Source organism: Streptomyces sp. NPDC001678 (genome assembly GCF_042892945.1).
In the GTDB taxonomy this organism is placed as follows: Bacteria; Actinomycetota; Actinomycetes; order Streptomycetales; family Streptomycetaceae; genus Streptomyces.
The window spans coordinates 1-57,671 of record NZ_JBIAUP010000023.1; the positions used below are offsets into that span (position 1 = coordinate 1).

Annotated in this window: 30 protein-coding genes and 1 pseudogene; 18 read left to right on the forward strand and 13 right to left on the reverse strand. The window is 68.3% G+C overall.

The window, feature by feature from the left end; translation table 11 throughout:
* Positions 1-270: 270 nt before the first annotated feature.
* Both ACFYZR_RS31115 and ACFYZR_RS31120 read right to left on the reverse strand, forming a co-directional pair.
* Positions 271-333 (reverse strand): annotated as a pseudogene (locus ACFYZR_RS31115) (hypothetical protein); the annotation flags it as partial.
* A gap of 169 nt (positions 334-502) precedes the next feature.
* Entirely contained in the window at positions 503-4,387 is a 3,885-nt protein-coding gene (locus ACFYZR_RS31120) for a hypothetical protein (RefSeq protein ID WP_391916520.1), read from the reverse strand.
* Positions 4,388-4,526: 139 nt separating this feature from the next.
* Here ACFYZR_RS31120 and ACFYZR_RS31125 point away from each other — a divergent pair, with 139 nt between their 5' ends.
* The 6 genes from ACFYZR_RS31125 (at position 4,527) to ACFYZR_RS31150 (ending at position 10,265) form a co-directional block, all read left to right on the forward strand.
* On the forward strand, positions 4,527-4,706 hold the full coding sequence (locus tag ACFYZR_RS31125; protein WP_391916523.1) for a hypothetical protein: 180 nt from the start codon (positions 4,527-4,529) through the stop codon (positions 4,704-4,706).
* A 415-nt stretch (positions 4,707-5,121) separates the two neighbouring features.
* Positions 5,122-6,729 (forward strand): type I-E CRISPR-associated protein Cse1/CasA, encoded by a 1,608-nt coding sequence (locus ACFYZR_RS31130; RefSeq protein WP_391916526.1) that lies wholly within the window; start codon positions 5,122-5,124, stop codon positions 6,727-6,729.
* Positions 6,726-7,367 (forward strand): type I-E CRISPR-associated protein Cse2/CasB, encoded by a 642-nt coding sequence (gene casB, locus ACFYZR_RS31135; protein ID WP_391916530.1) that lies wholly within the window; start codon positions 6,726-6,728, stop codon positions 7,365-7,367. Before ACFYZR_RS31130 ends, casB begins: the two co-directional genes overlap by 4 nt.
* Entirely contained in the window at positions 7,364-8,704 is a 1,341-nt protein-coding gene (locus ACFYZR_RS31140; protein WP_391916533.1) for a type I-E CRISPR-associated protein Cas7/Cse4/CasC, read from the forward strand. Before casB ends, ACFYZR_RS31140 begins: the two co-directional genes overlap by 4 nt.
* Positions 8,701-9,546: a type I-E CRISPR-associated protein Cas5/CasD gene (gene cas5e / locus ACFYZR_RS31145; RefSeq protein ID WP_391916535.1), complete on the forward strand. Its 846-nt coding sequence runs from the start codon at positions 8,701-8,703 to the stop codon at positions 9,544-9,546. Before ACFYZR_RS31140 ends, cas5e begins: the two co-directional genes overlap by 4 nt.
* Complete coding sequence (locus tag ACFYZR_RS31150; protein ID WP_391916538.1) at positions 9,543-10,265, forward strand: type I-E CRISPR-associated protein Cas6/Cse3/CasE; 723 nt, start codon at positions 9,543-9,545, stop codon at positions 10,263-10,265. The genes cas5e and ACFYZR_RS31150 overlap by 4 nt, the downstream gene beginning before the upstream one ends.
* Before the next feature lie 362 nt (positions 10,266-10,627).
* Here ACFYZR_RS31150 and ACFYZR_RS31155 read toward each other — a convergent pair whose 3' ends face one another.
* A complete protein-coding gene (locus ACFYZR_RS31155; protein ID WP_391916541.1) occupies positions 10,628-11,377 on the reverse strand; it encodes a hypothetical protein in 750 nt (249 codons plus the stop codon).
* A 607-nt stretch (positions 11,378-11,984) separates the two neighbouring features.
* On the opposite strand from ACFYZR_RS31155, the gene ACFYZR_RS31160 reads away from it, so the two are divergent.
* Both ACFYZR_RS31160 and ACFYZR_RS31165 read left to right on the forward strand, forming a co-directional pair.
* Entirely contained in the window at positions 11,985-12,557 is a 573-nt protein-coding gene (locus ACFYZR_RS31160; RefSeq protein WP_391916543.1) for a Uma2 family endonuclease, read from the forward strand.
* Positions 12,558-13,430: 873 nt separating this feature from the next.
* Positions 13,431-14,489, forward strand: a complete 1,059-nt coding sequence (locus tag ACFYZR_RS31165) for an LAETG motif-containing sortase-dependent surface protein (RefSeq protein WP_391916546.1) — start codon at positions 13,431-13,433, stop codon at positions 14,487-14,489.
* An 899-nt stretch (positions 14,490-15,388) separates the two neighbouring features.
* On the opposite strand, the gene ACFYZR_RS31170 is transcribed toward ACFYZR_RS31165, so the two are convergent.
* Positions 15,389-16,177, reverse strand: a complete 789-nt coding sequence (locus tag ACFYZR_RS31170) for a hypothetical protein (protein ID WP_391916548.1) — start codon at positions 16,175-16,177, stop codon at positions 15,389-15,391.
* A gap of 340 nt (positions 16,178-16,517) precedes the next feature.
* Between ACFYZR_RS31170 and ACFYZR_RS31175 the strand changes: the two genes are divergently transcribed.
* The 3 genes from ACFYZR_RS31175 (at position 16,518) to ACFYZR_RS31185 (ending at position 23,337) form a co-directional block, all read left to right on the forward strand.
* Positions 16,518-16,691 (forward strand): hypothetical protein, encoded by a 174-nt coding sequence (locus ACFYZR_RS31175; RefSeq protein ID WP_391916550.1) that lies wholly within the window; start codon positions 16,518-16,520, stop codon positions 16,689-16,691.
* 886 nt (positions 16,692-17,577) lie between these two features.
* A complete protein-coding gene (locus ACFYZR_RS31180; protein WP_391916552.1) occupies positions 17,578-17,910 on the forward strand; it encodes a hypothetical protein in 333 nt (110 codons plus the stop codon).
* 3,387 nt (positions 17,911-21,297) lie between these two features.
* Positions 21,298-23,337 carry a hypothetical protein gene (locus ACFYZR_RS31185; RefSeq protein ID WP_391916554.1) on the forward strand — a complete coding sequence of 680 codons (2,040 nt, stop codon included), beginning with the start codon at positions 21,298-21,300 and terminating at the stop codon, positions 23,335-23,337.
* Positions 23,338-23,548: 211 nt separating this feature from the next.
* Here the strand turns inward: ACFYZR_RS31185 and ACFYZR_RS31190 are convergent, their stop codons facing one another.
* Together ACFYZR_RS31190 and ACFYZR_RS31195 are read right to left on the reverse strand one after the other, a co-directional pair.
* Entirely contained in the window at positions 23,549-24,430 is an 882-nt protein-coding gene (locus tag ACFYZR_RS31190; RefSeq protein WP_391916557.1) for an IS5 family transposase, read from the reverse strand.
* Positions 24,431-24,534: 104 nt separating this feature from the next.
* A complete protein-coding gene (locus tag ACFYZR_RS31195; RefSeq protein WP_391916559.1) occupies positions 24,535-25,080 on the reverse strand; it encodes a Uma2 family endonuclease in 546 nt (181 codons plus the stop codon).
* Positions 25,081-26,939: 1,859 nt separating this feature from the next.
* On the opposite strand from ACFYZR_RS31195, the gene ACFYZR_RS31200 reads away from it, so the two are divergent.
* The 3 genes from ACFYZR_RS31200 to ACFYZR_RS31210 all read left to right on the forward strand — a co-directional run bounded on the left by ACFYZR_RS31200 (position 26,940) and on the right by ACFYZR_RS31210 (position 31,724).
* On the forward strand, positions 26,940-27,374 hold the full coding sequence (locus ACFYZR_RS31200; protein ID WP_391916562.1) for a hypothetical protein: 435 nt from the start codon (positions 26,940-26,942) through the stop codon (positions 27,372-27,374).
* 2,635 nt (positions 27,375-30,009) lie between these two features.
* Complete coding sequence (locus ACFYZR_RS31205; RefSeq protein ID WP_391916564.1) at positions 30,010-31,329, forward strand: MFS transporter; 1,320 nt, start codon at positions 30,010-30,012, stop codon at positions 31,327-31,329.
* The gene (locus tag ACFYZR_RS31210) at positions 31,326-31,724 is read left to right on the forward strand and encodes a hypothetical protein (protein WP_391916567.1); all 399 of its coding nucleotides are present in this window, start codon (positions 31,326-31,328) and stop codon (positions 31,722-31,724) included. Before ACFYZR_RS31205 ends, ACFYZR_RS31210 begins: the two co-directional genes overlap by 4 nt.
* A 3,399-nt stretch (positions 31,725-35,123) precedes the next feature.
* Here the strand turns inward: ACFYZR_RS31210 and ACFYZR_RS31215 are convergent.
* The 5 genes from ACFYZR_RS31215 to ACFYZR_RS31235 form a co-directional block, all read right to left on the reverse strand.
* Complete coding sequence (locus ACFYZR_RS31215; RefSeq protein ID WP_391916569.1) at positions 35,124-35,972, reverse strand: Scr1 family TA system antitoxin-like transcriptional regulator; 849 nt, start codon at positions 35,970-35,972, stop codon at positions 35,124-35,126.
* 6 nt (positions 35,973-35,978) lie between these two features.
* Complete coding sequence (locus ACFYZR_RS31220) at positions 35,979-36,494, reverse strand: DUF6879 family protein (protein WP_391916572.1); 516 nt, start codon at positions 36,492-36,494, stop codon at positions 35,979-35,981.
* Entirely contained in the window at positions 36,475-36,741 is a 267-nt protein-coding gene (locus tag ACFYZR_RS31225) for a hypothetical protein (RefSeq protein ID WP_391916575.1), read from the reverse strand. The genes ACFYZR_RS31220 and ACFYZR_RS31225 overlap by 20 nt, the downstream gene beginning before the upstream one ends.
* Before the next feature lie 1,449 nt (positions 36,742-38,190).
* The gene (locus tag ACFYZR_RS31230; protein ID WP_391916577.1) at positions 38,191-39,411 is read right to left on the reverse strand and encodes an IS30 family transposase; all 1,221 of its coding nucleotides are present in this window, start codon (positions 39,409-39,411) and stop codon (positions 38,191-38,193) included.
* Between the two features lie 113 nt (positions 39,412-39,524).
* Complete coding sequence (locus ACFYZR_RS31235) at positions 39,525-39,986, reverse strand: ricin-type beta-trefoil lectin domain protein (protein ID WP_391916580.1); 462 nt, start codon at positions 39,984-39,986, stop codon at positions 39,525-39,527.
* Positions 39,987-40,390: 404 nt separating this feature from the next.
* Between ACFYZR_RS31235 and ACFYZR_RS31240 the strand changes: the two genes are divergently transcribed.
* The gene (locus ACFYZR_RS31240) at positions 40,391-40,924 is read left to right on the forward strand and encodes an NUDIX hydrolase (RefSeq protein WP_391916583.1); all 534 of its coding nucleotides are present in this window, start codon (positions 40,391-40,393) and stop codon (positions 40,922-40,924) included.
* Between the two features lie 5 nt (positions 40,925-40,929).
* Here ACFYZR_RS31240 and ACFYZR_RS31245 read toward each other — a convergent pair whose 3' ends face one another.
* Together ACFYZR_RS31245 and ACFYZR_RS31250 are read right to left on the reverse strand one after the other, a co-directional pair.
* Entirely contained in the window at positions 40,930-41,412 is a 483-nt protein-coding gene (locus ACFYZR_RS31245) for a hypothetical protein (RefSeq protein WP_391916586.1), read from the reverse strand.
* Positions 41,413-41,633: 221 nt separating this feature from the next.
* Entirely contained in the window at positions 41,634-42,236 is a 603-nt protein-coding gene (locus ACFYZR_RS31250; RefSeq protein ID WP_391916588.1) for a hypothetical protein, read from the reverse strand.
* 786 nt (positions 42,237-43,022) lie between these two features.
* Between ACFYZR_RS31250 and ACFYZR_RS31255 the strand changes: the two genes are divergently transcribed.
* The 3 genes from ACFYZR_RS31255 to ACFYZR_RS31265 all read left to right on the forward strand — a co-directional run bounded on the left by ACFYZR_RS31255 (position 43,023) and on the right by ACFYZR_RS31265 (position 50,658).
* The gene (locus ACFYZR_RS31255) at positions 43,023-44,192 is read left to right on the forward strand and encodes a hypothetical protein (protein ID WP_391916591.1); all 1,170 of its coding nucleotides are present in this window, start codon (positions 43,023-43,025) and stop codon (positions 44,190-44,192) included.
* Entirely contained in the window at positions 44,189-46,228 is a 2,040-nt protein-coding gene (locus tag ACFYZR_RS31260; protein ID WP_391916594.1) for a hypothetical protein, read from the forward strand. Before ACFYZR_RS31255 ends, ACFYZR_RS31260 begins: the two co-directional genes overlap by 4 nt.
* A 3,191-nt stretch (positions 46,229-49,419) precedes the next feature.
* Positions 49,420-50,658 (forward strand): IS256 family transposase, encoded by a 1,239-nt coding sequence (locus ACFYZR_RS31265; protein WP_391916597.1) that lies wholly within the window; start codon positions 49,420-49,422, stop codon positions 50,656-50,658.
* The last annotated feature ends 7,013 nt before the right edge of the window (positions 50,659-57,671 follow it).

Sequence of the window (57,671 nt, forward strand, 5' to 3'; positions counted from 1 at the left end):
CTCGCCGACGTCGCCGACGCCACCGAACACGGCATCCACCGCGTCTGCTCCGACGACCAACTCCCCTGGTCCTTCCTCACCCACACCGGACTGACCATCCACCCCCAACAACCACAGAACTAACGAAAACCTCAGTAGATAGAGGTAGCAACGGGACGGTCCCGCCCTACCGGCGGCCGCGGCGTCCCGCAACGCGGTGGGGGAGCCGAGCAGGACGGGCGGCAGGTAGCCGGAGCGGACCCTCAGCTCCCACCCGTGCACCTGGACCGCGAGGGCGGCCAGGGCCAGCGTGCCGAGCGGCAGCAGTGTCCTGGGGCTCGGGTCGGTGCCCATGTTCTGCCGGTATTCGGTGAGCCGGGCCACCAGGGCCTTCTCGAATGCCTGCTGATCGGCCGCTGAAGGGGCACCTCGGGCCAGTGGCGGGGGAGGTGACCGCGCGACGGGGTGAGGTAGAGGCACAGCGCGTCCATCGCGGCGAAGTCCGTCGCCTCCGACGTCGAGATCAGCCTCGAATACGGCACCCCGCCGCGTATCGCAGGGGCGTAGTTGTGCTCCGGAGGTGGACTCCGACGATGTCTCGGACCTGCAGCACAGCTTCGGGTGCGATCCGAGACAGGATCGCGAGGGCATGGTGCCAGCCCGCACCCGTCGTCAGTGCCTGCCGAGTGAACCTGGCGGCAGCCTCTCTGTCAGCAAGGGCAGGAGTGGAGACGGCTAGCGCGAGGGCACGGATGGTATGAGCGAACGGGTCAGCATCTGCAGGGTCCCCGATAGGAGGGACCCGGACCGGCAGCTGAACCAGGTACGCCCCCACAGCGGCGAAAGCCGCCGCACGGCTCTCCGGTGCCGATAGCTCGTCGGCCGCTTTCCACGCCTCGCAGACGTCATTGCACACCGCGTGAACCACCGCAAGCCCCGCTGCCGGAAAGCGTTCCGCCCGTCGCGCTCGGCTCTCCTGGTTCAGCCAGCCCACCTGACGGGTCGCAGATCCCCCCGCCTTGATCTCCAGGAGAGCATGCGCAAGAACGGTCTCTGCCTTCCATGCTTGCGGTGGTTCGCTGAGGTATGCGAGCGCTTCACGGATTGCTTGGTCGAGCTGGGCCTTGTACGGCTCTTTCAACGCATCTGCCGCGGGTAGGAGCCCGACGAGGTCGGCCAACAACCCTTCCAGACCGCGAGGCCGGTGCTTGCCGGCGAGCAGGCCCTGCTGTTCCTCGTCGATAAGCCGGGCCGCGAGAACTGGATCGTGAACGGCGAGTTCCGAGGCCACCGCGATACGAGCCATCCGGGAGGCCCGCCGCCATGCTGCTTTCCCAGCACGCTGCGCGGGCTCGGCCTGCTCAATGAGCTCTAGAGCAGCGCCGCCTTCTCCTGCACCGGCCAGAGCTTGGGCAGCGATGGTCCAGGCGCCGGCAGCGTCGCCTTCCACGGGGTCCAAAACAGCCCGGGCAGCTCTGGCCGCTTCATGGGCCTGCTCCCGCGCGCTCGCAATTCGACCCGAGTCTGCATGCGCCAGCGCTACGGCGGCAAAAGCCCTAGCCAGATCATGTGAGTCGTGCAGCTCGGCAATCAGTGCTTCGGTATCTGAAGCCCGGCCGCCCCGTACAAGTGCACCAAGTAAGGCAGGGAGCCAGACGATCGCAGACCGACCATCCGGATGGCTCTCTGGCAGCAGCGCCAGCGCCTCGCCCAGGTGACGCTTGGCTGCATCGTGTTTGCCTAGTTCTGCCAGATGAAACGCCTCACGAGCCTGCTTCTCAGCCTCGGCCTGGTCATCGTCACCGAAGCCACTGCCACCGCCAGCTTCGCCTTCCTCACCCCTGGCAATCACCGAACGGGCAGAGGCGGTCACGTCGTGACCGTAGAAGCTTGTTCGCAACTGTTCGGGCATGCTGTCCAGCAGCCGCTGCCTTTCATCCATCGGGACCCCGGTATCGGCAAGTGCCTGCATGAGCCCTGCAAGCGCCACCTGTAAGCCGAAGTGCAGGTGGGAGTGATCCGTCACCGACAGTGAGGCAGTGTCTTGAAGCTGAGACTCGACGTACTGTCTGGCCAATGCAGTCAGGGCTGCAGCCTCTTCCTGGCGGGCATCGGCCAGGGCTGACGCCGCCGTTGTCAGCACGCCGACGCTCGCCAGTGCTGGCAACTCGACCCACACAGCCCGGCTGTAGCTGACGATGCGGTCGTGGAGCCGATCTGCACGCTCAGGAAAGGCAGCTGCCAAGACCGCCCAGATCTGGATCGGGACAGCTCTGTCTTCCGGGAAGGCGCTGTCGCACGCCAAGTCCTCGGCCTCCTCCTCCATCTCGTCGAGGAGTTGTGACGCGACGGCCGGCAGGTGTGCAAACAGAAGGGCGGCAGCGTCCGCCCACGCTTCGTACCGCGCCGTACTCAGCCCTCGTGTCGAGCGGAGGAGCTTGATTCCGTCGCTTTCCTGCCGTGTCGCGATGAGAGCGGCTGCTGCCTGTGCGGCGATCGCCTCCGTGTCTTCGTGGCCTCCGACGAAGGACATGGTCCGGCTACGGGCTTGATGTGCCCAGTCAGCAGCTTCCTGAGCGATCTGCTGGGCCTGCTCATGGCTTGTGTCCGCCAATACGCGAGCCACCTGGGCCAGGGAAGCCGCCTTGGCGGAAGGATCAGCGGATGCGAGCGCCAGGGCTCGGGCCCGTTGAGCGTGGCCCAGACGGGCGACCGCGCGGGGGACGGAATACGGCAGGGGACGGGCATGGCGGAGGAGTAACTCCCGGGCCGCGGCGGCGCCTGCCAGCACGGCGAGGCTTTGGGGAGTGTGACCCGGATTCATGGCCACGGTCAGATCGAGATCCGCGAGTGCGACGTCCACCCCGGAACGTTCCACGATGCGAAGCTGACGCAGCGGGTCGAGGACGAGTGATGCCAATCGCTGAGTGTCCGCACTCTCGTGAACCAGGCGGGTATAGCCGGTGAGAAGGTAGGCCGGGGTCTCTTCGGGCCAGTCTTGGGCCTGGTAGCCGGCCGCCCAGGTATGCAGGCGAGCCTTGTATTCCGCGAGCTCCGCGTTGCCGAGGGCGTCCGATGCATCCAGGCGTAGCTCGTCATGCGCGAGTACATACGTCTGCCGGGTGAGTTCGTCCTTCGGCGCCAGAGCGAGGTGGTCGGTGTCGTCAGGTTGCATGCTGCGGCCAACGACGCTGCCGAGGACCTTATCGATTCTGTCCGGCCGTACCTTGACCAGCTCGGCCAGGTCCTTGCCGCTGAGGGCACCCTGGGCCACTGTCAGGAGGCCGAGGAGGGGGGAGCCCACGTTTGGGTCGTCCAGCAGGGCGCGCAGTTCCTGCCTAGCTGTCTCTCGGATGACTTGAGCAGCGGGTGAGGCCGTGAGGCGGTGGACGATCGAGGAGTCTCGCAGAGGATGGTCGACGAGAACGTCCTCCGGCGCGGAGGGGTTCGGTCGTCTTGACACGATGACGCGCATCCCGGGCGGAGGGACTTTTGGCAGGAGAGCGGCGATGCTCCGTCGTCCCAGTCCCGCGTCTGCATCCTCGTCCAGTCCGTCGACGAGCAGGACGAACGTCCTGTGACGCTTCGCGCTGGCATGCGCGGCCTGCTCGTATAGGCGATGCAAGGTTGCCCGCATCTCCCACTCGTCGAGAGTGTCGGGGTGTCCCTTCACAATCGCCGGCTTCTTCCCGGCCACGGCGGCGAGAGACCTCGTCATTGAGTGGAAGAATACGTTCCGGGTGGCGGTGCCGAGCCGTCCGGCAATGAAGTAGTGGACGAGATCAACTCCGACTGGCAGGCATCGGTCGGCGAACCAGGCCAATAGGGCTGTCTTTCCCGCCCAGGCATCCGCCTGCCACAAGATGTAGTCGGGGCCACGCCCAGCCGGACTCGTTACTGAGGCCTCGAGCTGGGCCAGCTCCTCCCTCCGGCCGACGAACTCCCGTGGGACAACCGCCTTCAGCGTTGCGAGATCGCCAAAGAGACGACCGGGCGAAGACGCACGGATACGGGGCCCATGGCCGCCCTGCCCGCTCCTCCGCTTTCCTTGCGCGGCTTCAAGCCGAGCGCGCCACGCCGCATTAGGGACTCTCCGGTGGGAGTCAGAACGCCGACGGGCGTGCTCCTCCAGGTGCGGAATGAGGACCTTGAGCACGTAGTCGGTGTTCTTCACATGGGGGACGCTGTCCTTCATCCAGGAGGCGAAGGTTGAGAACGGCACCTGCCCATACCCCCGCTCCCGGCCACGCTCAAGGAGCTCGCTATGGAGCGTCCTGTACGAGAGCTTGGGCGTGCCCCCGCCGGCGGCCACATACAGCTCCAGCAGGTCCTTCGTGAAGCCCGGCGGCTCCTCCTTCCCCGACCCGCCGCTCTCGTCGCCATCCGGTACAGACTTCGCCGGACACATCTTTCTCCCCCTTCTGACCTGCAGGAATAGGCTTAATACGGATCTTCGAACGTCGCGGGACAGCCCCCGGACACGGGATACCTGTGGGACCGGGCCAGCGGGCAAGAGCGCTGGGCCACCTACCCAAGGGGGATCTGAAATGTCCGTTCTGTTGTCCGTGCTTCACGACGCGGCCACCTTGACCGCTGCTACCGGGCTCGCTTACGCCACCGCCGTCTTCACCGTGGCCGCGTCCTCGGTGATCTCCCGCAGCCCGGAGCGCCGCCGCGATGCCAGGGCGACACTGACGATCCTCGTGCGGCGCCGCGGCCAGCGCTAACTGTCGCGCCAGCCTCGCTGGGTGATGAGACCAAGCCCGTCCGTCACCCGGCGCTCTGGTGCCGGCGTGCCAAGAGCGGCTAACCTCGGCGCCTGCGTGGCCCCGCCCCTGCGGGAATGGACCTGTTTGTGAGCACAGCACGACCTTCTCCCCAGCGTGCGCGGGGATGCAGAAACCGGCTGCGGGTCTGACTCTGCCTTCTGCAAGCGACGGAATCAGGCGCATGCCGACCCTCAGTGTCCGTCCCGCGGCCAAGCGGGTCCCGCGCTGCCGGCCCTGCAGTGTATCTCTCAACTCCTCCCGTTCAAAGATGAGTTGAAGTCCTCAGAACGCACCATGCCGCCCTCGTTCGCATGCTACGGTCCTGCCTTATTCCAGCAGGGAACGTTTGTGAGCAGAGAGCGAACGATGCATCTTGGCTGAATCCCGTACCCCGCCCACAGGGACCACACACCCTCGATGGGACCCCCGATGGGAAGCATGCGCCGAGGCACTGACACTGACCGGCGACCGGGTCGAGCGCAGCCTCATCGGCCTACTGGAGGACGCCGACCAGCTGCTGTCCGTGGAAGGAGCGACCCCTGGTGAGCAGGTCGCTCTCCTCGAATATCTGCTGGCCATCTGCTACGCATCGGGGACGTATCCAGCCACCGCCAGGGAGTGGCCGGCCTGGGTCGACACAAAAGACACGTTTCGAAACGCTGCCAAGTGGCTGGCCAAGGACGAAGGGATCTGGGACCTCTTCCATCCCACTGAGCCACTCGGCCAGAACGCACTCCTCGCTCCCTTCCTTGACCAACACGGGGCAGGACCCGCACAGGTGGTCATTGAGCACGTCGGCGACTACAACCAGTTCTTCGACCACCATCATCTCGACCATCCACAGCCGTTACCCGCTGCCGAGGCATTCCGAGCGATGCTCACACAGCACGTGTACGGGCCCGCCGGCCGAGCCCGGATCTCGGGGAAGGAGACACTCGGCCCCACCATCACCAACCTCGCCATCGGCCGCCTCACCAGCCGGATCCGCGTCATCGCGCTCGGCTCCACCCTCGGCGAGACACTGCGCCTGAATCTGGCCCCCCTGACCGGACCGCGGGGCGAGTTCAACCGCTCCTGGACCACTGGGAAGGAACGGAGAGGCTTCAAGGCGAAGCCTGACGGCCGGGCCGTGAGCGGCCCCGCAGACCTGCACAGCTCCCTCGGCCGCTCGATCCTCCTTCGCCCCGGCCCCGACGGGACCACCATCGACCGAGTGCTGATGGGCGCGGGCGAACTACTCGCCTTGGAAGAACACCACCTGCAGGACGCCGTCTACGCCGAGAAGACCGACGGGACCAAGAAGCCGCTGTGGGCATCGGCCTCCCGTGCCGTCTGGCGTGACGCCCACGCCCTCTACGCCGCCGTGTCCAAAGCACGCGATGCCGCCACGATGAATGCAGGCGAGAACCTCTACGAGAGGCTCGCACTCTTCCCCCCAGTAGATGTCGCGCCAGAGCCCGGTCAGAGCCCCGCCCGCCACATCAACCTGTGGGCCGTCGGACTCGTCGCCAAACAGACCACGGCCATTACCTGGGTCTCCGGCGTCTTCCCCTTCGCGCCCGGGCTGGAGGCCAGGCTGTACCACGCCTCACTGCGCGGGTCGGAGATCGCCGAGTCTGTGGCCACAAGCCTGATCAAGGCCGCCTACGCAGCCTGGACCATCACGTATCCGAACCCGAGGCCAGCGGACAAGAACCAGCAGATAGCGCGCTTCGACGTGCGGTGGCAGCACTGGGAGGCGACAGAGGAGCAGTTCGACCTCCTTCTGGACGACGTCACCGCAGGTGAGGCCGTCCAAGAGTGCCTCCTTGCCTACGCCTCAGTCGTATCCACCGCGGCCCGCAAATTCCTTGCTGAGTCCCTTGACTCACTGCCGAGGAACTCCCGCGGTGCCCAGGCACGGGCCGCAGCCTTGCGGCGCTACGACGACGAGCTGGCGCACGCCAAGGCCCCGGCCGAACTCCGAGGAGGGAAAGCATGAGCACCGAGTCCGTCTCCAAGACCCGATCCCTGCCCGATCCCGGGCGCAAGCAGGAAGACGCGGACCGTCCCTCCTCGTACGCTCCGGAAGGCGAGCCCGGCGAGCACCTCACCTCCTGGCTCGTGAGCCTCGTACGGAACCGGGAATACGGGCAACTGGCCGACCTGCGCCGGCCACATCTGACGACCACCGCCCACATCAGAGCCGGCTGGTTCAGCCCAACACGGGACCAGCGCGAGATCTACGAGCAGGTGGCGTTCCTCTTCGGCGTCTACCACCAGGGCCGTCCCACCCCCTCGTACGGCTTCGGCACCCTGGGCGAGGCCGCCCGCCGGATCGGCAGCAGTGCCGGTCGCGGCCCCGACGACCCCGGGGCCGCCCGGCTCATCGACCGGATCGTTGCCAGCCGCCGGATCCCCTGGCGCCACCTCCAGCACGCGGTCGCACGCCTCCGCGCCTGCGACCAGAGGCCCCCGTCGTGGGCCAGGCTCGCCGAGGACCTCAGCCGCTGGAACGACCGCAAGGCCCGCATCGCCTACGAGTGGGCCGTCGACTTCCACACACCCCCGTCCCGAGCCGGACGCGCCGGGAACGGCGAGGCAACCGCCGACACGACCACGAAGGGCACCAACACGTGACCACCACCGCGACTTTCACTGGCAGCCCGTTCCTCTCCCTGCATCTGCTGGAGACCCTCGTCGCCGTGCTGCCCGTACGCGACGAAAACGGCGCGCCCAAGTCGATCGTCTACGGCGGAGCCGAGCGCCACATGATCACGAGCCAAGCGCGACGTCGTGCCGAGCGGGTCCACGCCCGGGACCGTGCCAACGCCGGGGTTGGTGCCTTGGCCGGGCGGAGCACCGGCATCCGTACACGCGAATGGGCGCTGATCACTGCCCGTGAGCTGGCCTCTGAGCACGGCTGGGACAAGGACGAGGCGGTACGGACGGCCCGCGCGGTCATCGAGGCAACCGGTCTGAAGTTCGGCGACCCGGCGAAGAAGACCGTCGCCAACCTGACCAAGGTGCTCCTGTTCGCACCGGCCGACGCCGGCTCCCGTATCGCCGCCCATATCGCCGACCGCAGCGAGGAACTCCGGACCTGGACCGTCGAGTACTCGGCAGCTCAAGCCTCTTCCGCAAAGCCCAAGAAGGGTACGCGAAAGGCTGCCGCCGACACGGACGCCGAGTCAGCGGAAACCCCGGAGGCCTCTGCCGCGGCCAAGGACATGCCCGCACTCCCGCCGGGGACCCGCGCCGCGATCCTCACTGCGCTTGCCCCTCGGGATGCCATTGACATTGCCCTCTACGGACGGTTTCTCGCGGAGATCGCCGATTCCCCCAACGTCGACGGCGCGGTTCAAAGCAGCCATGCCTTCACAGTCCACGAGGCCGAACAAGTAGACGACTTCTACGCTGCCGCTGACGACGCCAAGCTCGATCGGAAGAAACATGCTTTGGACTTCCTGGACGCGGCCGATGATGCCGGCGCCGGCATGACCGGTTACCAGTCCTTGATCTCCGGTACCTTCTACCGGCACGCCGTGCTGGACCGCGTCAAGCTGCGAAAGAACCTCCGTGCGGCGGGGATGTCCAAGGAAGAGGCGGAAGAAGCCTCGGTCGCTGCCGAGGCCGAGTTCGTCAACTCCTTTGTAGACGCCTTCCCCGAGGCGAAGAAGAACTCCACCGCCTCCACCGGCTCGTTGCCCGCCCTGGTCCTCGCCTTTGAAGGAGACCGCCCCTACAACTACGCCGGAGCTTTCCAGCAGCCGATCGACGAGAAGGGCGAGGACGGACCTGCCGGTCCGGCCGCGGTCAAGCGGCTGCTGGAGCACCACGCCTTCGTCAGTGAGCGCCGGCCCGATATCAAAGCCGGCCGGGTTCTCACCTACGACCGGCAGATCGACCATCTGCTCGGAGAGCTGAAGGCCCTCGGCGCGAATCCCGTGACGAAGATCAAGGAGCTGACTGCGTGACGCACGTCCTGCTCCTACGGCTCGCCGCTCCCCTGCAGTCCTGGGGGGCGGTGTCCCGCTTCTCGCGCCGCGACACCCACAGCCGCCCCACGAAGTCGGCGGTGATCGGGCTGTGCGCCGCCGCCCTCGGTCGCGACCGCACCGCACCGATCGATGACCTCGCTGAGCTCCACTTCGGGGTCCGTGCTGACCACCCGGGCACTCCTGTACGCGACTACCACACCGTCGGAGCCGGCAAGTACCCACTTCGCCCGCGCGACATCATCACCGACCACCGGCGGGCCGCTGCGGTCTCGGCAAGCCTGGACGCAGCCACCGAGAACAGCTTTGGCCACCATGAGCTGGCCAAGTGGTACGGGGCTCCCAAGAAGATCGCTGCCGACCCCGTGTCCGGCACACTCGTCTCCGGTGAGCTTTCCCGCACGGCACTGATCACCGAACGCTGGTATCTGGCGGATGCCGCATTTGTGGTCGGACTCCAGCACGAGAACCAGGGATGGCTGGAAGAGATCGCCCACGCCCTGGAACACCCGAAGCGCTTGCTGTGGCTGGGACGAAAGTCCTGCCCACCCTCCGGCACGCTCGCCGCCGGCATCCTGCCCGGCATCCTCGCAGAGGTCTTCACCGCAAAGCAGCTGCTGCCCAGGCCGGAGAGCCCGGAACCTGGCCGCCGCCCCTGGGCTTGGATCCAGAGCCCCGCTGGAGCCGTGGGAGCCAGCCCCATCAGCGACCAGCCGGTCAGCTTTGATCCAGAACGCAGGGGCCACACCACGCGCTGGGAGAGCCGTACACGTATCACCATCGCCTCGACCGCTACCGGATGGGACCACATCATCCCGTGAAGAGCACACGCGCCAAGGCGGCCCGCTTCGTCGCCACCCACTCCATCCTGAGCCTGAACGCGCGACACCCGTATGTAGCCAAGTCCCTGGTAGACGCCCATGAGATGCATCGCACGGTCATGAGTGGGTTTCTCGGCTGGGTCGAGGACGGCGACCCCGCTGCCCGTGCCCAGATGGGCGTCCTGTCGACGTGGTCGGTGGACCTCAAGGAGGCGGTTCTCGTACTGGTCGTGCAGTCGCGGGTGCCGGGCGACTGGAGCCGTATCCCCCGGAAAGCCCTGACCGACAAGCCGCACATCATCACCGTCGACCGCACCATCAGGACCGGAGATGTTCTCGGCTTCCGTACGGTCATCAATCCCGTCCACAGCAAGCCGACAGGTGGACCGGGCCCGGAGAGGACCCGCGGCGCACGAGTCGCCCACACCAAGCCCGACCACGTCAAGAATTGGTTTCTACGGCGTCTTCAGGCCGAGAGCGAACCTGCGACAGCCGAGGACGGCGTGGTGCGGATCGGAGCCACTGCCGACCCGGTGAACCTTGCGGTCCGCATGTTGCCCACGGTCTCCAGCCCTGCTCCGCACAAGCGTCTGCGCATTGCCCGCGCGGAGATCAGAGGAAGGCTGACCGTCACCGACCCAGACACCCTCACACAGGTCCTCTCCAACGGCCTCGGCCATGCCCGTGCATACGGCTGTGGTCTAGTCCTAACGCGTTGAGGGACCGGGTCGGATGTCGTTGGCTTGACCACGAGAGCAGCTCCGTCTCTGGCGAAGATGACGCGCGGTCCAGCTGACAGAGGCTCGGGGTGGCCCCAGGTCACCTTGAGGTTGGCGCCATGGGCGTCGCGTGCGATTTCCCTCAGGATCGTGACGGCAGATGCCTGTGCATTCTCGGGGGCCGTGTTGATAGTCAAGGTGTCGAAGTGGCCACCGAGCCTGCTGCCCCGTGAGGTGAGAACCAGTTACAGGGTATTGCCGACGGAAGACGCTGCTCTGCGTGTGTGGGGATGGAGCTTCTGCCGTCCGCTCGGTGAGGCTGCTGGGGAACTGCTTCCTGTAGAGGGGGCGGGGTTTGGGGGCTACCGGGTGTTCGTCTGGTCGGGGCTGATTTGGTCGGTGATTGAGAAGTCGGTTTTGCAGTCGGGGCAGGTCGCGTTCCCGTAGACATAGGTCAGAAGGTGGGCGATTTCGAGCTGGCCGTCGGTGGATGCGGTGTCGTGGAGGCGCCGGCCGATGCCTTCCAGGCCAGCGGGGTTTGCCGGGCGGAGGGGGAGAGTTTCGATTGTGTCGTCCGAGAGGGCGTAGTCGTCGCTGGTGGAGAAGAACCCGCGTTCGCCGAGGACGATGAACAGGCTGGTTTCGCATTCGGGGCAGGGGACTTCGTATTCCTCGTTCGCGAGTCCCCAGGCCAGGTCCTCGTTCCATCCTGTGGCGCCTTCGAGGCCGAGCATGGCTTCCAGGAGGTGGAGGTACTCGGCGCGGTCGGTCGCTGTCCGGAGACGGCGGTTCACCCATGCCAGCAGGGCTGTGATGTCCGTTGAGTGTTCTGTGCGGACGTCTCCTGCTCCGTGCGGCTGCCCGTCGCCGGCCAGAATGGCGCCCGCCAGGACCAGGGCGTTCAGGGCTTGTCCCCGGTTGTCATTCGCGGCCATTTTGGCCAGCCAGGGCAGTGCTGCGAAGCTGGCCGGGTGGACGCTGCCTTGGTGGCAGAGTGCGGACCACAGGTCGTTCCAGAGCTTTGCTGTGGGCTCGGAGGCGATGCGTGCCAGCAGGGTGGGTATGTCTTCGGCGGAGCCGTAGGCATGGCTGAGTTGCGGCCAGTCTGTCATGCCGGAGATCCAATCATGCCCGTGGCCGCCAGAAGCGGTGACGGCCTCTCTCCGGCCCTTGCCACCCGGTCGTCACGGGCCAACGCGGTAGTAGCCGTTTCCGTTCGGAGAGCACATGGCGGGCCGGCGAGCGAGTCAACACGTCAGCCGACAAGCGGGTATGCCTGCGATGCTAGGCCTGTTGTGCTTCTGCCCGTCGGCTCTTCGCCACAAGCAGGGGGGTGGATATGTTCTTTATGCCGGAGTCGATGGAAGTGCTCAAAAGTGACTTCGCCTGGCTGTAAAGGTGCAGGTCACGGGGTCTGCTCCCCGCGCATGCGGGGATGGTCCCGAGGCCATTGACACCTCGATGTTCTGCTGCGGCTGCTCCCCGCGCGTGCGGGGATGGTCTGCGGCCACCAGCTCCAGGTCCAGCCCCTGTTCCTCAAGTCCGTGGGGATGTCCCCGGTGGCTGGGCTGGGCATTGTTGGTTCTGGAGGTTGGCTTGTCTTCGCTGTCCGCTTCGGGTGGTCGGCCGGTGGGCTGTTGCCCGTGTATGCGGGGTTGTTCTTCGTGTGGGCGGGGTGGTCTGGTATTAGGGTGGGGTGGTGTCGGGTCGGAGGGTGTGATGACTGCTGCGTTGCCTGATTGGCTGTATCCGCCGCGGGAGAGCGGGTGGGAGGCTGATGACCTTGACCGTGTGCCTGAGCTTCCTCGTCATACCGAGCTGATCGATGGGTCTCTTGTCCTGATGATGTCTCCGCAGCGGAGCTGGCACGACCGGGTCGTCCGTCGTCTGACGGCTGCTCTGGAGGAGCGGGTGCCCGGGGGGTGGACGGTCGAGGCGCAGATGACGGTGCGATTGGATGACAAGAACCGTCCGGAGCCGGATGTGATTGTCGCGGCTGTTGAGTACGACCCGGACCGTACGCGGTTTCTGCCGGGGGAGGTCGTGCTGGCGGTCGAGGTGGTCTCGGAGGAGTCCCGTTCGCGTGACCGGGAGACGAAGCCGTTCAAGTACGCGCGTGCGGGTATCCGTCATTTCTGGCGTGTCGAGGACGAGAGGGGCCTGCCGGTGGTTCATTCCTACGAGCTGGACGACACCACGCGGGTTTACGTTGCCACCGGTATCCACCGGGGACGGGTGAAGACCGGTGTCCCTTTCACGCTGGATGTGGACCTGGACCGCCTCGCCCGCTGATCAGCCGGGTTCTCGCCTGCAGGGGCGGTCCCACCGTCGGCAACCGGACAGCAGACCCCAGCGACTGCTGCCTTATGCGTGGAGGTTGGCCTTGCGGCCAGGGCCTTTGCCTCGAAGCTCTGCTCCCTGCGCATGCGGGGATGACCCTCTACGAGGAAGTAGAAGTCCAGAGCTGGCTTCTGCTTCCTGCGTGTGCGGGGAAGGCCTCGAACCGGTGGGCGGGTGTGGGTGTCGCAGGTGTCGGTGCTGTTGTCCCTCAGGTATCAGTCGGCATGTGGTTGTGTCTGCACCTGTGGCTCTTCTTCGAAGCCGGTGTTCCGCACACTCCGCTGTGGCCCGGCCCCGACATAATCCTGATGTCGACAGCCCCTACGGTTCGATGGGTCGGCGGCCTTGGGGCTGCGGAGCCTGGGGTGGTCCAGCCCAGAGTCTGCTGTGCCGTGCTGGGCTGCTTAATCGTCCGTGGCTGCTGTGAGGGCAAGTCCCGGACGCGCGCCGACCGCTTGTGGAAGGTGGGCGAGGCCCTCCGGAGGGCTCGAGGGGCCACGTTCAGGACCCAGCTGCGAGGGTGATGGCGTGGTCGCTGACACCACCTGTTCCCCGTACGCGTGAAGATGGCCTCTCAGGCTTCACCAGCCACCCATACCGCGACGTCTGCGCCCCTTGGAGACGGACCTTTCCCCCCGCGACGTCTGCGCCCCTTGGAGACGGACCTTTCCCCTGTGTGATGCAGGTCATGCGAAACCGGCTTTTTTCCTTGCAACCTTCTGGGGGGCTCGCCGGTCAGGTAACCGTTCCGCCGCGGAATTCGCATGCCGGAATTCGCATGCGAGCCGTCCCTGGCCGGACTCCTTCGTTCCACGAGAGGTACACATGAAGCTTTACCGCGCGCTGGCCACGGCTGCCACTGCGGCCGTCGTCGGGCCCGTGGCCCTGTTCGCCGCGCCTGCCGCTTTTGCGGTGGACGGTGATGCCCGCCCCGCGGCCACCGCACCCGGGCAGCCCGACCCCGTCTTCACCGGTGGTATCACCGGCAACGGCAAGCCCCCGGTCCAGCAGCCGACGCACGAGCCCTCGGGCGACGGGACGTCGACGGCCAAGCCCTCCCCGGCGGCCTCCGCGTCGGCTTCCGCCAAGCCGTCCCAGGAGCCGGGCAAGCCCAGCACGACGCCGTCCCCCGCGCACACCCGCCCGACCTTCTGCTCGCCCATCTTCGACGTGGACCGCGGCAAGACCGGACTGCGCGGGCTGCCGAGCAGGATCGTGGCCGGTTCCGGCTGGCACGAGTTCACGTACCGCGTGGCCAACGTGTCGAAGCTCAAGGTGATGGAGACCGACCTCTCCCTCGACCGGGGCACCGCCGACCCGAAGCTCCGGGACGTCGCCGAACTGGACGTGTCGGTCGAGTGGTACAGCCCCGCCACCGGCAAGTGGAAGCCCGTCGTGGGCGAGGGCGCGAAGTTCCTCGATAACGAGGACTTCGCCACCGTGAAGAACCTCAAGCCCGGCGAGTACGCCGACGTGCGCATGCGCATCAAGGCCGGCGAGAAGGCCAAGCCGGGCACGGGCTACTTCTTCACCACCGGCTATACCTGGGCCGAGGACGACAAGTGCGGTTTCGACGAGATCAGCCAGTTCGACTACACGGTCCTGGCCGCCGGCGCCAAGCCCGGCAAGGTCGATGACGCCAAGAGTAAGCCGGGCTCGTCGGACGACGCCAAAAAGCAGCAGCAGAAGCAGCACGACAAGGCCGGGCAGAAGCCGGCCGGGGACAGCGGCAAGGTGGATCAGATCCCGGTGAGCGGCAACCTCGCCGAGACGGGTTCCTCCAGCATGCTGCCGACCGTCGCCGGCATCGGTGGCGCGGCGGTCGCCGTGGGCGCCGCCACCGTCTTCGTCGTGCGGCGCCGCAAGGCCGACGTGGCTGGCTGAGACAGCACCTGACCGAAACACAGGACAGCAGGGTCTGGCAGAACCTTTCCTTGTAGGTAGGTCCATGCCCCGGGCCCCGGTACGGCAATCACCGTACCGGGGCCCGTTGTCGGTGATCGCCCGTGGCACCGACGGCAGGAGCCTGTGGGCGGTCTTCAACCTCATCCCGCCCCGTCAACCCCTGGCAGCTGTGCCACGGAGCAGTGGACTTCCCAGCCACCCATGTCCGACGAAGCCCACTTGCTGACGACCGCCACCCACGTAGCCTGCTCCCCGCGCACGTGGGAATGCTCTCTGAAACGTCATCTTGGACGAACTGATGATCTTCTGCTCTCCGCGCGCGGGGACGGTCCATAGCGTGCGGAGAGAGGGCGGGTGCGGGCGGCCTGCTCCCTGCACGTGTGGGGATGGGCCTCGAGCCAGTGGGCGGGGTGGATGTTGTAGGAGTTGGCTGTTGTCCCTCGGACATCAGTTGGCATGTGGCTGTGTCTGCGATGCTGAGTCTGCTGTGCTGCCGTCTGTCAGCTCTTCAACAGGAGGGGGTGAATATATTCTTTATTTCCGAGTCGGTGAAAGTGCTTAAAAACAGCTTGGCCCGGCTGTAAGGGTGCAGGTCACGCAGTCTGCTCCCCGCGCGTGCGGGGATGGCCCCGAGGACCACGCGATGACCTGGGCGCTTTTCGATTGCTCCCGGCGCACGCGGGGATGACCCCAAGAAGCTGCGTCTGTCCGGTTCGAGTTCCGGGCGGCGAGGCGTGGCTGCGCCGGCAGATCGTCGGGCTCCTGGGGCTGAGGGGCAAGGGTGTCGGGGTAGCTCTAGGGGTTGTGGGCTGATGAGCTGGCGTTTCCTCAGGTTTGAGGCCAGGGCTGGTCGGCCCTGCTGTCCGGGTGGCGACTGTTTACTGGGTGCGGCCGGTCTCGCTGTCCGAAGTCAGAGTCCCGGAGATGACGAAAGACGCCCCAACGGTCAGGCCTAGCCGTGCTGCCCAGGACAGTGCCTCGGTGCGGGACGCGTCGCGCTTGGACAGGCGGGCAGCGGCCAGGGCGGGCGGCACCTTGTTCTCGTCCAGCAGGGAGGCCCACTGGCTGGCGGTGAGGGCCAGGTAGCGCAGGTGCGGGAAGTCCGCGAGCACGGTCAGGTCCTGGACTGTGGCCTGGGAGAGATCCAGGCCGTGCAGATTCGGTGCCGTGCGTAGCGGGGTGAGATCGATTGTGGTGTTGGTGGCGAGATCCAATGAGCTGAGGTGCCGGTGGCCTTCGAGCGGTGCTAGGTCGCCGTCGTGGAGGCTGACGGCCAGGGACTCGATGGGCAGGTCCCGGATGGGGGTCAGGTCGGTGACAGGGCGGCGCTTGAGGTCGAGCCGCCGCAGGTGCGCTGCGGCGAGCGGGGTAAGGTCCAGCGGGCTCCTGGGGGCGTTGACCTGGATCAGGACGGCCTGGAGACCAGACGGCACGTCATGAGGAATTCCGCCGGATAGCAGCTCAGGATCGAAACCGGACTCGTATGGATCTGCCACAAAGCCGATGTAATCGTCGCCCTCCCCGACCTCGTAGGCGCCCCGGTCCAGCAGGTCCAAGTAGTGGGCGAGGAGCGAGGTGACGGAGTCGCAGATGTGGAGCGGTCCCTCGTAGTAGTCGCGGCCGATCTGGATCGCTTGTCCTGGACGCCCAGCATGGGCGGGGGACATGTCGACCGCCAGGTAGTTGCCGTCGTCGGCAGTGGCGAACGGGAGCCATGCGGGGTGCTCGTGGCAGCGCCGGACCGTGCCGGGCGGGTCGGCGTCCAGGACGACCGCGTCCCAGTGGTTCCTCCCAGCCGGTCCATACCGGTTCCCGCAGGTCGGCGTTGGCGGAGACCAGCTGGGCCAGCGGTATCCAGCCGAGGTTGCCGAACAGGCTACGAGCGGCATCCCCGCTGCCGTCAGCGAACAGGTACAGCGCCCGCAGGTCGGCGGGCAGTGGCCGGCCGAGGCGGCGCTCGGCGTCGGCGAGGGACGCCTCGCTCACAGGCGGGGGGAGCATCTCGGTGTGTCCCAGGATTTCGGCACGCCGCTCCAGGTAGGCGCGGAGCCGGGCGAGCGCCAGCTCCGGGTCGCCCGCCGGGCCGGCCGTGCCCTCTTCCTGGGCGTACCCCGCCGGGAAGAGCCGGTAACCGTGATCCAGGACGGCCAGGAACCCCGGACGCTCTCCGTACAAGCGTGAGACGACGTCCCGAGACGCGACCAGCGAGTACTCCCCGGACGGCCGGCACCGTATCTCCAGCCTGGTGCGCTCCCAGCCGCGAGCTGTACCCACTGCCGCCGTCACGTCACTCAGATTCTGGAAACCACGGGTCAAGTGGATCGGCCGCGGGGGCGCGCCGGAGAGCGTGTACTCGCCGTCGACGTTGAGACCGAAGAGGCCATCAGTGCTGACCAGCACCGCCTCTGTCCACCCCTCGGATGCGTGCGCCACGATTGTCCTGGCCACCCGCGCTACGCTTTGCTCTATCAGCCCGGCCACGTTCTGTCCCGCTTCTGTCGACACTTTCGCTGATCATCGCAGGGGCCATGACAGAGGCAGCCAGCAGGATCCCGGCGAGGCACTACCGCAGGATCAGCCCGCCGGATCCGACAGTCATGGAGCGCAGACCCATCTCGTGCCGGTATCACCTCAGCACGATGAATCCGTCAGATACTGCACTCCAGGCTGCCGGGGACGGAACTCCGGCCGATGGCTTGCTTCCCGTGCAGAAACCCAGAGGAGCGGGTTCTCCGGGGCGCTGCACGCCTGTTCCCCGCGCATGTGGGGATGAACCCCCGAAGAGCGTGCGGCGGTTCTTGCCGACGTCCTGTTCCCCGTGCATGCAGGGGATGACCCCAACGGCTCCCGGCGCGTGCGGGGAACCCGACGTCTCGATCAGGGACGGGACGTGGGCGGGGCTGCTTCCTGCACGCGCGGGGATGGCCCCGTGCTCGCGTAGGTGTGGCGTTGTCCTTGCTGATGTGAGTGTGTGAGTGGCGAGCGGTATGGGGATTGCCGGTGAGTGCGGGTGATGTGGGTCTGTGCAGAGTGCCGGACCCTGGGAGCCGTCAGGTTGGATAGGGCCGTGGTGAGACGACCCAAGACGAAGAAGAAGCGGCCTGCCCCCGGCATGCCGAAGGAGATCATTCTGCTGGCGGGCCAGGAGGCGTGGGTTTACACGTTCACTGCTGACGATGCGGGCGATGGGTGCGGAAAGGTCGCGATGCCTTCCGGTGCAGCCATTGAGGATGTGCAGGCGGCGGTCTGCACGTCCCTGGCGAGCCTCACCGGCACTCTTCACGGCGTCGATATCGATGTTGCGTGGTCCTGCCTGACGCCTGGTTCGTGGGTTGGGCGGGTCTGGCATGTCGCCGTGGTGGAGCCTGCTCAGACCGGCGGAGTGAGTAGAGAAAGCTGACCCACTGACGAGCGACTCGAGAGATCAGCGGTCTGCGGCCCGAGGTGTGGGCGTTGTCACGGCGGGGAGAATCTCCGGGAGGACCGGTAGAAGTGCAGGTCACGCAGCCTGTTCTCCGCGCACGCGGGGATGGACTCTCGTGGTGTCGGTCAGGCCGTGGCGCTGTGCAGTCGAAGACCGCTGGACGCTGGCCGGTATGGATCCCGGGCGGAGGCCAGTGTCACCTCGGTGTCGTCGCTCCATGAACAGACTTCCAGCCATGACAGGTAGCCATCTTGTGTGACGGCCAGGACTTCGCCGGCGCATTCACCAGTCTCGGTGACGAGCTGCGCTTCGGCCGCGACGACAGTGCCGGGGCCGGTGGGGGGGCAGGCTCTGCCTCGCTGGTGCCGAGTTCGAAGTAGGCGGTACCGCACCCGCATGTGCAGCGAGCTCGCACGCTGAGGTACAGAACCTGCCCTCAGAGCGCGACATGAACCGGATCGTCTGAGTTCAGGACTGCCGCCAGCACATCGGCTACGTCGGAAGGCAGGCTCTCGGTCATTCCGTCACCGTATCTGACCAGCGACTTTGGGCCCCGATGAAGCCCGGTCCGTCGTCGATCGGCCCGCCGGCGTGGTCACGCCTCCAGGGCGCTGAAGGCGAGGTCTGCTGACGCGCGCTGCTCCCTATGCGTGCGGGGACGGTCCCGGCAGAGTTTCCGGCACGGCGGCGAAGGTGGACTGCTCCCCGCCTGCGTGGGGGCGGTGGTTGCTGCGAAAGAGGGCATGACTGGGGTGACTTGTGCTGCTCTGTCGGTTACCTCACGGGTGTCAGCCGGCAAACGGCGGGGTCTGCGATGCTGAGCCTGTCGTGCTGCCATGCGTCGGCTCTCCAATAACAAGCGAGGATAGACATGCTCTGTATGCCTGGTATGCCCGAGTCGGTGAAAGTGCTCAAAAACAGCTCCGCCCGGTTGTAAAGGTGCAGGTCGCGGAGTCTGCTCCCCGCGCACGCGGGGATGGCCCCGCCGTCGGTCGCGCCACCGCGGCCGACCCGGCCTGCTCCCCGCGCACGCGGGGATGGCCCCAACGTGCAGGTGCCCTTGGCCGACCTCCTCCCCTGCTCCCCGCGCCCGCGGGGATGGACCCAGGGCGACGCCGCTCTCCAGGTCGTCTCCCGCTGCTCCCCGTGTGCGTGGGGGACCGCCGGCCACGACTGGCACGTGCTGCTCCTCGCGTACGTGGGGATGGACCCACGCGGCGCTTCTCCGGGCCTTCCGCGAGCAGCTGCTCCTCGCACACGCGGGGATGGACCCATCGCGCAGATCGGCATCCACGTCTTTCGCCGCTGTTCCCCGCGCGTGCGGGGATGACCCCGACCTTGATTCCCGCTTTCTGAAGCGCACCATCGATGGCAGCCCGTCCTCGACGCCGCGCGGAACGTTTGTTCCCCGCGCGTGGGGATGGGCCCCACGTCCGCCCATGCCCTCCGCTGTCCCAGTTGCTTCCTGTGCATGCGGGGATGAACCCGCGGTCTTGGAGCGCTCGCCGACGCCCGCCTTCTGTTCCCCGCACGCGTGGGGATGGTCCCGCGGACGGGCCCGGGGCGGCGGGTTCTTCCCGCTGCTTCCCGCGTACGCTGGGATGGACCCGCGCTTCGCCGGGCGATCGTTGGCCGGGTCTACTGTTCCCCGTGCACGCGGGGATGCTCCGTCCCGGCCTCGGAGTGGTACCTGGTCGCTGGCTGTTCCCTGCACGCGTGGGGGTGGACCCGAGGCATACGAATACGGTCTGGCCATCGCCTACTGCTCCCTGCGTGTGCGGGGATGGTCCCGGCTCCTACCCCGAACGGGAGCCCCAGCCCCACTGATCCCGGCACGTGGGGATGAACCCGCGGGCGCCCGCGGGTGGTTCGACCAACAAGCCTGCTCCCCGCGCGTGCGGGGATGACCCCAAGCTGGCCCCGCTCTCAGGGCTACGGCCTGACTGTTCCCCGCGCGTGTGGGGATGGCTCCTCCGCGGTGGGCTCGTGCGAGCCCCGTGGATGCTGTTCCCTGTGTACGCGGGGATAGCCCCGTGCTCCGCGGCCCCAAGGTCTAACCCCACCTATGTTCCCCGCACGCGCGGGGATGAACCCGAGGCGTCCCGGTGGGAGCGGGGCGCACGGTTCTGCTCCCCGCATGCGCGGGGATGAACCCTTGCCTGTGACCCGGGCGCCGGCCGAGATGGTCTGTTCCCCGCTTGCGCGGGGATGGCCCCGCGGCTGGCTCGCCGGCCGGGCCCGGTGACGCTGCTCCCCGCATGCGCGGGATGGACCCGTCTGCCCCATCAGCGACCTGCCAGACCGGTACTGCTCCCCGCGCACGCGGGGATGGTCCCAGCAAATCGGCGGACGTGGTGGCGATGGCGCCCTGCTCCCCGCGAATGCGGGGATGGACCCCGGGTGTACCGCTCCGGCGCCTCCGAGAACGTCTGCTTCCCGTGTACGCGGGGATGGTCCCGAGAAGAGCGCGGGCATCATCGCCGACTCGGGCTGCTCCCCGCACCTGCCGGGGATGGCCCCGGGCACGGCATCCTCTTCCTCGACCCGCACAGCTGCTCCCCGCGTACGCGGGGATGGCTCCGATGACAGGCATGTGGCCACGGAGAGGTAGACTTGCTCCCCCTATACACGGGCGTCCTGCTCCCCGCGCACGCGGGGATGAACCCACTCTGGCTGAGTGCCCGCCTCATCCGCAGTCCTGCTCTCCGCGCACGCGGGGATGACCCCCACCTCCGCCCTGGCTACCAGGAACGTACCGAGCTGTTCCCCGCGCACGTAGGGATGGACCCCGGTCGAGCGCGTATACCCACAGGCACGGAACCTGCTCCCCGCGTGTGCGGGGATGGACCCGATGAGCGCTCGCTTCGCGAACACCAGGAGGACTGCTTCCCGTGCGTGCGGGGATGGTCCCCCGGGCAGTCCCGGCGCTGGTGTAGGACTGGGCCTGTTTCCCGCGCACGCGGGGATGGACCCTTCGAGATCTCCGGCATCTACAACACCACTGACTGTTCCCCGCTCGCGCGGGGATTGGGCCTTCCAAGACTTTCTCGCCCGGCTTCACGGTGAACTGTTCCCCGTGTGTGGGGATGGCTTGTGGTGTTGTGGGTGGGGTGTTTTGTTCGGTGGTGCTGGGGCGCTGCTAGGGGGTGTCCGGTAGGTCGCGTGACTGCCGAGTGTCCTGATCGTCAGGTGATCGGCTCGGTGGGTCCCGCAACGACTGGTCCGCCCAGCACAAGACGGCATTTCTAGCCTCTTTGCGGCCGGTTGCGCACTGTGGCGTCTTCGCCCGACTCTGGGGTCTTAGCTTCTTTCCTTGGCCGTGGCCAGCCGGCCGCGGCCAGGCTGCTGCGAGGAGGTAGTGCCGTGCCCGGTCAGGTGAGGTCAACGGAGCAGGAGCGGTTGGAGCGGTTGCGGGCTCTGCTGTCGGGGGCGCGTTCCAAGGATCGTGTGGGAGGGGCGCTGGGGCAGGGGGGGTATGGCAATGTGCTGATCGGAGCGATGCTGCACGGTGCCGATCGGGTGCGGCAGGGGCATACACCCACCGATCTGGAGCGTGTGCTGCTGGATGCCTTGGGGACGGTGGTCTCCAGTACAGAGGCACAGCAGTGGGGCCGGGCGTATCGAGAGGCGCTCACCGGCCAGGGCGGCCGGCTGCCGGTGGTACCGGAGACGATCACGAGGCGTTCCGTGAACCAGGGTTACACGATGGCGGACCTGCGCCAGGATCTCCCCCAGATCGTGAACGAGGCCCTGTCGTGTCCGAACGTGCAGATCGTGGACCCGTACACGACCGCGGCGGGGCAGGGAGAGGACCCGGCGTTCATCGAGGCGATGAGGGAGAGCGGGTTCGCGGTCACCGGGTTCGCCCGCCCCACAGCGTCGAAGACCATCTCCGCCGCCGCGGAAGACGGCACCGGTCAGGCACAGGAGTCGGTGGACGGGCAGTACGAGGGGGAGGGCAAGTCCCGGGCGGTGCAGCCGTTCCGGGTGAGGCTTGAGCTGGAGAGCTTCTTTGTGCGCCGGGCCGTGGGGGACCAGTGGGGAGGGCGGGACGAGATCTATTGGACCGCCTCCACCGCCACCGGAACCGGGGCGGGCACCCGGTTCGATTCGGGAGAGTTCGGGAGGCTCAAGACCGGCGATACGCGTTCCTTCTACCCAGAGGCGAAGGTCCTCTTCGACGGAACGACCAAGGGGTACTTGGGGACCTCGATCCAGTGCTGGGAAGCCGACCAGAGCAGTGATGCGTGGTGGGCGGAGCTCCGCAAACGCCTGGACGCCGCGATCATCATCATCGATGCCGCCATGACGATCGCGGACAGCGGTATCGGGGTGGTGCCGATGTGGGTGTCGACGTCGTGGGAAATCGCCAAGATGTTCATCTTCATCATCGATGCCTTCCGCAACTACGACGACCTGTCCTGCCAGCGCAGCATCGTGATGGACCAGCAGGACCTGGCGGTGCTCGCCCACTACGGCCAGACCACGTGGCACTTCAACGGTGACGGCTACCACGAACTGAGGGTGAAGTACACCGGCCCTCCGGTGCCCATCGCCACCGGCACACTGGAATGCGTCGTGCGCAACGGCGCCAGCTGGGGTGCGCCGATCGTCCTGGACTGGGAGAGCCTGACGCCGCCGGCCCTGGCCACGTACAACAACAAGCTGTACGCCTTGTTCGTGCGCCCCTCCGACAGGGCCGTGATGTGGTCCCGTCTGGAGCCCACCACGGGCAGCGGCCTGGACGGCAGGGAGGTATGGGCCACTCCCCAGCGCATCGGCACGGACGCCAGCATTCACGCCCCGGCCGTGGCCGCAGCTCACGGCAAGCTGTACTACGCCGTCACCGGTCAGGACGGCGGACTGTACTGGCGGACCTACACCGAAGCCGGCGGCTGGAGCCCGGCAGCGCGGTTCCCGCAGTACGTCGCGCGATACAGTCCCGCCCTCGCCAGCCAGGGAAACGAACTGTGGCTGGTGCACGCGAACGACGGCGGCAAGCTCTGGCTCACCGTCCACCACGGCAGTACCTGGGCTGCGCCGTTTGCCGACAACCTGAACTGGACCGTGACCACCGGTCCCGCCCTGTGCAGCAACGCCGTCAACATGTGGAGGATCGTCACCGGCAGCGACCAGAAGGTCTACACCAGCCGCTGGAGCCCCCAATGGGCCCCCATGCACACCCTCGACCCCTGGCGCACCAGGAACGCCCCGGCACTCGTCTTCCACGACGGGAAGATGCAGCTCTTCATGCGCGGCCTCGACGGCGCCCTCTACACATCGACCTTCACCGCCCACGTCGACACATGGAGCGCAGCCCAAAAAATCAACGGCCCCAAACCGCAGGACGAGCCGAGCGCCGCCTCCCACCACGGCAAGCTCTACCTCATGTACCGACGCTGACCCCACGGGCAACGCCGCGCCACCACACGCCAACAGGGCCCAGGGCAAAGCCCCTCATCAGACGAACCCCGCACCGGGCAAAGTCAACCTGCCGACGGCCGGAGCCGACGCGGCGTCACTGCGCACTGGGCCGGGGGCAGCCCTTCAGCACTCGCGGTACCCGGCCAGTACAGCCGGGTACCGCGAGCGACCTTAGGACCTGTCTGCTGGATTACGTGGGGAGCCAGAGGCGGATGGCTGCGGCGGTCACGGTGCCGTGAAAGACGTACGCCCTCTTGTCGAAGCGCGTGGCGACGGCCCGAAAGATCTTCAGTCGGTTGATCAGCCGCTCGACTTCATTCCTGCGGGCATAGCGGGCCGGGTCGAATCCGGCGGGCCTGCCGCCGTTGCTGCCACGGCGCTGACGGTGGGCCTGCTGGTCGCGGCGTTCGGGAATGGTGTGCTTGATCTGCCGGCGCCGCAGGTAACGGCGGTTGCGGCGCGATGAATACGCTTTGTCGCCGCTCAGGTGGTCCGGCCGAGTGCGCGGGTGGCCGCCGGCCGGGCGGGGCACGCGAATGCGTTCCAGGACGGGAATCATCTGAGGGGCGTCACCCCATTGTCCGGGCGTGACCAGCGCAGCCAACGGCCGCAGTCCGCCCTCACCGGCCAGATGGATCTTCGTGGTCAGCCCGCCGCGTGAACGGCCGAGGGCTTCATCCGGGCGGTGCTGGGCGGGCCGGGTGCGCTTGCCGGGTTTCCGTGGCGCCTGCTTGCGGGCGCCGGCGGCGTGCTGGTGTGCACGGCACACGGTGGAGTCCACACCCACCATGGACCAGTCGATGTGGCCTTCCACGTCGGCATCGGCCTGGACGTCCCGCAGAATCTGCTCCCACGTGCCATCCGCCGACCAGCGACGATGCCGGTCATACACCGTCTGCCACTTCCCGAATCGAGTCGGTAGATCCCGCCACGGGATGCCCGTCCTCAGCCGGAACAAGATCCCGTTGATCACCTGCCGGTGATTCTTCCAGCGCCCGCCCCGACCAACGTTCGTCGGCAAGTGAGGCCCCAACCGAGCCCATTCCTCGTTCGACAAGTCGCCCCGCCCCACACCTACCGGAACGACCAGGAAGCTCGGGAGTCACACGACCCACCGGACACGCCCTAAGTCCTGTGGCCGGCTGTCTCGTCTGGTTTTGCTGGTGTCTGGTGGGGTTAGTAGGGGTGGAGTGTGCTGGTGTCGAGGGTGAAGGAGAGGGGGGCGGGGAGGTGGACGGGTTCTCCGAATTCTGCGTCTTCCCTCATGCGGTAGCGGTTGTTGGCGGGTTCGCTGAAGAGGGTGACGGTTTTCTGTCGTGCGTCGATGAGGAGGTAGAGGGGGATTCCCATCTGGGGGTAGTCGCGGAGTTTTCCGACCCAGTCGTTTTCCGGGTTGGAGGGTGAGACGATCTCGACGGCGATCAGGGCGAGTTCTGCCGGGACGCTGCTTTCGGTGGTGGTCATTGCGTCTTCGGGCAGGTAGGTGAGGTCCGGGTTGCGTACCTTCGCGGTCTGCGGTGAGGCCAGGTCGGTGTTCCCGGTGTCGATGTAGCCGGCCGGGACGTGTGCGTCGAACTGCTTCCGGATTCTGCTCAGGTTGAGCTGGTGGATGGCGGAGGGGGAGGCCTGCATGACGATGATGTCGCCGGATAGTTCCGTCTTGAACCCGTCGGGGAGGGCGCGGCGCGCTTCCTCTAGCAGCTTGAAATGCTCGGGGTTCATGGCAGGTGTTCCTCCTCGGCGGCAATCGGGTCTCGGTAGTGAAGTCTAGGGGGCAGGGGCGGCTGGAGGCGGGAATCCTCTGCTTCCTGAGGCCGGGTCCTCCGTCTCCTGACGGCCACGGCTGACTGCCCCCATGCCTGCGCGATTCTGGTCTGAAGTGATCTGTTTTCCGTTATGCCGGAGTCGGTGAAAGTACGTGAGGGCCGCTGGGGGAACCGGTATAGGTGCAGGTCACGGAGTCCGCTCCCCGCGAACGTGGGGATGGTCCCCATCCGACGCCCGGAAACGGCTGGCATTCCTGCTGTTCTCCGCGCGTGCGGGGATGACCCGTCGTCCAGCGACGCGACGGCACCGAGGAACGCTGTTCCCCGCGCACGCGGGGATGGCCCCGCGGAGACGGCGACGGCCATCCACAACAGGCCCTGCTCCCCGCTGCACGCGGGGATGGCCCCATCCGGCAGGTCATGCGCAACGCCCACGACGGCTGCTCCCCGCGCATGCGGGGATGACCCCTCCGCGAGGTGGATCACCTGGTCATTCAGGTTCTGCTCCCTGCACGTGTGGGGATAATCCCGAGGCGACGTACGAGACCCACCGTCCAGGGCCTTCTGTTCCTCGTACGCGTGGGGAACAACCCCTGCCCGACCGTTGGGGCATTGCCGTCCTTGTCCCTGCTCCCCGCGTGTGCGGGGATAGCCCCGAGGTCGTCGTCCTGGGCAAGGGAGAGGGCTGCTGCTCCCCGCGCACGCGGGGATGGTCCCGGCGACGCAGAACCACCGGTCTCGGTGGTGGGCTGCTTCCCGCACGCGCGGGGATGGTCCCGTTACTTCGGCGTCGAAGTCGAGTTGCTCGTTCTGCTCTCCGCGCACGCGGGATTGGCTCCACGGTCCGCCAGGTCCTGGAGATCCTGCTTGCCTGCTTCCTGCGTGTGCGGGGATGGACCCGGTCGTCCGGCCGGCCCGCGGGCCCCGTCCCGCTGATCCCTGCGCCCGCGGGGATGGACCCTCCGTTTCGACCGCCGTCGCATTGAGGTGCTCCTGCTCCCTGCGCCCGCGGGGATGGACCCGAGCCTGCCATCAACGCAGTGTCCACCGACCGCTGCTCCCCGCGCGTGCGGGGATGGACCCGTTTCTCTGAGCTGTACCAGGCGGGGGCGCGCCTGCTCCCCGCGTGCGCAGGGATGGACCCCGCGAACAGATGAACGGCTTCAGCGGCGACTTCTGCTCCCTGCACGTGCGGGGATGGACCCGCAGCGGCACCGTGAGCGTTGACGAGCAGCACCTGCGCCCCGCACGCGCGGGGATGATCCGAAGGTAGCCGCCCTGGCCCCGGGGTCCGCCGACTGCTCTCCGCGTACGTGGGGACGGTCCCGCCCCATGGCTGGGCACTCAAGTCCGCTTCGACTGTTCCCTGCGCTCGTGCGGGGATGGTCCCTTCTCGATCATGAGGCCGCGCAAGTCCACGTACTGCTCCCCGTGCGTGCGGGGATGGGCCCCTCTCCGCCCTCGCCGTCGTCCCCACGCCCGTCTGCTCTCCGCGCGTGCGGGGATGGCCCCGCGAGGGTGGCCGGAGTCTGGCGGGTGACCTCCTGTTCCCTGCGCTCGTGCGGGGATGGTCCCGGCGTGATCGTCCACCACATGGCATCGATCGGCTGGTCCCCGCGTACGCGGGGAGCGTGGGGAGGTCGATAATCTGTGCAGTCTTGCGGACGGCTGAGTGATTAAGGTGAGGCGGTGCAGAGGGTGGGTGTCTGGGCGGTTGTCAACGAGGCTGACCGAGCTCAGTGGGAGATGTTCCCTGGTGAGGGTGTTGGGCCGCTGCGGTTCGGGATGTCGCACGACGAAGCGGCTGAGGCAGTTGTGGACCTGCTGAAGCCCTTCGTCACCTCTGGCGGCTACGACAGTCCCGTGGTGAGTTCGGAGTTCACCCTCGTCGGCGAACCCGTCGGGCCGGCTGTCACGGCCTACTACGACGCCGGGCGCCTGGCCTGCGTGGCCGTCAGCGCACTTCGCGGTCCACAAGTCACCCTGGACGGGCTGCGGCTCGTTGGCCGAGTCCCGTCCGAGCTTGAGGATGCCTTCGCCGGGTACGCGTCCGCGAACGGTCACGACCTGCGGTACTCCCAGCACGCCGACCCGGGCTCCGAGACGCTCGGGGTCGTCCTGCGTGCCCAGCGCGCCGGAGATGTTGTCCTGAGCAGGCCGGTGCTGGTCGCCTCCGCCTGGGCCGAGCGCTGCTGTGATGTCACGGAGGGCCGCATCCCCACCGAGGAATGGCGGGACCGCGTCTGGTGACCGGGCTGCTACCTGCTTGGGGACCTGATACTGGGAAACGATCTACGGCCGGACGGGAAAGGATCTCCAGCCGGCTTCCTCGGCCCCTGATCAGGCCTATTCATGAACACTCGACCTCCGGCTGCTCCTCGCGCTTGCGGGGACGACCCCTTGCCGTGAGGGAGCGGGGCGGGTAGGACTGCTGTTCCCCGCGCGTGCGGGGATGGTCCCCTCCCGCACTGGACTGGCGCAGTCCGGCCGGTCTGCTTCCCGCGCACGCGGGTATGGCCCCATGGAACTACGGTTCCTCGCCGCCGACTCCGGCTGCTGCCCGTGCGTGCGGGGATGGACCCCATCCTGACCACGTCGTCCGGTGAGCCGATGGCTGCTCCTCGCGCGCGGGGATGGTCCCAAGGAGATCGAGGGGCTCAAGAACGACGCTAACTGCTCCCCGCGCACGCGGGGATGGACCCTCCGTGGCCGCGTGGAACCGGCGCTGCTTGGGCTGCTCCCCGCGCGTGCGGGGATGGTCTCCCCCCATGAAGGTGACCGCGCCCGCGGCCATAGCCTGTTCCCCGCACGCGCGGGATGGCCCTACGCTCTGATTGGCGAGCGTGATCGCGCAGAGCTGCTCCTCGCGTGCGCGGGGATGGACCCGACACCGTGACGGTTCGCATCCCGGCCCAGCTCTGCTCCCCGCGCATGCAGGGATGACCCCGGGACCTGGCGGCCCTACGTCTGCTCCCCGCGCGTGCGAGGATGGCCCTATCTATCCCCGAGGCGTTCAGGTCACCGATGTCTGCTCCCCGCGCACGCGGGGATGGTCCCTCCAATGCGGCAGTGCGCAGCGCCTCGTCGTCCTGCTCCCCGCGCACGCGGGGATGAACCCGGGCAAGGAGTCCAAGCAGCTGCATAAGCTCTCTGCTCTCCGCGCACGTGGGCATGGACCCGCCCCTCACGACCCTGGTAAGGCATAGAAGGCTGCTCCCCGCACATGCGGGGATGACCCCAGCCACAACCCCAGGTTCCTGTTCAAGCTCGACTGCTCCCCGCGCATGCGGGGATGGACCGCGTGTCAGCCCGCAGTGTTTCCCGTCGAGCAGCTGTTCCCCGCGTATGTGGGGATGGACCCCCAAGCCCAGGCAGCGGGGCTGTGCGGTAACCCTGTTCCCCGCGCGTGTGGGGATGGTCCCGCACCACGCGCACCACCCTGATCGAAACGAAGCCGTGCGCGCGGGTAATGGGTCCACCCCAGCTCAGGCGCCACGTGCTCGATTCCCTGCTTCGTGTGCGTGCGGGGATGGTCCCGTGGCTTTCCTGGGCATGGCCGGAGTGGGCAACTGTTCCCCGCGTACGCGGGGATGGCCCCCCCGTACAGGAAGGCAAGTGCATTGCCTATTGCCTGCTCTCCGCGCACGCGGGGATTGACCTGCTGGAACAGGGCAAGGTCGCGCCCGCCAAGTCTGCTCCCCGTGCCCGTGGGTGCGCTCCTGAGGACCAGTGGGAGGTGTGGGTGATCGGTGGCTGTTCCCCGTGCACGCGGGGATGACCCCAAGACCGTCCGCCAGTGGGAGGCGGACGCGTGCTGCTCCCCGTGCGTGCGGGGATGGACCCGAGGCGGCCGACGGGTCCACAAACGTCCTCTCCTGCTCCCCGCACGCGTGGGGATGGTCCCAGGCCGATCCACACCGCGTAGAGCACGACCCCCTGCTCCCCGCGTACGCGGGGATGGACCCAAGTTCCGGCGCTTCCGCCGGGCGCAGGCGACCTGCTCCTCGCGCTCGCGGGGATGGCCCCTCGATCTTGCTCGGCATCGACAACGACACTCCTGCTTCCCGCGCACGCGGGGATGGACCTGAGGCATGACGGTGCCGACACCGCAGCTGTCCCTGCTTCCCGCACGTGCGGGGATGGTCCCTCGGCGAGCTTGAACTCGCTGAAGGCCTTGTCCTGTTCCCCGCGTACGCGGGGATGGTCCCTGGTCGAGTGGACTCAAGTCCTCGCCGGACGGCTGCTCCCCGTGCACGCGGAGATGGCCCCAATGACGGTGACAACTCCGGGGCCATGTGGTTCTGCTCCCTGCTATGCGCGGGGATTCCTGCTCCGGTTGGAGCTGAAGCGTCCGGTCCGGGGCTTGTTCCCCGAGCGTGGGGATGACTCCGAGGCCGCCGGCACTGACATGGGCGGCCGTGGCTGTTCCCCGTCCCTGCGGGGATGGACCCTCCTCGAGCCGCTCACCACAGGCACCCACGTCCTGCTCCCCGCGCGGGCGGGGATGGACCCCTTGTGGTCCTCCTCGCCTCTCCGATACGAAGGCTTGCTCCCCGCTCGTGTGGGGATGGTCCCCAGGACGTGTCCACGCTCAACGCCGCCGCCCGCTGCTCCCCGTACCCGTGGGGGCGGCGAACGTCACTCGGACATCGAACTGCTGCGCAAATCAATGGCCCTGCACGACGTCAACGAGCAGAGTATGCCTGGTACGTCCGCATGTGCGAGGACCTCCCCGTGGTCACCTCAGGCTTCGGTATGGGCGTCGAGAGGTTCCTCAGGTGAGCCCTGTCCCGCGACGGCATCCGGGACATCGCGCTCATGTCCCGGCTCAACGAGCACCCCGCTTTCCGGCGCGGTCACCCGCCTCTAGCAGAAAGTCATCAGCGTGGAGACGAAGAACGCCGACGACACCGCCGGCACCAGCACGCGCAGAAAGCGGGGGGTCCTGGGCCAGCAGGACTTCAGGCTTCTGTGGATCGGCGAGACCTCACGCGGCATCGGTAACAGCGTCACCACGGTGGCCGTCCCTCTCGTCGCCGTCGTCACCCTTAACACCAGCGCCACCGCCGTGGGCCTGCTCAGCGCCGCGGTCTGGCTGCCGTGGCTGCTGGTCGGCCTGCCCGCTGGAGCCTGGGTGGACCGGATGCGGCGCCGCCCTTTGCTCATCGCGTGCGCCGTCGTCTCCGCCGTCCTCTACGCCACCGTCCCCATAGCGGCCTGGCTCGACGCGCTCACCTTCAGCCACCTCCTCGCTGTCGTGCTGATCTGCGGCATCGCAGCCGTCTTCGTCCGCACCGCCGTGCACAGCTACCTGCCGACCGTGCTCACCGAGGCCGACCTCCAAGAGGGCAACGCCCGCATCAGCGCCAGCGAATCCGCCACCGACGTGGTCGGCAAAGGTCTGGCCGGCCTGATCAGCCAGGCCTTCGGAGCCGCCGCCGGCCTCTTCCTCGACGCCCTCACCTTCGTCTTGTCCGCACTCTGCCTCACAGGCATCAAGGCCAGAGAGGCGAAGCCGGAACAGCCCGACCAACCCATCCCCCTGGGCCGGCAGATCGCTGAAGGCCTGCGCTTCGTATTCAGCGACCGCTACCTGCGCCCCATCGTCACCTACGGCGCGCTGGTCAACTTCGCACTCCTGGGATACCAGGCCGTGCAGGTCGTCTTCCTGGTACGCACCGTCGGCGCCGGCACCGCGAGCGTCGGCGTGCTCCTCACCGCCGGCAGCATCGGCGGCATCGTCGGAGCCTCCGTCGCCCCCGCCGTCGGGCGGCGCTTCGGCACCGCCCGCGGCATGCTCGCCACCCAACTGCTCACCGGGCCCTTCGCCCTGCTCCTTCCCCTCACAACATCAGGCGCAGGCCTGGCGTTCTTCGCCCTCGGCACCTTCGTCCTCGGCTTCGGCATCGTCACCTGCAATGTCGTCCTGGCCTCCTTCCGCCAGACCTACTGCCCACCGCGCATCCTCGGCCGTGTCGTTGCCACCACGATGGTCCTCAACCACAGCACCATCCCGCTCGGCGCACTGATCGGCGGCTTCCTCGGCGACGCCCTCGGCCCCCGGCCCGCCATGTGGATCATGAACGCCGTTCTCGCCCCCTGCGGGCTCGTCCTCGCCCTCGGCCCCATGCGCTCCCAGCGAGACCTGCCCGCCATGCCACGGCCCGAGCCCGACCCTGACACCCAAGAGAAGGAACCCGCGTGATCACCGGAGAAGCGACCTCACCGGTCCGCTACTACGAGGACCTCGGCTGCTGGGTCGTCTGGGGCCCGGACCAGATACAGGCTGCCCTCCAGGAAGCGCGCCTGTCGTCCGAGACCCTGGACGCTATCAACCTCAGCTACCTTCCCGCGGACATGCACAGGGAGTGCGCCCACCCCACCGAGCCCATGCGCCGCTGGTTCGTTCTTCTCGACGGCAAGAAGCGTACCGAGGCCCGGCGTGCCATCCAGCCGATGTTCTCCCCTTGGCGCATCCGCCAGCTCTCCATAACAAGCAAGGACGGAAATATTCTGTATGTCCGAGTCGGTGAAAGTACTCAAAAACAGCGTCGGCCAGCTGTAAAAGTGCAGGTCATGCAGTCTGCTCCCCGCGTGTGAGGGGATGTTCCCCCGACGAGCCCGGCCTGAACGCCGTTCGTTGACTGCTCCCCGCACGCGCGGGGATGACCCCCTGGGCCCCACCATCACCAAATGGGCCGTCGGCTGCTCCCCGCGCACGGCGGGGATGCCCCCGCCACCAAAAGCGCTGACGGGGCCGCGCGCACCTGCTCCCCGCGCGTGTGTGGATGACTCCCGGGCTGACCGCGCAGACCCTGCGACGGATCACTGCTCCCCGCGCATGCGGGGATGGCCCCAGTCGAAGTCGTCCAGCGCGTAGCCCTGGCTCTGCTCGCTGTTCCTTGCGTCGGCGGGGATGACCCCAAGGACGTCGCTGGGTCCATCAAGTTCATCCAGTGCTTCTGGTGTGTGGGGATGGCTCCGAGTGCCAACGGTCTGGGGTACCAAGCTCCCTGCACACGCGGGGATGGCCCTGGGCCGGCACCTCCCCCGGGGCGTGGTCAGGCCTGTTCCCCGCGCACGTGGGGATGACCCGACACCATCGAGGCCACCATCCGCCGGACGCTCCTGCTCCTCGCGCACGTGGGGATGGACCCGCCGTGCTCCGAGAGGACCGACACGGGGCCCGCTGCTCCCCGCGCACGCGAGGATGGCCCCTCCGCTTCCGCCGCTGCGGCAACGCCCCGGCCTGTTCCCTGCACAGGCGGGGATGGTTCCTCGGGCAGGACCCGCATACTGTCGGCGATTACCTGTTCCCCGTGCACGCGGGGATGACCCCCGCATCCCCTGCGTACTGCCCACCAGCCACAACTGCTCCCCGCGCACGCGGGGATGAACCCGCATGAGCATGGACTGGCAGCGATTCGCAGAGGCTGCTCCCCGTGCGCGCGGGGATGGGCCCACCCCAGCTCAGGCGCCACGTGCTCGATTTCCTGCTTCGCGTGCGTGCGGGGGATGGTTTTGCCTGAAGGGGTTCTTGCCCGGGTCCGCCGTCCCTGTTCCCCGCGCACGCGGGGATGACCCTCCGCCCAGCCGGTCACGGCGCTTCTGGTTCAACTGCTCCCCGCGCACGCGGGGGATGACCCCGAGGCCCAGTAACGGCCGGGCGGGAGCGTGACCTGTTCCCCGCGTGCGCGGGGATGACCCCGCCGCGCACGCATACAGGCCCCCGGACTGCTTCCTGCTCCCCGTGCACGCGGGGATGGTCTCGAACTGGTGGGTGGGGTGGGTGTCGCGGGTGTCGGCTGTTGTTTTCCCGGGCATTGGTCGGCATGTGGCTGTGCCTGTGATGCTGAGTCTGCTGTGCTGCCTGTCGGCTATTCGTGACAAGCAAGGGGGCGGAAATATTCTGTATGTCTGAGTCGGTGGAAGTGCTCAAAAACGGCTTCGCCCGGCTGTAAAGGTGCAGGTCGCGGAGTCCGTTCCCCACGCACGCGGGGATGACCCCGCAGCAGCCTGAAGTACGACACCAGGCTCGCCCTGTTCCCCGCGTACGCGGGGATGACCCCACGTACGGACCGGCCGCCGGATCCGCCGGTGTCTGTTCCCCGCGCGTGCGGGGATGGTTGCGTACCGGACTGCGCGCCGCGCAGGAGTCCGTGCTGCTCTCCGCATGTGGGGATGGTCCCAAAGGGATCGGGGAGCTCAAGAACGACGCTGACTGCTCCCCGCGCACGCGGGGATGATCCCCCACCGTGATGGTCATCGACGGGCATACCGGCCTGCTCCCCGTGCGTGCGGGGATGGTCCCTACAAGCTGATCCGCAACGAGGACGGCGACGTCTGCTTCCTGTGCGCGGGGATGGACTCCTTGTCCGTGAGGGGGCCTGCGCCCTGTGCCGCCGATGACTGCTCCTCGCGCGTGCGGGGATGGCCTGGTCACGTACAAGAGTGAGGAGATGGCGGGGTACTGCTCCCCGCGTACGCGGGGATGACCTCCCGGCGAGGGCAGGCGCGGGTCCAGCTCGATGCCCTGCTCCCCGCGCACGCGGGGATGGACCCACCTCCCGGTACACCGCCACCGTGCCCGGCACCTGCTCCCCGCGCATGCGGGGATGACCCACGTGTAAGCACGGCCAAGGGCAGCAAGGGCAACTGCTCCCCGCGCATGCGGGGATGACCCTCCGCACGGGCGGGGAGCAGGGCAGATCGGCGGCTGCTCCCCGCGCACGCGGGGATGAACCCCAGGGCAAGCACAAGACCCTCTATGGCGACGACTGCTCCCCGCGCACGCGGGGATGAACCCGCGCCGGGCACATCGAGGGGCGGAAGTTCCTGCTTGCTCCCCGTGCACACGGGGATGGTCCTGGCCTAACCCGCACGCAGACGGCCGCTCTGGACTGCTCCCCGCACGCGTAGGGATGGTTCCTTCATGTGCCGGGTGTCAGCGGAACAGCACGTCGTGCTCCCCGCGCGTGTGGGGACGGCCCCCCCGCCGGACGACAGTCAGCCCAGCCGCGGCGGCTGTTCCCCGTGTGTTCCGGGGATGGCTCCGCCAGCAGCGGGCAGATGGCCCGGGCAGCGCTCTGTTCCTCGCGTGTGCGGGGATGGACCCAAGCGCATCGAGCGCCCCACCTCGGCCTCCTCCTGCTCCCCGCGCGCGCGGGGATGGACCCGCACTGCTGTCCCTCGGGACGGCGGGGTGTCTTCTGTTCCCCGTGCACGCTGGGATGAACCCGCCTGCCCGGTTGCCTCCCCGATCTCCTCGGGCTGCTCCCCGCGTACGCGGGGATGACCCCAGGTGCAGTGCGGTGTGGTGCGGACGGGCCAGCGGCACGGTGCTGTTTCCTGCGTATGCGGGGATGCCCCCCCAACTGCCCAATCGCTTGCAGCAATGGGCAGACAGTTCTCCGCGCGTGCGGGATGAACCGGCGTTCGGCGATGCCGAATTGGCGTTCAGTCGCTGCTTCCCGCGCGTGCGGGGATGGTCCTGCGGCCAAAGCACGAGCGGAAGCCCGAATGTCTGCTCCTCGCGTACGCGGGTATGGTCCCCACGCGCATGGTCTGACCCGGGGTCAGCTCTACTGCTCCCCGCACGCGGGGATGGACCCGACTCCCTGGCCCGCGCGCACAGCGGCCTAGCCTGCTCCCCGCGCGTGCGGGGATGGACCCCACCGAGGGGAGACCCTTGTGCCCGCACACCACTGCTCCCCGCGTACGCGGGGATGTACCTGTCGCGCCGTGCTCGGCCGCGCGCCATAGCCCCTGTTCTCCGCGTGTGCGGGGGTGGTTCCCTCTGCCCATGCCCGGCCTGGGCTGGCTCATCCTGCTCCCTGGGCGTGCGGGGATGGGTCTGGCTGTCCGGTGGGCTGGTCGGTCGTGCTGCTGTCTGTGTGCGGCTGCCTGTCTCGCCATCTCTTTACGTGGTCCGGATGAACCACCGCGCCGGGAAGGGCGAGGTTTGAGCTCCTGGCTGGTTGCGTGTGATTGTGGAGCAGTTCATCTGAGGTCCGCGATGGCTGCTGTGATCAGTTTGCGGGCTTTGGGGCCGTGTACTGCCATGCCGGCCAGCGCGGCGAAGGTCCCGGCGTACGTGGCTATCTCGCTGGGCTGTGTGATGGTGAGGTAGCCGGATACCAGCTCGACGTTGACCTGGGTGTTGTCGTAGATCCAGAAGTTCTCCACCGGCAGTTGGCGGCGCTGCTGTGCTACGGGGATCACGCCCAGGCCGACGTTCGGCAGGCGGCTGACGCTGAGCAAGTGTTCCAGCTGTGCCTCTTGCGCTTCCTGGGAGCTGAGTGTGTTCCTGAGCACCGGCTCCTCGATCAGGAATGCGAACAGGCGTTGTCCTTCGTGCAGGACGCTTTGGCGTTCCATTCGTGCGGCTGCGGCGTCGGCCACGTCGTCGACCGGTACCCGCTGTTGCTGGATTGTCCGGAGCACGTCCTCGGTGTACTGGTGGGTCTGGAGGAGGCCGGGGAGTGCCCAGGAGCAGTACGACCGGAACCGGCGCGTGCGTTGATACAGCGGGAGCCGTTCCACCTGGGACCGTCGCAGCCCGGCACGCTCGAGCCGGCGCCATGTCAGCCACATGCCCTCGACGGCCCGCAGGGAGGCGATCAGGTCTTCTGCCTGATCCTCGGCGTCGCATGCCCGGCACCAGGCGCGGATGTCATCGGCGCTGGGCTGGGTCTTGGCGCTGGAGATCCGGGAGACCTTGGACGGGTGCCAGCCACACAGTGCGGCGAGGCTCTTACCGTCCAGCCCGGCGTCCTTGACCAACTCGCGAAGGCGGTCGGCAAGGACTTGCCGGGCTTGCTGGACGCTTGATGATCCTGATACAGGCATGGCGCGCTAGACCGGCTTGTACTCCTCATGAGACGTGGCCCGCTTCCAGACCGCCTCAAACGCTTCAGTGCACCACGTGGCCAGCGCACCGTCAGAGACGTACTCGCGCTCCATGAGCACGCCGTCCCCGCTGAAGTGGTGGAACAGCACAAGTTTGCCGTCAAAGACCCAGAAATCCACGGCAGGGACAGCCAGGTCCTTGGCCTGGCGGCGGGGGAGCCAGCGGACTTGCTCGCCGGCAGCGGCGTTGGTCACGGCGTAGGCGTACTCCCAGCGCACATACTCACTGAGCGGCTCGGAGACGACACGGGCCCGGCGGACGGCCACACCCCGGGACACAGCAGCGCGCACAGTATCGTGCCAGCCTTCCCACCAGTCCGCCCGGTTGTCCAGGGTGAACCTGCGGCGGCCCTCTCGCCATGCAAGGAAGTCCGGGTCCTCGCTGTGGTAGTGGTCGCGGACTTCCAGATGGATCGCAGACCGCCGGGCTTGGGACAAGGGCTCACGTGCCGGGGGCTTCATCGGCGGAGTCTCCGTCCGGTCGGGGGATGTACTGAAGCATGATCTTCGGCAGCCGGACGACTGTCTCGTGATCCGGGACATCCGCACTGTGACCGGGGACCGAGCCGGTCTCCTTGCACGCCTTCAGCTCCTCCTCGGTGGCCCGATAGGTCTGGATCAGCAGGTCTCCGCTGTCCTGGTCCAGCCAGATCGTGGGCGAGTCGTCCTTGCCGGTGTTCGGGATGATCCCAAGGAACCGCAGCTTCATTCCTACCCGCTCCTCGTGTCGACGTGATTGCGACCGATTGCACGACCATTGTCCCGTCAGCCGAGTCCGTCAAGGGCATCTGTTGGCCAGATACTCGCAGAGCATTGCCGCTTGGCCCGGTAGCTGGGTGTGCGGCGGGTGATCGACTTGGTGTGAGGGGGAAAGCGCTGGGACGTGTATGCCAGCGGGCCTGTCGGCCGGGGCGCTTCCTGCGTCGCGGGGGAGCCGTCCTCTCGGTGTCCCGGCGGCTTCGTGACGGGCATCGGTCTGCAAGTGGTCGGGTCTGCGATGCTGGTTGAGCCATGCCGCCGCCCGCCAGCTCTTCAGTGAACAAGCAGAGGTTTAAATGTTCTGTATGTCTGAGTCGGTGAAAGTGCTCAAAAACAGCTCTGCCTGACTGTAAACCTGCAGGTCGCGGAGTCTGCTCCCCGCGCACGCGGGGATGGACCGCATTCGCGGCGGCGCCCCGAGCCCGCGCCGCACTGCTCCCCGCGCACGCGGGGATGGACCCACGAGGGCGGCCACCCGAATCTTGATGCGGGACTGTTCCCCGCGCACGCGGGGATGGACCCCGTCTCGGGCAGGGCTGCGCCGGGGCCGTCGACTGTTCCCCGCGCACGCGGGGATGGACCCGTCAAGGTCAAAGCCCTCTTCAACCGGCACCTCTGTTCCCCGCGCACGCGGGGATGGACCCGGCCAGGGCGACGTCGTCGAGAGGTCAGCCTGCTCCCCGCACGCGCGGGGATGGACCCAGCTCGGGGTCTTTGCCAAGGCGCGCCGCATGCTGCTCCCCGCGCATGCGGGGATGGACCCGCCGACTTCATGTCGAAGGACCCTGCCCGCCACTGTTCCCCGCGCACGCGGGGATGGCCCCTCCGCTTCCGCCGCTGCGGCAACGCCCCGGCCTGTTCCCTGCACAGGCGGGGATGGTTCCTCGGGCAGGACCCGCATACTGTCGGCGATTACCTGTTCCCCGTGCACGCGGGGATGACCCCGAGCTCACGCCCGGCGGCCGGTGGCGCCGCCCCTGCTCCCCGCGCGTGCGGGGATGGACCCGACGAGGACCTGCCGCCCTACACCGAGACCGACTGCTTCCCGCGCACGCGGGGATAGAGCCGAGAAGTGCGGCCACCGCGACCGCTGCTCCCCGCGCATCGGGGGATGGACCCCGGATCTGCCGCGGGTGGGACGGCCACACCACCTGCTCCCCGCGCGCTCGGGGATCGCCCGGATCAGCTCACGGCGGACGTAGTCGGCCAGCACTGCTCCCCGCCGGCGGGGATGGCCCCGAGCTGATGGCCGACGCCGGGGACGCCGTCTACTGCTCCCTGCGGACGCGGGGATGGACCCGCTGCGCCGTCCGGCACGGTGATGCCGGCCTGTTGCTTCCCGCGCTCGCGGGGATGGCCGGCGAATTCGAGGGGTCGTTGCAACACCGTGGTTGGTTGATCAGGCCGCGAGCAGTTTAGACAGGTGCTCGGCTGGGGTTTCCCAGCCGAGCGTCTTGCGTGGGCGGCTGTTGAGCTCGGCGGCGACGGCGTCGAGGTCCTCGCGGCTGTGGACGGACAGGTCGGTGCCTTTCGGGAAGTACTGCCGGAGCAAGCCGTTCGTGTTCTCGTTGGTGCCGCGCTGCCAGGGGCTGGCGGGGTCGCAGAAGTAGACCGGGACGTCCGTGGCGATGGTGAACGCCCGGTGGGCGGCCATCTCCGATCCCTGGTCCCAGGTCAGTGAGCGTCGCAGATACGCCGGAAGTGTCCTGACTGTCTCGGCCAGGGCGTCCCGTGTGTTCGGCGCGGTGTGGTCGGCGGGGTGATGGACCAGCATCACGTAGCGCGTGGTGCGTTCGACGAGTGTGCCGATCGCGGACTTGTTCTCCGTACCGACGATGAGGTCGCCCTCCCAGTGGCCGGGGACGGCACGGTCGGCGGCTTCGGCCGGGCGCTCACTGATCATGACCATGTCCCTGACCGCGCGGGGCTGGCGCTTGTTGGACCGGCGGTGCGGCCGGCGCCGGGCGCGTCCGGTCCGCAGGGCCTTGGCGAGTTCGCGGCGGAGTTCACCCCGGCCCTGGACGTAGAGGGCCTGGTAGACCGTCTCGTGGGTCACGTGCATCTCCGGCCGGTCGGGGAACTGCCTGCGCAGAGCGTGGCAGATCTGCTCGGGGCTCCACCGCCGGGTCAGATGCTCCTGGATGAAGTCCCGCAGTTCGGGGTTCCGACCGATCCTTCCGGGCTTGGGCCGGGGCCGGCGGGCATCGGCGCGGGCCTGGGCCGCGTGCGGCCTGTAGTGCCACTGGCCGCGCGTTCCGATAGTGCGGTTGCGGCGGATCTCCCGGCTGACACTGGAGGGGCTGCGGCCCAGTTCGGCCGCGATCGCCCGGACGGTGGCCTTCTCCCGCAGCCGGTCGGCGATGTGGATGCGCTCGTCCTCGCGCAGGTATCGCGACGCAGTGTACCGTGGCGTCCGCGGAGCAAGCGCGGGCGCCACGGTCCGGTGGGGACTCGTCCTGCCGTTCCGCCATTCACGGCCGGTCCTCAGGTTGATCCCGACGACCCGGCAGGCTTCCTTGTTCGAGTACCCCAGCTGCATGAGGCGGAAGTGTTCCTCCCGCTCCCGATGCAGCTTCTTACGCCCCTGAGCCTTCCGCACCTTGCGGACCTCGAAGTCCATCGCATCCCCTGAGCTGGGGTGTTGCGACGACCACTAGAACTCAAGCCTGATAGTGGGGGGGGGGCTTTCCCTTGCCGTCGTTCACTTCAACGGAACGGCGACTGGGGAGATCGTCACGCCCAGTACTGGTATTCGTTATCCCCGTCGCAGTTGCCGGTGTAAATCCGATTTGAGGGGTCACTCATCAGGCACAGTTTGGTTTGTGCGTTCTTGAGGACCCAGCCAGGGCCGTAGCTCAGCTCCTGCCAGCGTTGGTACATGTTGCCGTAGCCCTCGCACGCCCCCCAATAGACGCTTCCTCTTGTGCTGCTGTCGAGGCACTGGCCTCCCTCTCGCGCGCCCGTGCTCTTGAATCTCCAGGTGCCGTCGATGTTCTCCTCGTACCAGCCCCCTACCTCGCCGCAGTCCTTCATTACGGCGTAGCTGTTGGGGCCATTGGCGCCCAGGCAGAGACCGGTCTTCTTGTTCTTCCACTGGATCCATCCGTTAGCGGATGCCGGACTGGCAGTGGTTATGCCGATCGCAGAAGCAGCGACGACGGCGACGATGAAGCGTAATGCGCCACGTTTCTTCACGAACGATCACTCGCCTTTCAGGTATGACTGTCTGAATGGGCGTGCATGGTGCCGTGGAGCCTGCTTTGCTGCTATGTCCTGCTAGTTGCTGTGCACACCTTCGCAAGTGCGATGAGCCAGCATTCTTCTGGTTGCGGCCCTGGATGGGGAGTACCTGTTTTCGCCATCTATGTGCACTTGCCTGCCTGCGAGGCTTAGCTGGGGCCTGGCGCTGGCCTAGGGCACGAGGGTGCAAGGAAGGCTACGGAGCTACCAACTAGCCGGTTCGAGGTACTGCGGATGGGACGGCCTGAGGCCCGGCTCCGCCTTCATCTCTCGGCGGCAGGTGCCGTGATCCCGCTCGAACTCCCCGCCTCCACCGGCCCTCTGGGATGCTGGTGGGGACGGCGAGAGGGGCAACACACATGCAGTGGAAGACCCACGGCGAACGGCGGATATACAGCAATCCCTGGGTGAACCTGTGCCTAGTGGACGTAGAGCAGCCGGACGGGCGGCGCTGGGAGCATCACGTCGTACGGCTGCGTCACTTGGCCGTGGCGGCGGTGGTCAATGATCGGCGCGAGGTCTTGATGATGTGGCGCCATCGGTTCATCACGGACTCGTGGGCGTGGGAGCTGCCCATGGGTCTGATCGAGGAGGGGGAGACGCCGGAGCAGGCGGCTGCCCGTGAGGTCGAGGAAGAGACCGGCTGGCGTCCCGGGGCGATGAAGCCGCTGATCTATGCGGAGCCCGCGAACGGGATCACGGACTCGCAGCACTACGTCTTCCGGGCCGACGGCGCCACGCACATCGGTCCCCCAACGGAGAAGAACGAGTCCGACCGGATCGAGTGGATCCCGCTGGACCAGGTACGCGGCATGATCGACCGCCGCGAGATCGTCAGCAGCGGTTCACTCGTCGGCCTGCTGTACGTCCTGATGGACGAATCGATCCGCTGACCGGATCATCGGAGGGTGGCCCGCAGTTGTGTCTCGAAGGCCATGGCTGCGGGCTCCTTGCGGTACGGCGTGAGCTGCTGATGGAACTCCCGCAGGTGTCCCGTCACCCGCTCGGAGTCGACCACCGAGGCGTACCGCAGAGCGCCGGCGGCGGTGTCGCACGCCTCGTCGAGATTGCCGCGCTGGAGCTGGATGCGGGCCAGCCAGAAGGAGTGGAAGGCCCGGCCGCGCTGGTTGCCCGGATGGGCTCGCCGTAGGGCGTTCGCGACCAGTGGTTCGGCGGCGTCTGCTTCGCCGAGACGACCGCGGGCGATGCCCGTGTCCACGATCAGTTTGGCCTCGTCGAAGTACGTGACCCATGACGGGTCGGCGTCGGTGGCGGAAACGCGCTCGAACTGCTTGTGCGCCTCGGCTAGAGCGGCGTGGGTGGCCGACTGGTTGGTCATCGTCGCGTGGGCGAACGCTTCCCGCATCGACAGCATCGCCATGACACGCGGTGTACCACCATGCCATCGGGCACTGTCCTGGGCTGCGGTCGAGAGTGCCACCGCGTCGGCCGGGCGGTCCTCGTACGTCGCCTGGAGGCTCATGCATGACAGCACGTTGGCCATGAATGGGCGGTCGTCGACGACCTTGGCCAACTGGAGTGCTTCTGTGAAGTAGGTGCGGGCCTGGCTGTACTGGCGGGCGTCGAAGTACGTCCAGCCGGTCAGCCTCGCCAGCTCGGCGGCGACCCCGTAGAGGTGCGACGGTACTCTCCTTTGCCCGCTTCCTTGATCAGCTCGACCGCGTAGCGGAGCTGTCCCACGACCGCCGGGCGGAGTGTCTCCCCTCCGTGCTCGTCGTCCCGTCGCCAGTAGTCCTCGATGGAGGAGTGCAGGGCTCGCACGGTGGACGGGCTGAGCTTGGGGCCTGCGGCCACCGCAAGGATGCTGTCCAGATCCGGTCCGGGGAGCGACAGAACCGGATCGGCAGGTGCGTGCGGGAAGCCGCCCTCCTGCCGTGCCGGTGTAGCGGGCTCTGGTCCTTCCCACTCCCGTCGCGCCAGACCGAGCATGTGGCCTGGGATCCGCAAGCCATCGGCCACCCGTTCGATGACGTCCATCTTCACGATCTTGTGCTTGCCGGACGCGATTTCCCCGACGCGGCTCTGTGTCAGGTGGACGAGGCTGGAGATGGTCGCGTTGTACATGCCTGCGCGCTTGGCCAGCTTGAAGACCTGTGCGAAATCGCGTTCTCGGCACGCCGAGATCATCGCCTCGCTCGATAACAAGTGCGCTGGGAAACCAGGCCGTTTTGACGGCATAGACATGCGGGCGCTCCGTGTTCGGGTGACCAGCAGTATTCGGCGTTGCGGCGGTAGGAGAAATGATACTACCCACGGCGGGTATCCAGCTTGGCCTTACTGGCGCACCCGCGCGACAGCCAGTCTCTGAGGCATGGAGCAGACACTCGCTACGACGAACAGACAAGCGGTGGTGCACCGTTGGTCGCGCCACCGTGGATCGGTGAGACTGGCGCGCCATGAGCTGCGGGAAGCCCTGGCGGACTGGGGGCTGGCCTCTCTTGAGGGGGACGCGCTCCTGGTGCTCTCCGAACTGATGACGAGCGCGGTCATGCCCGGGCACGTATCACCGGGGCGTCAGATCGAGACGCGGTTCCTGCCCGAGCCCGAGGCGTGTGCATTCAGGTCGATGACGCCAGCGACCGGCCACCCGAGTTCCGCCCGAGCGTGGAGGGGGGTCGTGGGCTCGTCCTCGTGTCCTGCCTCTCCGACTCCTGGGGCGTGGCCGATCGGTCCGGCGCGGGCAAGTCGGTGTGGGCTGTGTTGACCGTTCCTGGCCGGAGGTGAGCATGAAGGGCGTGTCACCGGCCACGCTGCGGCCGGGAGACCAGGTGATTGATCACGCTGGCGGCGTCCGGGAGGTCAAGGCGATTCGGTGGGGGACGCGCGACCTGGTCGTGGTGTTCAAGGAAGGCCCCCGATGAAGGTCTATCTCAGCGAGGACGTACAGCGGCCTGGCCACCATCGTGGGCCACGATCTGACCCATCGTGTGGATGGTGTCGCGGCGGTGTCGTGGCCGGAGGTCCACTGAGATGGCGGGAACATCGAGCGCCGCACCGGCGGCCGCGGATGTCTTCGCCTACGCGGACCGGCAGATCGAGCAGGCCGCGGCCAAGCTGTGGCCGGGGGCCGTGGTGCGGCTCGAGGTGCACACGCCGAGCGTGACGACCTACGTCCGTCGAGTTCAGGTGGATGATCGGGCCCTGTTCGCCAAGGTCTCGCTGCTGGGCCTGTCGCTGGTGTCGGTACTGCGAGGTACAGCCGGGGACTGGGCCCAGGTCCAGGCCGCCCAAGCGGCCTACCAGGGCTCGCCGGGCACTCTGCTGGAGCGGGAAGCCCGGGGACTGGACATCCTGCGCGAGGAGGCCGGAGTGCCGGCCTGCCGCGTCGCCGGACTCCAGAGCGGGGTGCTGTTCACCGAGCAAGTGACGGGCCCGACGCTGGCCGACCTGCTGGCCAAGGAACCCCACCGCAGCGGCGAGCTGATGACCCGCGTCCTGGTGGAGCTAGCGGGTCTCCAGCAGCCCGCGGTCGCCAGGTCCGTGGACGAAGTGGCGATCGCCGAACGGGGCATTGGCCCGACCTTCCACCGCAAGTTCAACGGCATCAGCGGCCCGACCTACCTGCGCAAAGCAGGGCAGACGGGCGAAGTGCTGGCGGGCATGGTGGGCAGGCTGCGACGGCTGCGACCGGCTCCGGCGGCCGGGCGGCGGCCGGTGGTCTACGGCGACCTCAAGCCGGACCACGCGGTCTTCCCCGGTGGCCCCGAGAGCCGGTCGCAGCCGTCGCAGCCTGCCCACCATGCCCGCGGCCGCCCCCAGACAGATGCGGCGAAGCTGGTCTCGCGGACGGTGCTGAACCTGATCGCCTCCCCTCCGGACCGGGCAGCGGCCAAAGCGATTGTTGGCGGCATCGAGGTCTTCGCCGACGCGATGACCGCCGACCTCGGGCCCGACGAGCGAGCCGCATGGATCAAGCACCTGGTGGTGCTATGGCTGATGGACACCACCAACATCCTCAGCACCTACCTGACCTGCCCGGCCGACCTGCCCTTGCCCGAGCACGCCGTCAAGATCACCCAACAGGCCAAGGTGGTGTGCACCCTGCTCGACCGCACCACCGCGAACCTGCTCGCCGGGACGGACCCGCAGGCGGTGTGGCGGCTCGCCCTGGCCGACGTGGCGAAGGCGGCCGACCGGTGACGCCGCCGGTCGGCGCGGTCGGGGTGATCGGTGCCGGGGCCGTAGGCCAGAGCGTGGCCATGCTGCTGGCCGCCGGAGGCTGGTGCGAGTCCGTCCGCATCGTCTCCCGCACCGGGCTCTCGGCCCAGGCCCTGGTGACCGATCTGGAGGACATGTGCCAGGTCACCGCCTCATCCGTCCGGGCGGTCCACGCCCCCGACGCCGGACAGCTCACCTCCTGCGAAGCGGTGGTCGTCTGCCCACGGGGCGATTTCACCAACACCGCCCGCACCAACATCCGGATGGCCGGCCTGAACGCCAACGCCCCCGTCATCGCCAGCCTCGCGCGAAAACTGGCCCACTACCAGGGACTCGTGGTCATGGTGACCAACCCCGTCGACGTCCTCACCCGCCTGTTCGCCGAGGTCTCCGGCTGCCCCCACGTGTACGGGGTCGGCTCGAACACCGACACCGCCCGCTACCGCCTCACCCTTGCCCGCCTCCTGAACGTGTCCCCACAGGCCGTGAACGGCCACGTGATCGGCGAGCACGGTGACCAGGCCGTGGTGTGCGCGTCGACTACCCGCGTCGGTGACCTGCCCGTGCCGGTGGTGCCCCTGCGCCAGGTCCGCGACGAGCTGACCGACCGTCCCCGGCGGATCAACGCAGGACTGGGCCGTACCCGCTGCGGCCCGGCCGGGGCGGTGATCGCTGCCCTCCGTGCGGGCCTGGGCCTGGACGACGCGGTGACGGAGCTGTGCGTCAACCACGAGGGGCAGTGGAGGGGAATTCCGTTGCGCTTCACCGCCGGAACCCCGACCGTGTGCCTCCCCAGGCTGGACGCCGCCGAGGCCCGTCAGCTGATAGCCGCCGACGCCAAGCTCCGTGATGCCTACGAGCCCCTGGCCCGTCTGTACCTCCCTGCACAATCCCGACAGAAGGAGAAGACCGCAGTGCCCCAGACCGCTGTCCGTATCGCCACGGCCACCCAGGCCGCGACCGTCACCAGCAACAGCCCGGTGGTCACAGACTGGGCTCTTCGCTACTTCGGCCCCTGGTGGAATGCCACCAGCACCGCCCCTGACGCCGACGCAGCGGTGATCGCCGATGTGAACCCCGACCGGGTCACCGAGATCGCCCAGCGCGTGGCCGACCACTCCCACGAGGAGACCGTCTACGCGAACTCGACCATGCATGTCGACCGGGACGACGACGGCACCGTGTCCGCCTCCCAGCCCGATCACAAGCTCGTCTACCGGGCCGAGCCCGGCGGGCCCCTGCACATCTACGGGTACGAGGACGTTCCTGTCGCCTTGGCCGCCGCACGGCTCGCCCGCGAGGTCGTCCGCGGGCAACTCCTGGCGGACGGCTGGTCGACCCTGCACGCCTCCGCCGTCGTCCGCGACGGGCAGACCGTGCTGACCCTGGGCGACAAGGGCGCCGGGAAGACCACCACCGCCCTCCTCCTGGCCCGTGCCGACTGGCAGTTGCTGGCCAACGACCGCGTCTTCATCCGCCGCGAGGACGACCGACTGCGGGTCCTGCCCTGGCCGTCGGCCGCCGCCATCGGCCTGGGCCTCCTCGATGCCCTCGGCTGGTACGACCAGGTCCGCGACCGCGTCCAGCGCGGCGAACAGCTCCACCCCACCCAGCACCAGAAGGTCACCGCCGCCCTCCACTCCGGCAGCCGCACACCTCTGCGGACAGAGGCCGGCAAGGAGCTCAAGCCCCAGTTCTTCCCCGACCAGCTCCACTCCTGGCTCGGCCTGACCTTGGCCACCGAAGGACACGCCGCCCGCATCCTCTTCCCCAGGATCACCCCCGGCACCGAGCCCGCCCTCCTCGACGAGGACCGAAACGTTGGGGTCGGCGACTTCTTCACCGCCGGTACCGAAGACCGCTACCCCGACGTCTTCGGCCTCCTGCCCACCTACCTCCCCGACACTCAGCCTCTACTCGAACTCCTTGGCGAACTTCCCCGGAACGTTCTGTCCCTGGGGCACGACGTGAAGGCGAACACCGACTTCCTCGCGCAGGTCATAGGGTCGACCGCATGAACAAAGGATGGCGGGGGATGTCTCAAGGCATGTCCGCCATCGCACACCACCTGCTTCCTGCGTGTGTGGGGATGACCCCGGCACCACCGTGAGCATCACCTGCCGGGTCGGCTGCTCCCCGCGTGCGCGGGGATGGATCCCAGACCGTGAACCCGGACCAGATCGGCGGGGACTGCTCCCCGCGCGTGCGGGGATGGACCGCGGGTCAAGGTCTACGACACCGGCCTGCACGTCTGCTCCCCGCGCATGCGGGGATGACCCCAGCCGATCTCGATCACGGCGACGCAGTGCCGACTGCTCCCCGCGCATGCGGGGGTGACCCCAGGCCCGGGATTCCTTCCTGGTGGCCTACCAACTGCTCCCCGCGCATGCGGGGATGACCCCGAGCGACAAGGCGATTGGGTGATGAGCGGGTCCTGCTCCCCGCGCCCGCGGGGATGGACCCTCATGACCGGGCGGCGCAGGACGGATACGGCGCTGTTCCCCGCATGTGCGGGGATGGTCCCTGCCGGACCCGAGCGCCGGGAAAACGGACGTGCTGCTCCCCGCCCGTGCGGGGATGGACCCCTGATCGTGGCCAAGCACCGCAACGGCCCCACCTGCTTCCCGCACGCGCGGGGATGACCTCCGTTCCGCAGAGCGGCGCCGGCGCAACAAGGACCTGCTCCTCGTGCGTGCGGGGATGGTCCAGACCATGAAGGCATCGTGCACCGTCGACCCACTGCTCCCTGCGCGTGCGTACGGGGATGGGCCCGCCCGGAACGTCACGATCGGCAAGGAGCACCGCTGCTCTTCGCATGCGTGGGGATGGTCCTGCGACCATGTCGTCGGGCCGCAAGTCGCCGGCCTGTTCTCCGTGCTCGCGGGGATGGTTCCACGCGCGACGACGAGCAGCGCCCGGAGCTGTACTGCTTCCGGCGCGTGCGGGGATGGCCCCGGCCGCATGCAACTGCGCTCCTGCTGGGCGGACTGTTCCCCGTGCGTGCGGGGGTGGTCCCGACGACGGGTGCGTCGAGGTCGCCGACTTCCCTTGCTTCCCGCGCACGCGGGGATGGTCCCGCCTGACCTCGCTACCAGTCGAAGTGTTTGCCTCTGCTTCTCGCAGGTGGGGATGGTCCGGAGCCGGTGGATGGGATGGATGTTACAGGTGTCGGCTGTTGTCTCCCAGAGGTCAGTCGGCAAGCGGCCGGGTCTGCGATACTGGTCCTGTCGTGGTGCCGTCCGCTGGCTCTCCATGACAAGTGGGGGTGGAAGTGTTCTGTATGTCCGAGTCGGTGAAAGTGCTTAAAAACAGCTTCGCCTGACTGCAAGGGTGCAGGTCACGGAGTCTGCTCCCCGCGCGCGGGGGGATGGCCCCGCCGACCGGTGACGGCCCGGACGCGTTCGCGTCTGCTCCCCGCGCGCGGGGATGGCCCCGCGACGACGCTCTGGTTACCTGCGTCCCCGATCTGCTCCCCGCGCGTGCAGGGATGCCCCCCTACCTCGCCAACCGTCGCTCGGACGGTACCGGCTGCTCCCCGCGCGTGCGGGGATGGACCTTCGCTTTGGAGCTGAAGCGCCCGGTCCGGGACCTGCTTCCCGCGCGTGCGGGGATGGTCCCAACTGGGACCCCCGCGATGGCACCGCCGACTGCTGCTCCCTGCATATGCGGGGGATGGCCCCGCGTACGGGCGGACCCGGGAAGTCGTGCGGCTCTGCTCCCCGCGCGTGTGGGGATGGCCCCGTCCAGACGTCGCCAGCCGTGTGTCGGCCGACCTGCTCCCCGTGGACGCGGGGATGGTCCCCACATTCACGTGCGGAATTTCAGCGAGTAGGGCTGTTCTCTGCGCGTGTGGGGATGGTCCCCGAACCACCGGCCCGGCGGTAGCGTCGGGGCCTGCTCCCTGAGCGTGCGGGGATGGACCCCACGACATCTACCGGCCCGATTGGGTGCACATCTGCTCCCCGTGCACGCGGGGATGGACCCCCGCTGCACCCAAGGTCGTGATCCTCTATCGCTGCTCCCCGCGTACATGGGGATTGACCCCGGAACTGGCGCAGCGTCACCGTCTGGGAGGGTTGTTCTCTGTGCGTGCGGGGATGGCCCCGCCAGAGCCATGGGATAGTCGGGCAGCGCCGCCTGCTTCCCGCGTGTGCGGGGATGGCCCCTACGGGTTCGAGTGCGTCAACCTCGGCGACGGCTGCTCCCCGTGTGTGCGGGGATGGACCCTGTGTGGAAAAGCTGGCGGCCGAGGGGTCCACCTGCTCCCCGCGCACGTGGGGATGAACCCCGGCTGTCCTCGCCGCGGCGCCAGGTTGGGCCCTGCTCCCCGCGCACGCGGGGATGAACCCTCGCGCCATGCCGCGTTGCGCTGGTCGTGCAGCTGCTCTCCGCGCACGCGGGGATGAACCTCGGCACAGGCCGAGGCGGTGCGACTTGTAGGCCTGCTTTCCGCGCACGCGGGCTTGGTCCCGGCACTGGGGGCCGCCCCAACCGGCGGCCTCCGCTGCTCCCCGCGCGCGGGGATGGCCCCCTGGCCCGGCGCTGGCTGCCCGGTGTTCTCCACTGCTCCCTGCGTGTGCGGGGATGGCCCCACCTCGCGTTACACGGCGCAGGTCCCCGGCCTCTGCTCCCCGCGCGTGCGGGGATGGACCCGAGACCACTGGAGGGGACGGATGACGCACCGGCTGTTCCCCGCGCACGCGGGGATGACCCCGTGCGACGCTCGCCTATGGCGTACGGTGCTACCTGCTCCCCGCACTCGGGGATGGTCCCGAAGCCCGCGCTGAGGAGTGGATGCTGGCCTACTGCTCCCCGCGCGTGCGGGGATGCCCCCTTCAACCGCAGGCCTTTGACCCCGAATTCGACCTGATCCCCGCGCACGTGGGGATGGACCCAGGGCGCGCCCGACCTCGTCGCTGGTGCGGCCCTGCTCCCTGCGCACGCGGGGATGGCCCTTGGTCTCAGTTGGATTCCTTGGTCCAAATGTTTACCCCCCGCACGCGCGGGGATGGCCCCGCGTCCTGCGCGGCCACCTGGTACTGATCCAGCTGCCCCCGGGCACGCGGGGAAGGGCCGGTTGCGTCCTCGGAAGTGGTGTGCGGGTTTCGTCTGTTCCGGGGGTTTGGTCCGGTAACGGAGTGAGGTCCCGCAAGATGGACGGCCACCGGCTGATCTTCAAGACGCCAAGTCTTTGAAGGAGATCAGCACGATGACCGCACCTGACAGTCTGCCCTTGCACGCCTTCACCGAGGAGAACCTTGCCTCGGCGAGTCCCGACCTGCTCCGCATGATGATCAAGACGTTCGCGGACGTGCTGATGTCCGCCGAGGCCGACGGCTTGTGCGGCGCCGAGTACGGCCAGGTCAGCGGGGAACGCGTCAACCAGCGCAACGGCTACCGCTCACGCGAGTGGGACACCCGGGCCGGCACCGTGGAACTGGCTATTCCCAAGCTCCGGCAGGGCAGTTACTTCCCGGCCTGGCTGCTCGAACGTCGCCGCCGGGCCGAGCAGGCCCTGATCAGCGTGGTCGCCACCGCCTACCTCCTGGGCGTCTCCACCCGCCGGGTCGAGAAGCTCGCCGCCTCGCTCGGAGTGACCCAGCTGTCGAAGTCCCAGGTCAGCGCCATGGCCAAGCACCTCGACGAGCAGGTCGCCGCGTTCCGGAACCGGCTGCTGGACGGCGGCCCCTACACATTCGTGTGGCTGGACGCCCTGACACAGAAGGTCCGCGAAGACGGCCGGACCGTCAACGTCCACGCGCTCGTCGCGGTCGGGGTCAACGCCGACGGCTACCGGGAGATCCTCGGCATCGACGCCGCCTCGTCCGAGGACGGGGCCGGCTGGCTCGCCTTCCTCCGCTCGCTGACCACCCGCGGCCTGCACGGAGTCCAGCTCGTCGTCTCCGACGCCCACGCGGGCCTGGTCGAGGCCGTCGGCGCCGCTCTGCCCGGCACCTCATGGCAGCGATGCCGCACCCACTACTCGAGGAACCTGGCAACGCAGGTCCCGAAGTCCGCACAACCATGGGTGGCGACCTTGCTCAGGACCGTGTTCGAGCAGCCCGACGCCCACGCCGTCCACGCACAGATGACCCACGCCCTGGACGCACTGGAGGCCAAGTTCCCGAAAGCAGCGGCCCACCTGGATGCCGCCCGGCACGACCTGCTGGCCTTCACCGCCTACCCGCACGAGGTCTGGCGGCAGATCTGGTCGAACAATCCCCAGGAACGGCTGAACAAGGAAATCCGCCGCCGCACCGACGTGGTCGGGATCTTCCCCGACCGCACCGCCGTCATCCGCCTCGTCGGCGCCGTCCTCGCCGAGCAGAACGATGAATGGGCCGAAGCCCGCCGCTACATGGGCCGCGAACTCCTCGCCAAGGCCCGCCTCCACCCGATCGAGTCAGAAGACCACGAACCCGCTGTCCCCGCCGAACTCACCGCATAGCCTCAGGAAAAGATCGCCGAGTGGCCGTCGATACACCACTCCAGCGGACGTGACCGAAGGGCCTTCGAGGGGGGCCGGGCAGTGAGCCAGCGCCAGCCTGTTCCCCACGTGTGCGGGCATGGACCCGCGTGCTGGATCGGCAGCGAGTCGTCTCAGAACCTGCTTCCTGCGCGTGTAGGGATGGACCCCACCCGCTGGCCTCGCGTGGCCCGTCTCGCCGCTGCTCTCCGCGCACGCGGGGATGGCCCCGGGCCCGTTGCGGAGCTGACCATCGCGCTCACCTGCTCCCCGCGCGTGCGGGGATGGTCCCGCATCGGTTCTCCGTACGTCCGGATGGTGAAGCTGTTCCCCGCACGTGCGGGGATGGCCCCTCTCGGGAAGCTCCTACATCAAGAGGGGGCTGCTGCTTCCCGCGCGTGCGGGGATGGCCCGCGTTCACCGACACGTCCGGCCAGGTCTCCACCTGCTCTCCGTGCTCGCGGGGCTGGACCCTGCACTGAGGATGTCACCACGTCGATCCGGACCTGCTCCCCACGCACGCGGGGCTGGACCCAGGCTCTGCGGTCCTCGACACCACGGCCACGGCTGCTCCCCGCACGCGGGAATGCTCCCTGGGTCCCATCGAGCAGGCCGGAGCCGAGAGTCTGTTCCCCGCGTACGCGGGTATGGTCCCCGCTGGCCGCGGCAAGGGCTGGGGCACCGGAGCTGCTCCTCGCGCGTGCGGGGATGGACCTCATCGCGTCCGAGGAGGGAAGGGTCTGGAGTGCTGCTTCCCGCGCGTGCGAGGATGGCCCCAGCGGCTCCCTGACTTTCGGCGTCTTCACCGACTGCTCCCTGCGCGTGCGGGGATGGTCCCATCACCTGGCAGCTGGTCAAGGGTGACGCGGTCTGCTTCCCGCCCGCGCGGGGATGCCCCCGGGTTCAATGGCTGCACGCTGAGGACCAGGGGCTGCTTCCCGCGTGCGTGGGGATGGCCCCCTTGTCGTCCGGGACGCCCACGTCAGTGAGGACTGTTCCTCGCGCTCGCGGGGATGGTCCCCCCACCTCGACGGACCGGCGCAGCCGTTCGAGCTGCTTCCCGTGCGTGGGGATGGTCCCCGCGCCCGCGTGCCCAGTGCCCCAGCCCGTGGCTGCTCCTCGTGTGTGCGGGGATGGTCCCGCGGACGCGTCCACCATGCCGAGCGGGCCGGCCTGTTCCCCGCGCACGCGGGGATTAACCCCCACGCCGTCGTCTTCACCGGCGATCTCGCCTGCTCCCCGCCCGCGCGGGGATGGACCCGTCGCAGACGAGCTCATGCGGGAAGGCCGGTACTGTTCCCCGCGCACGCGGGGATGGACCTCCCCCATCGCCGCTGCGTAGGCCGGTCAGGGCCTGCTCCCCGCTCGCGCGGGGATGGTCCCCCAGTCAAGTTCGCCACCGGCGGCACCGTGCCCTGCTCCCCGCGCACGCGGGGATCCACCCTCGGCATCGGGGAGCCGACGCACGGCGGGGAGCTGTTCCCCGCCGTGTGCGGGGATGCCCCCTCGGAGTGCTCGTAGCGGCCGCCGATGCGGGACTGCTCCCCGCGCACGCGGGGATGGTCCCGTCGGTCTGCGCGGTCGCGACGACGAGCAAGCCTGCTCCCCGCGTACGCAGGGATGAACCCTCTGGGGCACGAAGAGCTGAGCACGCACGTTCTGTTCCCCGCGCATGTGGGGATGCTCCCGTCGCCGTCCTGCCCTGGTGCTCTCTTCTGTTCCCCGCGCACGCGGGGATGGTCCCCTTAAACCGGACTACGTGGATCTGATCCGGGCGCTGCTCTCCGCGCACGCAGGGATGAACCCGCGGTGCTGCGTGAGGACAAGAACGGCGCGCTGTTCCCCGCGCACGCGGGGATGACCCGAAGAGGATGACCAGGCCCAGGGCGACGGCTCCCTGCTCCCCGCGCACGCGGGGATGAACCCTCAACCGGGGTTCGAGGTGCGGGAGTATCACGCTGCTCCCCGCGTACGCGGGGATGGCCCTGCGGCAGCGAGCCCGCGCACATAACGCAGCTTCTGCTCCCCGCACGTGCGGGGATGGACCCAAGGCCGCCGACCGGCTCTTCGGCCCGGTACCCTGCTTCCCGCGTACGCGGGGATGTCCCCAACGTGCGTGTCTTCGGCGGCAAGGTCCGTCTCTGCTCCCCGTGTGCGTGGGGATGGCCCGGGGTCGGTGGGTGGGGTGGGTGTCGTGGGCGTCGGCTGTTGTCTCCCGGGCATCAGTTGGTATGTGGTTGTGTCTGCGATGCTGGGCCTGTCGTGCTGCCGCCCGTCGGCTTTTCATCGCAAGCAGGGGGTGGGTATGTTCTGTATGCCCGAGTCGCTCGAGAATGGCTCTGCCTTGCGGTAAATCCCCAGGTCACGGAGTCTGCTCCCCGTGCACGCGGGGATGGACCCCACCCCCTCCCCAAGGATCAGGACCCGCCGGTCTGCTCCCCGCGCGCGGGGATGGTCCCGAGGGGTTCGACGAGGCGCTGTGTGCGCCGATCTGTTCCCCGCGCGCGGGGATGGACCCGACACCGGCCTGTACACCGAGGCCGACCTCGACTGTTCCCCGTACGTGCGGGGATGGACCCGACTCGGCGGACGATACCCAGTACAAGACCTGCTGCTTCCCGTGCACGCGGGGATGGCCCCGCCACGGGCCCCTGGTACGGGCACATCCAGCCCTGCTCCCCGCGCATGCGGGGATGGTCCCATCATGGTCAGGGCGAGCAGGGCCATGATGAACTGCTCCCCGCGTACGCGGGGATGACCCCACGCCCAACACGGCGACTAACGTGCCAGGAACTTGCTCTCGCGGGTGCGGGGATGACCTCTCGGTCCGTGCGGCGGAGCAAGGTCACCGGCACTGCTCCCCGCGCGTGCAGGGATGCCCCCTGCCTCGCCAACCGTCGCTCGGATGGTACCGGCTGCTCCCCGCGTGTGTGGGGATGGATCCGGGCTGTGCAGCCTGTGAATCCAGGAGTCCGGCTGGTCCCTGCGCGTGTGGGGATGGCCCCAGAGCCAGCGGCAACGCCTCGGCGCTCACGGGCCGTCGGCCCGCTGCTCCCCGCGCACGTGGGGATGGTCCTTGGTCTCAGTTGGATTCCTTGGTCCAAATGTTCTGCCCCCGCGTGTGCGGGGATGGCCCCCGGAAGGTGCCCGCGACGGTGTCCCGATCGGTCTGTTTCTCGCGCACGCGGGGATGGACCCAACACCTTGGGCCGGAGCGTTGTGAAGGAGGGCTGTTCCCCGCGCACGCGGCGATGGACCTGACGCGCCAGGCCGCGCGGAGGGCGATGTGCTCTGCTCCCTGCGCACGTGGGGATGGTCCCGCGGGGCTGGTCACCGAGCGCCACACGTAGCTCTGTTCCCCGCCCGGGTGGGGATGGACCTGCGGTGGATGCCGATGGGGGACCGGCTTCCCACTGCTCCCTGCGTACGCGGGGATGCCCCCACCTTCATGCCGCTGCGCCGGGGCATCGCCGTCTGTTCCCCGCGCGCGGGGGGATGGGCCTACGATCTGAGAGATCAGATCAATACGGCCCAGCGGCTTCCCGCGCGTGGGGGGATGGTCCCAAGTACGGGACGCCGGCACAGCGTCGGACGACCTGTTCCCCGCGCACGCGGGGATGGACCCGTCCACGCACACGTCGCCCGAAGCCCCGGCGACTGCTCTGCATGCGCGGGGATGGCCCCCGCCTGACCGTAGGGCTCGGCCCGGCGGCCTACTGCTCCCCGCACGCGCGGGGATGGCCCCCCCGGCCTTGCCCAAGCAGGACCGTGCCGTCTGCTCCCCGCACGCGCGGGGATGGACCCTCTCATATCCGCATCGTGGTGCCGGACGGCGACTGCTCCCCGCACGCGCGGGGATGGTCCGCGAGTCCCAGCACTACGAGGGCAAGGCTGATGCTGCTCCCCGCGCGGGGATGCCCCCGACGGCAACGGTGGCCCCTTCCTGGTCGTCAACTGCTTCCCGCGTACGCGGTGATGAACCCGCCTGGTGCAGCGACAACGGCGAGCGGCAGAACTGCTCCCCGCACGCGCGGGGATGGACCCCAGCCGCCGTGGTAGAGCTCGTCGACCTGCTTGCTGCTCCCTGCGCGTGCGGGGATGGTCCCGAGCCTGTAAGGGAGGCTCTGATGGCACCACTGCTGCTCCCCGCGCACGCAGGGACGGCCTCAGCTCGAAGGCCGGTGCCGTCCGGGTCGGACCTGCTCCCCGCGCTCGCGGGGATGGACCCCGGTCGGACAAGAAGCCCAGCGCTCGACGGTGCTGCTTCCCGCGTGTGTGGGGATGGTCCCTACGGTGCCGATGTCATCAGGGACGAGCGCGGCTGCTCCCCGCGTACGCGGGGATGATCCCAATAAGTCGGACAGTCGGCGCGAGGAGCAGCGCTGTTCCTCGCGCGCGTGGGGATGGGCCCACATGTACCTGGTCATCACGCCTGAGCACGACTGCTCCTCGCGTGTGCGGGGGTGGGCTCGGGACTTCGCGGTCGAAGCCTCGTCGAGAGGTCTCCGGATGCAAGGCGGGCCAGCGAGTCCGGTTTCGCTGTTCCCTGTATGCGTGGGGATGGCCCCAGCAGGCGGTGCGAGAGCGGATTGGCCGTGGCCTGCTTCCCGTGCGTGCGGGGATGGACCCCGCCGCCTGGCCCCGGCCTTCGTCGAATGGATGCCGCTCCTCGCGTGCGGGGATGAACCCCGGAGCTCGGGGTGGATCAGGAGGATCGGGGTCTGTTCCCCGCGTGTGCGGGGGTGACCCCATGCTCCCGGAATGGAAGGGTCCCGCCGAGCGCTGCTCCCCGTACACGCGGGGAAGCGTTGTGAAGGCGACTGTTCCTCGTCCATGCGGGGATGAACCCAGCACGTCCCCCGGCACGTTCAGCGCGGAGGCCTGCTCGCCGCGCACGCGGGGATGGACCCTCCGGGGCGAAGAACCTCCGCCGGCACCTGAACTGCTCCTCGCGTACGCGGGGATGAACCTGCGACCAGCACTGACCCACAACCAGGAGGACCCTGCTCCCCGCGCACGCGGGGATGAACCCGCGCAGCAGCCTGCGGTGACCACGCGCCGCCAGCCGATGGCGGCCGGGTCGGCGCGCGCGGCTCCTGCTCCCCGCACGCGGGGATGAACTCGTCAGGGCCGCGTGCAGCATCACGCGCCGCGTCTGCTCCCCGGTTGTGCGGGGATGACCCTCCGAGTTCGCAGCAGACGTGATCGACGGGCTGCTGTTCCCCGCGCACGCGGGGATGAACCCCTTGCCCTGGGCGTGGTCGCTCCTAAGGTCTGCTCCCCGCGCACGCGGGGATGGTCCCGATCGGGACGTGACGCTCCTTCATCGAGCGCGCTGCTCCCCGTGCACGCGGGGATGGACCCGCCCGGTTACGGATGATCTCCTTCGGCTACGGCTGCTCCCCGCGCGTGTGGGGATGGACCCGTCGCGGTCATCGAGGAGTTGTTGGGCCTGATCTGCTCCCCGCAGGCGCGGGGGGATAGTCCCTGGTGGCCGTCGGGGAACCCTTGAGCCGGGGCCTTGTTCCCTGAGTGTGCGGGGGATGGCCCTTTCACCGGGCCTGGTCTCCTGATCAGACGCTGCTGTTCCCTGCGTACGCGGGGATGAACCCGCGGCCGACTCTGGCCGGCGGGAGGCTGTGTCCTGTTCCCCGCGCATGCGGGGATGAACCCAGGCCGTCCAGGCCGAGGCTGGCGCCGAGCCCCTGTTCCCGCGCACGCGGGGATGGTCCCAGCTCCACGACGACGTTGCAGACCCGGTAGGCCTGCTCCCCGCGCGTGCGGGGACGGTCCCATCTCCGCCACCGTCTCCTGTCGACCGGCGCCTGCCGCCGACGGGAGTTCGCCTGCTCCCGCTCGTGTGCGGGGATGTCCCCGGGGGTGGCGCCGAGCCCTTTAAATGGGTGGGCTGCTCTCCGCGCATGCGGGGACGTCCCCCCGCTTCGGTCCGCAGACGGACGGCCGGCGGGGTCGAGCTGCTCCCCGCACGTGGGGACGGTCTCCATGCATCTCTGTGTGAGACATCGACGCCCGAACTGCTCCCTGCATGCGCGGGGATGGACCCGAGCCTGTAAAGGAGGCTCTGATGGCACCACTGCTGCTCCCCGCGCACGGGGATGGTCCCACCATGGGCGCGATCCTCTGGGAGGGCCTGGGCTGCTCCTCGCGCACGCGGGGATGAACCCGTCACCTACGAGATCCAACCGCCCGCACCGGCCTGCTCCCCGCGTACGCGGGGATGGCCCCGAGCGGCCGTAGACCAGGGCGTCCTGGTGCGCTCGCTCCTTGTGCACGCGGGGGTGGGTTCCGGGTCTCGTTCGGGGGCTTTCGGAGAGTGGGGCGGCTTCGTTTTCGCCCTGCCGGCGCGGTGGTCGTTCTCGTGGCGGGTCGGCGGTGGGTGAAGGGGCAGTCATCGGGTGGGTGAAATGGAGGGCGGGGCGGATGTCGCCGGCGGTGGCTGCTGTTTCACGGACACCGGAAAGCTGGTGGCTGTGTCTGCGATGCTGGGCCTGCTGTGCTGTGGTCCGTTGGGCCTCCATGACAAGTGGGGGTGGGTATGTTCTGTATGCCCAGGTCGGTGAAAGTGTTTGAGAACAGCTGCGCCTGCCCGTAAAGCTCCAGGTCACGCAGTCTGCTTCCCGCGTACGCGGGAATGGCCCCCCATGCCGACCTGACGGCCGGCGATATCGGGCTGCTCCCCGCGCACGCGGGGATGGTCCTGGTTCGGGTATGACGGGCCAGGTACAGGTGGACTGCTTCCCGCGCGCGGGGGTGGTTCCCAGCCCGACCGGCCGGAGTTCCACGTCCCCTGTTCCGTGGATGTGCGGGGATGGTCCCTCTGGCTGAGTGCCGTCCCCCGCATCGTGCTCCTGCTTCCCGCGTACGCGGGGATGGTCCCAACGCGGAAGAGGAGTGGGACACCACCAACAACTGCTCCCCGCGCAGCGGGGAGCTCCTCATAGACTTCGAGGATGCGGTGCGGCTACTGCTCCTCG

Bases quoted from the DNA above. Each gene is read 5' to 3' on its own strand.
- ACFYZR_RS31120 (WP_391916520.1), bottom strand. From the start codon at position 4,387: ATGTGTCCGGCGAAGTCTGTACCGGATGGCGACGAGAGCGGCGGGTCG.
- ACFYZR_RS31125 (WP_391916523.1), top strand. From the start codon at position 4,527: ATGTCCGTTCTGTTGTCCGTGCTTCACGACGCGGCCACCTTGACCGCT.
- casB (WP_391916530.1), top strand. From the start codon at position 6,726: ATGAGCACCGAGTCCGTCTCCAAGACCCGATCCCTGCCCGATCCCGGG.
- ACFYZR_RS31155 (WP_391916541.1), bottom strand. From the start codon at position 11,377: ATGACAGACTGGCCGCAACTCAGCCATGCCTACGGCTCCGCCGAAGAC.
- ACFYZR_RS31160 (WP_391916543.1), top strand. From the start codon at position 11,985: ATGACTGCTGCGTTGCCTGATTGGCTGTATCCGCCGCGGGAGAGCGGG.
- ACFYZR_RS31165 (WP_391916546.1), top strand. From the start codon at position 13,431: ATGAAGCTTTACCGCGCGCTGGCCACGGCTGCCACTGCGGCCGTCGTC.
- ACFYZR_RS31170 (WP_391916548.1), bottom strand. From the start codon at position 16,177: ATGTCCCCCGCCCATGCTGGGCGTCCAGGACAAGCGATCCAGATCGGC.
- ACFYZR_RS31195 (WP_391916559.1), bottom strand. From the start codon at position 25,080: ATGAACCCCGAGCATTTCAAGCTGCTAGAGGAAGCGCGCCGCGCCCTC.
- ACFYZR_RS31215 (WP_391916569.1), bottom strand. From the start codon at position 35,972: ATGCCTGTATCAGGATCATCAAGCGTCCAGCAAGCCCGGCAAGTCCTT.
- ACFYZR_RS31220 (WP_391916572.1), bottom strand. From the start codon at position 36,494: ATGAAGCCCCCGGCACGTGAGCCCTTGTCCCAAGCCCGGCGGTCTGCG.
- ACFYZR_RS31225 (WP_391916575.1), bottom strand. From the start codon at position 36,741: ATGAAGCTGCGGTTCCTTGGGATCATCCCGAACACCGGCAAGGACGAC.
- ACFYZR_RS31230 (WP_391916577.1), bottom strand. From the start codon at position 39,411: ATGGACTTCGAGGTCCGCAAGGTGCGGAAGGCTCAGGGGCGTAAGAAG.
- ACFYZR_RS31240 (WP_391916583.1), top strand. From the start codon at position 40,391: ATGCAGTGGAAGACCCACGGCGAACGGCGGATATACAGCAATCCCTGG.
- ACFYZR_RS31245 (WP_391916586.1), bottom strand. From the start codon at position 41,412: ATGGCGATGCTGTCGATGCGGGAAGCGTTCGCCCACGCGACGATGACC.
- ACFYZR_RS31250 (WP_391916588.1), bottom strand. From the start codon at position 42,236: ATGTCTATGCCGTCAAAACGGCCTGGTTTCCCAGCGCACTTGTTATCG.
- ACFYZR_RS31255 (WP_391916591.1), top strand. From the start codon at position 43,023: ATGGCGGGAACATCGAGCGCCGCACCGGCGGCCGCGGATGTCTTCGCC.
- ACFYZR_RS31265 (WP_391916597.1), top strand. From the start codon at position 49,420: ATGACCGCACCTGACAGTCTGCCCTTGCACGCCTTCACCGAGGAGAAC.